At 71.5% G+C, this 56785-nt stretch carries 47 protein-coding genes, 1 pseudogene and 1 riboswitch (1 of these 49 cut by a window edge); of the genes and pseudogenes, 21 read left to right on the top strand and 27 right to left on the bottom strand.

Going from position 1 to position 56785, the window contains the following annotated elements:
* Nucleotides 1–130: 130 nt before the first annotated feature.
* The 16 genes from FPV26_RS04970 to FPV26_RS05045 all read right to left on the bottom strand — a co-directional run bounded on the left by FPV26_RS04970 (nt 131) and on the right by FPV26_RS05045 (nt 17846).
* Nucleotides 131–766 carry a carbonic anhydrase gene (locus FPV26_RS04970; protein ID WP_147652615.1) on the bottom strand — a complete coding sequence of 212 codons (636 nt, stop codon included), beginning with the start codon at nt 764–766 and terminating at the stop codon, nt 131–133.
* Nucleotides 767–2098, bottom strand: coding sequence for an MFS transporter (locus FPV26_RS04975; RefSeq protein WP_147652616.1), 1332 nt, complete (start codon nt 2096–2098; stop codon nt 767–769).
* A 19-nt stretch (nt 2099–2117) separates the two neighbouring features.
* Complete coding sequence (locus FPV26_RS04980; RefSeq protein ID WP_147652617.1) at nt 2118–2996, bottom strand: peptidylprolyl isomerase; 879 nt, start codon at nt 2994–2996, stop codon at nt 2118–2120.
* 3 nt (nt 2997–2999) lie between these two features.
* Nucleotides 3000–3701: a respiratory nitrate reductase subunit gamma gene (narI, locus tag FPV26_RS04985; RefSeq protein ID WP_147652618.1), complete on the bottom strand. Its 702-nt coding sequence runs from the start codon at nt 3699–3701 to the stop codon at nt 3000–3002.
* Nucleotides 3702–3705: 4 nt separating this feature from the next.
* Nucleotides 3706–4473: a nitrate reductase molybdenum cofactor assembly chaperone gene (narJ, locus tag FPV26_RS04990; RefSeq protein WP_147652619.1), complete on the bottom strand. Its 768-nt coding sequence runs from the start codon at nt 4471–4473 to the stop codon at nt 3706–3708.
* Nucleotides 4470–6017 carry a nitrate reductase subunit beta gene (gene narH / locus FPV26_RS04995; RefSeq protein ID WP_147652620.1) on the bottom strand — a complete coding sequence of 516 codons (1548 nt, stop codon included), beginning with the start codon at nt 6015–6017 and terminating at the stop codon, nt 4470–4472. The genes narJ and narH overlap by 4 nt, the downstream gene beginning before the upstream one ends.
* Nucleotides 6014–9757 (bottom strand): nitrate reductase subunit alpha, encoded by a 3744-nt coding sequence (locus FPV26_RS05000; RefSeq protein WP_147652621.1) that lies wholly within the window; start codon nt 9755–9757, stop codon nt 6014–6016. Before FPV26_RS05000 ends, narH begins: the two co-directional genes overlap by 4 nt.
* A gap of 19 nt (nt 9758–9776) precedes the next feature.
* Nucleotides 9777–11165, bottom strand: coding sequence for an MFS transporter (locus tag FPV26_RS05005; RefSeq protein ID WP_147652622.1), 1389 nt, complete (start codon nt 11163–11165; stop codon nt 9777–9779).
* 170 nt (nt 11166–11335) lie between these two features.
* The gene (locus tag FPV26_RS05010; RefSeq protein WP_181952559.1) at nt 11336–12517 is read right to left on the bottom strand and encodes an alginate export family protein; all 1182 of its coding nucleotides are present in this window, start codon (nt 12515–12517) and stop codon (nt 11336–11338) included.
* A 249-nt stretch (nt 12518–12766) separates the two neighbouring features.
* A complete protein-coding gene (locus FPV26_RS05015) occupies nt 12767–13096 on the bottom strand; it encodes a hypothetical protein (protein ID WP_147652624.1) in 330 nt (109 codons plus the stop codon).
* Between the two features lie 6 nt (nt 13097–13102).
* Nucleotides 13103–13582 (bottom strand): molybdenum cofactor biosynthesis protein MoaE, encoded by a 480-nt coding sequence (locus FPV26_RS05020; protein WP_147652625.1) that lies wholly within the window; start codon nt 13580–13582, stop codon nt 13103–13105.
* A gap of 1 nt (nt 13583) precedes the next feature.
* Complete coding sequence (locus tag FPV26_RS05025; RefSeq protein WP_147652626.1) at nt 13584–13844, bottom strand: MoaD/ThiS family protein; 261 nt, start codon at nt 13842–13844, stop codon at nt 13584–13586.
* A complete protein-coding gene (locus FPV26_RS05030) occupies nt 13841–15097 on the bottom strand; it encodes a molybdopterin molybdotransferase MoeA (RefSeq protein ID WP_147652627.1) in 1257 nt (418 codons plus the stop codon). Before FPV26_RS05030 ends, FPV26_RS05025 begins: the two co-directional genes overlap by 4 nt.
* Nucleotides 15094–16104, bottom strand: coding sequence for a bifunctional molybdenum cofactor biosynthesis protein MoaC/MoaB (gene moaCB, locus FPV26_RS05035; protein WP_147652628.1), 1011 nt, complete (start codon nt 16102–16104; stop codon nt 15094–15096). Before moaCB ends, FPV26_RS05030 begins: the two co-directional genes overlap by 4 nt.
* Before the next feature lies 1 nt (nt 16105).
* Nucleotides 16106–17089: a GTP 3',8-cyclase MoaA gene (moaA, locus tag FPV26_RS05040; RefSeq protein ID WP_147652629.1), complete on the bottom strand. Its 984-nt coding sequence runs from the start codon at nt 17087–17089 to the stop codon at nt 16106–16108.
* Nucleotides 17081–17223: riboswitch (molybdenum cofactor riboswitch) on the bottom strand. It overlaps the preceding gene by 9 nt.
* 92 nt (nt 17224–17315) lie before the next feature.
* Nucleotides 17316–17846, bottom strand: a complete 531-nt coding sequence (locus tag FPV26_RS05045) for a DnrO protein (protein ID WP_147652630.1) — start codon at nt 17844–17846, stop codon at nt 17316–17318.
* A gap of 141 nt (nt 17847–17987) precedes the next feature.
* Here FPV26_RS05045 and ubiU point away from each other — a divergent pair, with 141 nt between their 5' ends.
* The 4 genes from ubiU to FPV26_RS05065 all read left to right on the top strand — a co-directional run bounded on the left by ubiU (nt 17988) and on the right by FPV26_RS05065 (nt 21260).
* Nucleotides 17988–18986 (top strand): ubiquinone anaerobic biosynthesis protein UbiU, encoded by a 999-nt coding sequence (gene ubiU / locus FPV26_RS05050; RefSeq protein ID WP_147652631.1) that lies wholly within the window; start codon nt 17988–17990, stop codon nt 18984–18986.
* Between the two features lie 2 nt (nt 18987–18988).
* On the top strand, nt 18989–19867 hold the full coding sequence (locus FPV26_RS05055; RefSeq protein ID WP_147652632.1) for a U32 family peptidase: 879 nt from the start codon (nt 18989–18991) through the stop codon (nt 19865–19867).
* Between the two features lie 221 nt (nt 19868–20088).
* Nucleotides 20089–20520 (top strand): NIPSNAP family protein, encoded by a 432-nt coding sequence (locus FPV26_RS05060; protein ID WP_147652633.1) that lies wholly within the window; start codon nt 20089–20091, stop codon nt 20518–20520.
* A 101-nt stretch (nt 20521–20621) separates the two neighbouring features.
* Complete coding sequence (locus FPV26_RS05065; RefSeq protein ID WP_147652634.1) at nt 20622–21260, top strand: NADPH-dependent F420 reductase; 639 nt, start codon at nt 20622–20624, stop codon at nt 21258–21260.
* On the opposite strand, the gene FPV26_RS05070 is transcribed toward FPV26_RS05065, so the two are convergent.
* Genes FPV26_RS05070 through FPV26_RS05095 form a run of 6 tightly spaced genes read right to left on the bottom strand, consistent with a single transcriptional unit; the run spans nt 21253 to nt 26607 of the window.
* Nucleotides 21253–22734: an L-aspartate oxidase gene (locus FPV26_RS05070; protein ID WP_147652635.1), complete on the bottom strand. Its 1482-nt coding sequence runs from the start codon at nt 22732–22734 to the stop codon at nt 21253–21255. The two genes, FPV26_RS05065 and FPV26_RS05070, sit on opposite strands and share 8 nt — an antisense overlap.
* Entirely contained in the window at nt 22731–23756 is a 1026-nt protein-coding gene (gene nadA, locus FPV26_RS05075) for a quinolinate synthase NadA (protein ID WP_147652636.1), read from the bottom strand. The genes FPV26_RS05070 and nadA overlap by 4 nt, the downstream gene beginning before the upstream one ends.
* 39 nt (nt 23757–23795) lie before the next feature.
* Nucleotides 23796–24692 (bottom strand): ubiquinone anaerobic biosynthesis accessory factor UbiT, encoded by an 897-nt coding sequence (gene ubiT, locus FPV26_RS05080; protein ID WP_147652637.1) that lies wholly within the window; start codon nt 24690–24692, stop codon nt 23796–23798.
* Nucleotides 24682–25089, bottom strand: a complete 408-nt coding sequence (locus FPV26_RS05085; protein WP_147652638.1) for a putative zinc-binding protein — start codon at nt 25087–25089, stop codon at nt 24682–24684. The genes ubiT and FPV26_RS05085 overlap by 11 nt, the downstream gene beginning before the upstream one ends.
* Nucleotides 25086–26360 (bottom strand): hypothetical protein, encoded by a 1275-nt coding sequence (locus tag FPV26_RS05090; RefSeq protein ID WP_147652639.1) that lies wholly within the window; start codon nt 26358–26360, stop codon nt 25086–25088. The genes FPV26_RS05085 and FPV26_RS05090 overlap by 4 nt, the downstream gene beginning before the upstream one ends.
* Nucleotides 26341–26607 (bottom strand): DUF2249 domain-containing protein, encoded by a 267-nt coding sequence (locus FPV26_RS05095; protein WP_147652640.1) that lies wholly within the window; start codon nt 26605–26607, stop codon nt 26341–26343. Before FPV26_RS05095 ends, FPV26_RS05090 begins: the two co-directional genes overlap by 20 nt.
* Before the next feature lie 83 nt (nt 26608–26690).
* On the opposite strand from FPV26_RS05095, the gene FPV26_RS05100 reads away from it, so the two are divergent.
* The 17 genes from FPV26_RS05100 to FPV26_RS05180 all read left to right on the top strand — a co-directional run bounded on the left by FPV26_RS05100 (nt 26691) and on the right by FPV26_RS05180 (nt 52929).
* On the top strand, nt 26691–27848 hold the full coding sequence (locus FPV26_RS05100; RefSeq protein WP_147652641.1) for a PLP-dependent cysteine synthase family protein: 1158 nt from the start codon (nt 26691–26693) through the stop codon (nt 27846–27848).
* A gap of 9 nt (nt 27849–27857) precedes the next feature.
* Entirely contained in the window at nt 27858–30545 is a 2688-nt protein-coding gene (gene fdhF / locus FPV26_RS05105) for a formate dehydrogenase subunit alpha (protein WP_147652642.1), read from the top strand.
* 118 nt (nt 30546–30663) lie between these two features.
* Nucleotides 30664–33510 carry an AMP-binding protein gene (locus FPV26_RS05110; protein WP_147652643.1) on the top strand — a complete coding sequence of 949 codons (2847 nt, stop codon included), beginning with the start codon at nt 30664–30666 and terminating at the stop codon, nt 33508–33510.
* A 56-nt stretch (nt 33511–33566) separates the two neighbouring features.
* The gene (locus tag FPV26_RS05115) at nt 33567–33989 is read left to right on the top strand and encodes a hypothetical protein (protein WP_147652644.1); all 423 of its coding nucleotides are present in this window, start codon (nt 33567–33569) and stop codon (nt 33987–33989) included.
* Nucleotides 33990–34112: 123 nt separating this feature from the next.
* Nucleotides 34113–35399 (top strand): TolC family protein, encoded by a 1287-nt coding sequence (locus tag FPV26_RS05120; protein ID WP_147652645.1) that lies wholly within the window; start codon nt 34113–34115, stop codon nt 35397–35399.
* A complete protein-coding gene (locus FPV26_RS05125; RefSeq protein ID WP_147652646.1) occupies nt 35396–36805 on the top strand; it encodes an efflux RND transporter periplasmic adaptor subunit in 1410 nt (469 codons plus the stop codon). The genes FPV26_RS05120 and FPV26_RS05125 overlap by 4 nt, the downstream gene beginning before the upstream one ends.
* Before the next feature lies 1 nt (nt 36806).
* A complete protein-coding gene (locus FPV26_RS05130) occupies nt 36807–39998 on the top strand; it encodes an efflux RND transporter permease subunit (RefSeq protein ID WP_147652647.1) in 3192 nt (1063 codons plus the stop codon).
* A 74-nt stretch (nt 39999–40072) separates the two neighbouring features.
* On the top strand, nt 40073–40387 hold the full coding sequence (locus tag FPV26_RS12965; protein WP_147652648.1) for a DUF2933 domain-containing protein: 315 nt from the start codon (nt 40073–40075) through the stop codon (nt 40385–40387).
* Entirely contained in the window at nt 40384–41046 is a 663-nt protein-coding gene (locus FPV26_RS05140; protein ID WP_147652649.1) for a methyltransferase family protein, read from the top strand. Before FPV26_RS12965 ends, FPV26_RS05140 begins: the two co-directional genes overlap by 4 nt.
* On the top strand, nt 41043–43445 hold the full coding sequence (locus FPV26_RS05145) for a heavy metal translocating P-type ATPase (protein WP_246109212.1): 2403 nt from the start codon (nt 41043–41045) through the stop codon (nt 43443–43445). The genes FPV26_RS05140 and FPV26_RS05145 overlap by 4 nt, the downstream gene beginning before the upstream one ends.
* Nucleotides 43442–43906: a hypothetical protein gene (locus FPV26_RS05150; protein WP_147652650.1), complete on the top strand. Its 465-nt coding sequence runs from the start codon at nt 43442–43444 to the stop codon at nt 43904–43906. The genes FPV26_RS05145 and FPV26_RS05150 overlap by 4 nt, the downstream gene beginning before the upstream one ends.
* 15 nt (nt 43907–43921) lie before the next feature.
* Nucleotides 43922–45307, top strand: coding sequence for an MBL fold metallo-hydrolase RNA specificity domain-containing protein (locus tag FPV26_RS05155; RefSeq protein WP_147652651.1), 1386 nt, complete (start codon nt 43922–43924; stop codon nt 45305–45307).
* Complete coding sequence (locus FPV26_RS05160; protein ID WP_147652652.1) at nt 45304–46815, top strand: thymidine phosphorylase family protein; 1512 nt, start codon at nt 45304–45306, stop codon at nt 46813–46815. The genes FPV26_RS05155 and FPV26_RS05160 overlap by 4 nt, the downstream gene beginning before the upstream one ends.
* A complete protein-coding gene (locus tag FPV26_RS05165; protein ID WP_147652653.1) occupies nt 46812–47720 on the top strand; it encodes a ribose-phosphate pyrophosphokinase in 909 nt (302 codons plus the stop codon). Before FPV26_RS05160 ends, FPV26_RS05165 begins: the two co-directional genes overlap by 4 nt.
* Nucleotides 47717–50185, top strand: coding sequence for a phosphoketolase family protein (locus FPV26_RS05170; protein ID WP_147652654.1), 2469 nt, complete (start codon nt 47717–47719; stop codon nt 50183–50185). Before FPV26_RS05165 ends, FPV26_RS05170 begins: the two co-directional genes overlap by 4 nt.
* A 9-nt stretch (nt 50186–50194) precedes the next feature.
* Nucleotides 50195–51793, top strand: coding sequence for an ABC1 kinase family protein (locus FPV26_RS05175; RefSeq protein WP_147652655.1), 1599 nt, complete (start codon nt 50195–50197; stop codon nt 51791–51793).
* A complete protein-coding gene (locus tag FPV26_RS05180; protein ID WP_147652656.1) occupies nt 51790–52929 on the top strand; it encodes an acetate/propionate family kinase in 1140 nt (379 codons plus the stop codon). Before FPV26_RS05175 ends, FPV26_RS05180 begins: the two co-directional genes overlap by 4 nt.
* A gap of 98 nt (nt 52930–53027) precedes the next feature.
* Here FPV26_RS05180 and FPV26_RS05185 read toward each other — a convergent pair whose 3' ends face one another.
* The 5 genes and pseudogenes from FPV26_RS05185 to FPV26_RS05205 form a co-directional block, all read right to left on the bottom strand.
* On the bottom strand, nt 53028–53795 hold the full coding sequence (locus tag FPV26_RS05185; RefSeq protein WP_147652657.1) for a zinc metalloprotease: 768 nt from the start codon (nt 53793–53795) through the stop codon (nt 53028–53030).
* Nucleotides 53796–53961: 166 nt separating this feature from the next.
* Nucleotides 53962–54339 carry a hypothetical protein gene (locus tag FPV26_RS05190; RefSeq protein ID WP_147652658.1) on the bottom strand — a complete coding sequence of 126 codons (378 nt, stop codon included), beginning with the start codon at nt 54337–54339 and terminating at the stop codon, nt 53962–53964.
* Nucleotides 54340–54368: 29 nt separating this feature from the next.
* Nucleotides 54369–54584: pseudogene (locus tag FPV26_RS05195) on the bottom strand (hypothetical protein); the annotation flags it as partial.
* Nucleotides 54585–54810: 226 nt separating this feature from the next.
* Entirely contained in the window at nt 54811–55374 is a 564-nt protein-coding gene (locus FPV26_RS05200; protein ID WP_425473055.1) for a cation efflux transmembrane domain-containing protein, read from the bottom strand.
* 88 nt (nt 55375–55462) lie between these two features.
* Nucleotides 55463–56785: the 3' portion of an efflux RND transporter permease subunit gene (locus tag FPV26_RS05205; protein WP_147652660.1), read on the bottom strand. Its footprint extends 1860 nt past the window's final position; 1323 of the gene's 3183 nt are visible here — the last part of the coding sequence; its start codon lies beyond the right edge, outside the window — the gene reads right to left on this strand; it ends in the stop codon at nt 55463–55465.

Raw genomic sequence — 56785 nt, forward strand, 5'->3', positions numbered from 1 at the left:
TGTTCGGGCGTGATGGGGAGAATCCGACGTGGGGACCATGCTCAGTCACGGTCGCAAGACCCAGGCGCAATCGGTCGCCCACGTCGGCTCTCGACGCCTACCCTCTCAGAAACTCAAGAGATAAGGCGGGTCAGGCCGTTTCCGGCACGCCCTCGAAGAACCGGACCTCGCCGCTGGCGAGGTCGTAGTCGGCGCCGACGATGCGCAGGCGCCCGCTCTCCAGCCGCTCCTCCAGCAGGCGCGAGGCGCTGCGCAGCACGTGGATGGTGGCGCGGACGTTGGCGCGCACCGCCTCGGGCATCAGTTCCTCGGCCGTGCGGCAGCCGCAGCCCTGCACCAGCGGCAGCAGCGCCGGGCTGATCCGGTCCACGATCGCGTGCAGGCCGGGCGTGGTCGCTTCCGGTCGGAAGCAGTGGTCCAGGCTGGCACGCACCGCGCCGCAGTTGGAGTGGCCGAGCACCACCACCAGCTCCACGCCGAAGCGGTCCACCGCGAACTCGATGCTGCCGATCTGCGACGGCGCGGCGATGTTGCCGGCGACCCGGATCACGAACAGGTCGCCCAGGCCCTGGTCGAAGATGAACTCGGCCGGGGCGCGCGAGTCGGAGCAGCCCAGGATCACCGCGAACGGATGCTGGGCCATCGCCTGCTCGGCACGGCGCGCGTGGCTGAGCAGCACGTCGAGGCTGACCACATGCTCGACGAAGCGGCGGTTGCCTTCGCGCAACCGCCGCAGCGCTTCGTCGGCGTCCAGGTGCCGGTCCATTCAGCGCGCTTCGCCGCCGGCGGCGATGATCTCCGGCAGGTCGGTCTCGGTGGTGATCTGCGGGAAGTGTGCGCGCTCCATGCGGCGGATCGCGAAGTGCATCCAGGTCAGCGCGGTGGCGACCAGCACGAACAGCAGCATGAAGCAGCTGGTCCAGACCCCGGTCAGGTCGTTGAGCGCGCCGAAGGCGATCGGCAGGAGGAAGCCGCCCAGGCCGCCGATCATCCCGACCACGCCCCCCACCGAGCCGACATGGTGCGGGTAGTAGACCGGGATGTGCTTGTACACCGCGGCCTTGCCCAGCGACATGAAGAAGCCGAGCACGAACACCAGCACCGTGAACGGTACCACGCCCATGGCCAGGGTGAACTCGATCGGCCCTTCGATGCCCTGCACGATGTAGGTGGTGGACGGGTACGAGAGCAGGAACGTGCACAGCACCGACATGCCGAAGGTCCAGTACATCACCCTGCGTGCGCCGACCCGGTCGCTGAGCCAGCCGCCGACGATGCGGAACAGCGAGGCCGGGATCGAATACATCGCGCCGATCATGCCGGCGGTCGCCACGTCCAGGCCGTAGGCACCGACCAGGTAGCGCGGCAGCCACAGCGCCAGCGCCACGAACGCGCCGAACACGAAGAAGTAGTACAGCGAGAAGCGCCAGACCTGGATGTTCTTCAGCGGCTCGAGCTGCTTGAGGAACGGCTCCGGCCTGGCGCCGCTGGCCCTGCGCGCGGCGTGCTGCGGGTCGTCCTTGGTCAGCAGGAAGAACACGACCGCGGTGATCGCCAGCGCCGCCGCCCAGATCTGCGCCACGGTGTGCCAGCCGTAGGCGACCATGATCAGCGGCGCGCCGAGCTTGGTCACCGCCGCGCCGACGTTGCCGGCGCCGAAGATGCCCAGCGCGGTGCCCTGCTTCTCCTTCGGGAACCACTTGGACACGTAGGCGATGCCGACCGCGAAGCTGCCGCCGGCGATGCCGACCAGCAGCGCCGCGAACAGGTAGCCCTCGTAGGTGTTCATCCTGGTCAGCAGCCAGGTCGCCGCCGAGGCGGCGAGCATGACCGCGGTGAACACGATGCGGCCGCCGATCTGGTCGGTCCAGATGCCGAGCGCGAGCCGGATCAGCGAGCCGGTGAGGATGGGCGTGGCCACCAGCAGGCCGAACTGGGTGTCGTTCAGGCCCAGTTGCTGCTTGATCTGCAGCCCGATGATGGAAAAGATCGTCCACACCGCGAAGCACACGGTGAAGGCGAAGGTGCTGGCCCACAGCGCGGTCTGCTGCTGGGCCGACGATACGGGTGCGGCACTGCCGACGGCGACACTGCTCATGGCGAGGCTCCGATGGTCTCTAGACGAAATCGTCGAGGCCGCTCACCGGATACCGCTCGGCGAGCAGCCGCAGGTATTGGTGGATCGCGTTCTGCCGGGCCTGGGTCTCCAGGTACGCGGCGATCTTCGGCGCCGCCTCGGCGAATTCCAGCGGTTCCCCGCGCTCGATGGCGTCCACGTGCACGACGTGGTGGCCCCAGCGCGATTCGACCGTCAGCCCGGCCAGGCCGGGCTTGAGCATGAACAACTGGCGCTCGAACTCGGGCGTGGTGTCGCCGCGTTCGATCCAGCCGAGCTCGCCGCCGGCATCGCGCGAGGGGCAGCCCGAATGGCGCATGGCCAGCTCGGCGAAGCGCTCGGGGTGCTCGCGCAGCTCGGCGATCAGCGCCTCGCCCTGCTCGCAGGCGCGGGCCCGCGCGCGCGCGTCGGCCGGCGGAGCCGCGAGCAGGATGTGCCGGGCCAGGATCCGGTCGGGGTGGTGCAGCCGCTGGCGGTTGTGCTCGAAATACTGGCGGCAGGCGGCCTCGTCCGGCTGCGGCACCGGTGCCTCGCGTTCGAGCAGGACGCGGATGCAGGCCTCCTCGCGCGTTTCCCCGTCCTCCGGCTGCACCGTCTCGTGCAGGCCCAGGCGCTCGATCTCCAGGCGCAGCAGCTCGCGCACCACCAGCGCCCGCGCCGCCTCGTTGCGCGCGGCGTGCGGGTCGGCGGCGCGGTGGTACTGCATCTCGCGCGCGATCTCGGCCTCGCTGATCGTGGTGTCCCCCACCCTCACCCACGCGGGCGCCGGGCCCGGCAGCGGCCGGCTCGGGTCGTCGTCGTGCGCGTGCGTCCGGGCGCCGGCGCGTGCCGCCTCGGACAGCGCGCCCTGGTCCATCACGATCGGGATTGCGCGGCTCATGGCTCAGCGTCCGGAGTAGTCCAGCGGCGCCGGGCGCTTGCGCACCACCTGGTAGGGCCGGGTCAGGTACGACAGCGGGATGGACCAGATGTGCACCAGGCGCGTGAACGGGAAGATCAGCACCAGCACCATCCCCAGGAACACGTGCGCCTTGTAGATCCAGTGCGCGTCGGCGATGTAGCCGGCGGCGCCGGGGCGGAAGGTGACGATGTGCTGCGCCCACTCGGCCAGCTTGGTCATCTGCACGCCGTCCAGGTGCCCGGCGGAGACGAAGATCGAGGCCAGGCCGAGGATCAGCTGCGCGTACAGCAGCACCAGCACCAGGATGTCGCGCGCGGCGGAGGTGGCGCGGATGCGCGGATTGAACAGCCGGCGCAGCAGCAGGACGGTCAGGCCGACGAAGGCGATCACGCCGAAGATGCCGCCGACCACCATCGCCAGCAGTTGCTTCTGGCCGGCGGTGATGAACGGCTCGTACAGCGCGTGCGGGGTCAGCAGGCCGACCAGGTGGCCGAGCAGGATCGTGATCACGCCGACGTGGAACCAGTTGCTGCCCAGCCGCATCCACTTGCCGGACAGCAGCTGGCTGGAGCCGGTGCGCCAGGTGTAGGCGGCATGGTCGAAGCGGGCCCAGCTGCCGATCAGGAACACCGCCAGGGCCAGGTAGGGAAAGATCTGGAAGCTGAAGTAGTCGAGTGCGTTCATGGCGTCACCTGGCGTTTGCCCCCCTCCCGCCCTCCCCCCGCAAGCGGGGGGAGGGGGCATGCACTCCCTCCCCCGCTTGCGGGGAAGGGTTGGGGTGGGGGTGCGAAGGGGGGGAGTGCGCGGCCGGCAACCGCGTCGGTGGCTTGCAGTCCTCGGCCGGCGCCTCGGCGCCGAAGCGCACGGCCTCCTCCTCCCACACCGCGTCCATCGCCTCGGGCGTGTCGTCGCGCGCCTCGGCGGCGACGCGGTCGCGCAGCGGGCCGAGTTCGACCTTGCCCCGGGCGAGTTCGACCAGGGCTTCCAACGGCGCGGCGTACGGGCTGCCGCGTTCGGCGGCGCGGGCGGCGAGCAGTTCGAGGATATGGCCGATGTGGTGCAGCCAGTCGGCGACCTCCTCCGCCGGCCGCTGCGACAGGAACTCCAGCACCACCGGCAGGTAGTCCGGCAGTTCGCGCGTGTCCAGCTCGAAGCCGGCGCGGCGGTAGGTCTCCACCAGGTCCACCATCGCCTGGCCGCGGTCCCGCGATTCGCCGTGGATGTGCTCGAACAGCAGCAGGCTCATCGCCCGGCCGCGGTCGAACAGCGACAGCCAGCGTTCCTGCGCCTCCATCGGCTCGAGCGCGAGCAGGCCGGCGACGAAGCCGGCGAGCCGTTCGCGCCGCGCCGGCGGGAGCTCGGCGTCGGCCGCCGCCGCCAGCAGCTCGTCCCGGTGCCACCACAGCGCGTCCTGCGGGTAGTCGAGCAGCACGCCGATCAGCTTGAGCGTCTTCATGCGATCTCCCGCTCCGCCTTCTGCCGCGCCGGCGGCACCTGGTAGGTGCTGTTCGGACGACCGCCGAACAGGGCCTCGGCCGGCGAGGCCGGGCTGCAGCCGTTGCCGAAGGTGAAGCCGCAGCCGCCGCGCTCGCCGAAGGCGTCATGGGCATACTCGCGGTGCGCGCTGGGCACCACGAAGCGGTCCTCGTAGTTGGCGATCGCCAGATAGCGGTACATCTCCTCGGCCTGGGCCACGGTCAGGCCGGCCTGGGCCAGTACCTCGGTGTCCTCGACGCCGTCCACGTGCATCGCCCGGCGCCAGGCGCGCATGGCCAGCATGCGTTCCAGCGCCCGGATCACCGGCGCCTCGTCGCCGGCGGTGAGCATGTTGGCCAGGTAGCGCACCGGGATGCGCAGCGACTTCACGTCCGGGAGCTCGCCGTTCTTGCCGACCCTGCCGGCGTCCGCGGCGGACTGGATCGGCGACAGCGGCGGCACGTACCAGACCATCGGCAGCGTGCGGTACTCGGGGTGCAGCGGCAGCGCCAGCCGCCACTCCACCGCCAGCTTGTACACCGGCGAGCGCGTGGCGGCCTCCAGCCAGCTGTCCGGGATGCCCTCGGCGCGCGCAGCGGCGACCACTTCGGGGTCGTGCGGGTCGAGGAAGATGTCCAGGTGCGCCGGGTACAGGTCCTTCTCCGAGGCCACGCTGGCCGCCTGCTCGATCCGGTCGGCGTCGTACAGCAGCACGCCGAGGTAGCGGATGCGGCCGACGCAGGTCTCCGAGCACACCGTCGGCTCGCCCATCTCGATGCGCGGGTAGCAGAAGATGCACTTCTCGGACTTGCCGGTCTTCCAGTTGTAGTAGATCTTCTTGTACGGGCAGCCGGACACGCACATGCGCCAGCCGCGGCACTTGTCCTGGTCGATCAGGACGATGCCGTCCTCCTCGCGCTTGTAGATCGCGCCCGACGGGCACGAGGCCACGCACGCCGGATTGAGGCAGTGCTCGCACAGGCGTGGCAGGTACATCATGAAAGTCTTCTCGAATGCGCCGTAGATCTCGCGCTGCACGTTGTCGAAGTTCTTGTCCCTGGCGCGCTTGGCGAACTCGGTGCCGAGGATCTCCTCCCAGTTCGGCCCCCAGTGGATCTTCTGCATGCGCTGGCCGGAGATCAGCGAGCGCGGGCGCGCGGTCGGCTGGTGCTGGCCCTCCGGCGCCTCGTGCAGGTGGTGGTAGTCGAAGTCGAACGGCTCGTAGTAGTCGTCGATCTGCGGCAGATCCGGGTTGGCGAAGATCTTCGACAGCAGGCGGAAGCGGCCGCCGGCCTTGAGCTGCAGTCTGCCGCCGGAATTGCGGATCCAGCCGCCGTTCCACTTCTGCTGGTTCTCCCATTCCTTCGGGTAGCCGACGCCGGGCTTGGTCTCGACGTTGTTGAACCAGGCGTACTCGACGCCTTCGCGGCTGGTCCAGACGTTCTTGCAGGTGATCGAGCAGGTATGGCACCCGATGCACTTGTCCAGGTTCAGGACCATCGCGATCTGGGCACGCACTTTCATCGGGAAGCCTCCTCGGTCGCCGGCACGGGTTCGCCGTCCAGCCAGTCCACCTTGTTCATCTTGCGCACGACCACGAACTCGTCGCGGTTGGTGCCGGTGGTGCCGTAGTAGTTGAAGCCGTAGGCCAGCTGCGCGTAGCTGCCGATCATGTGGGTCGGCTTGACCACCGCGCGGGTCACCGAGTTGTGGATGCCGCCTCGGGTGCCGGTGATCTCGCTGCCGGGTGTGTTGATGATTCGTTCCTGCGCGTGGTACATCATCGCCATCCCGGGCATCACCCGCTGGCTTACCACCGCGCGCGCCGAGATCGCGCCGTTGACGTTGAACAGCTCGATCCAGTCGTTGTCCTCGATCCCGGCCTCGCGCGCGTCGTCCTCGCTCAGCCACACGATCGGGCCGCCGCGCGAGAGCGTCTGCATGATCAGGTTGTCGCTGTAGGTGCTGTGGATGCCCCACTTCTGGTGCGGGGTGATCCAGTTGAGGACGATCTCGCGGTTGCCGTTGGGTTTCCTGCCCATGATCGGGGCGATGGTCTTGGTGTTGACCGGCGGCCGGTACTGCATGAAGCCCTCGCCGAAGGCCAGCATCCACTCGTGGTCCTGGTAGAACTGCTGGCGCCCGGTGAGCGTGCGCCACGGGATCAGCTCGTGGACGTTGGTGTAGCCGGCGTTGTAGCTGACGTGCTCGTCCTCCAGGCCGGACCACACCGGCGAGGAGATGATCTTGCGCGGCTGCGCCTGCACGTCGCGGAAGCGGATCGCCTCGTGCTCCTTGCCCCTGGCAAGGTGGGTGTGGTCGCGGCCGGTGAACCTGCCCAGCGCCTCCCAGGCCTTGACCGCCACGTGGCCGTTGGTCTCCGGCGCGAGGTGCAGGATCACCTCGGCGGCGTCGATCGCCGACTCGATGCGCGGCCGGCCCTGGCTGATGCCCGCCTCGGTGACGACGTGGTTGAGCTCGCCGAGGAACCCGACTTCGTCCCGGGTGTCCCAGGTCAGGCCCTTGCCCCAGTTGCCCAGCTTGTCGAGCAGCGGGCCGAGCGAGGTGAACTTGCGGTACAGGTTCGGGTAGTCGCGCTCGACCACCACCATGTTCGGCATGGTCTTGCCCGGGATGGGCTCGCACTCGCCCTTCTTCCAGTCGCGCACATCCGGCATCGCCAGCTCGCCGGGGGTGTCGTGCAGGGTGGGCACCAGCACCAGGTCCTTCTCGACGCCGAGCACGCCTGGCGCCAGCTCGCTGACCGTGCGCGCGATGCCCTTGAAGATGTCCCAGTCGCTGCGCGCTTCCCAGGCCGGATCCACCGCCTTCGACAGCGGGTGGATGAACGGGTGCATGTCGGAGGTGTTGAGGTCGTTCTTCTCGTACCAGGTCGCGGTCGGCAGCACCACGTCGGAATACAGCGCGGTGGTGCACATGCGGAAGTCGAGCGTGACCAGCAGGTCGAGCTTGCCTTCCGGCGCCTCGTCGTGCCACTTCACCTCTTCCGGCTTGGCCGCGCCGCGCTGGCCGAGGTCCTTGCCCTGCAGCCCGTGGCGGGTGCCGAGCAGGTGCTTGAGCATGTACTCGTGGCCCTTGCCGGAGGAGCCGAGCAGGTTGCTGCGCCAGATGAACAGGTTGCGCGGGAAGTTCTGCGGCGCGTCCGGATCGGCGAACGCGAAGTCGAGCGCGCCGGACTTGAACTGCGCCACCGCGTGCTGCACCGGGTCGGCGCCCTGCGCTTCCGCCTCGCGTACCAGGTCCAGCGGATTGCGGTCCAACTGCGGCGCCGAGGGCAGCCAGCCCATGCGCACCGCGCGCAGGTTGAAGTCCACCAGGCTGCCCGTGTACTTCTTCGGGTCGGCCAGCGGCGAGAGGATCTCCTCCACGCCCAGCTTCTCGTAGCGCCACTGGTCGGAGTTGAAGTACCAGAAGCTGGTGCCGTTCATCTGCCGCGGCGGGCGGCTCCAGTCGAGCGCGAACGCCAGCGGCAGCCAGCCCGACTGCGGACGCAGTTTCTCCTGGCCGACGTAGTGCGCCCAGCCGCCGCCGCTCTGGCCCACGCAACCGCACATCACGAGCATGTTGATCAGCCCGCGATAGTTCATGTCGTTGTGGAACCAGTGGTTCATCGCCGCGCCGACGATGATCATCGAGCGGCCGCGGGTGCGGTCGGCGTTGCGGGCGAACTCGCGCGCGATCTGGATCACCTGCGCGCGCGGCACCCCGGTGATCTTCTCCTGCCAGGCCGGCGTGCCGGGCACGTCGGCGTGGTAGTCGCGGGTGACGTACTTGCCGCCGAAGCCCTGGTCGACGCCGTACTGCGCCAGCAGCAGGTCGTACACCGTGGCGACCAGGCATTCCTCGCCGTTGGCCAGCCGCATCCGCCGCGCCGGCACGCGCTTGTGCAGCACGTCCTCGAACGCGCTCGCGGTCCACTTCTCGTGGGCGATGCCGCCGAAGTAGGGGAACGCGACCTCGACCACCTCGTCGTGCGCGTTCTTCAGGCTCAGGCGCAGGCGGGTGTCGCGGCCGCGGCTGTCGCGTTCCTCGATGTTCCACTTGCCCTGCTCGCCCCAGCGGAAGCCGATCGAGCCGTTCGGCACGACGAGCTCGCCGCTGTTCTCGTCGAACGCCAGCGTCTTCCACTCCGGGTTGTTGCCTTCGCCCAACGCGCCCTCGAGGTCGGCGGCACGCAGGAAGCGGCCGGCGGCGAGCTGGCCGTCGTCACGGCGGTCCAGCCGCACCAGCAGCGGCATGTCGGAGTACTGCCGGCAGTAGTCCTGGAAGTAGGCCGACGGGTTGTCGACGTGGAACTCGCGCAGGATCACGTGGCCGAACGCGAATGCCAGCGCCGCGTCGGTGCCCTGCTTGGGATGCAGCCAGACGTCGGTGAGCTTGGCGACCTCGGAGTAGTCCGGGGTGATCGCCACCGTCTTGGTGCCGTTGTAGCGCGCCTCGACGAAGAAGTGCGCGTCCGGCGTGCGCGTCTGCGGGACGTTGGAGCCCCAGGCGATGATGTACTTCGAGTTGTACCAGTCGGCCGACTCCGGCACGTCGGTCTGCTCGCCCCACACCTGCGGGCTGGACGGCGGCAGGTCGCAGTACCAGTCGTAGAAACTCAGACACGCGCCGCCCAGCAGCGAGAGATAACGCGCGCCGGCGGCGTAGGACACCATGGACATCGCCGGGATCGGCGAGAAGCCGATCACCCGGTCGGGGCCGTACTTCCTGACCGTGTAGAGGTTGGCCGCGGCGATCAGCTCGTTCGCCTCCTCCCAGCGCACGCGGACGAAGCCGCCCATGCCGCGCTTGGACTTGTAGCTCTTCGCCTTGTCCGCGTCCTCGACGATGCTGGCCCAGGCGTCCACCGGCGCCTTCGACTTGCGCGCCTCGCGCCACAGCCGCAGCAGCGCGCTGCGCATCAGCGGGTACTTCACCCGGTTGGCGCTGTACAGGTACCAGGAGTAGCTGGCGCCGCGCGGACAGCCGCGCGGCTCGTGGTTGGGCAGGTCGGGACGGGTGCGCGGATAGTCGGTCTGCTGCGTTTCCCACGTCACCAGGCCGTTCTTGACGTAGACCTTCCAACTGCACGAACCGGTGCAGTTCACGCCGTGGGTGGAGCGCACGATCTTGTCGTACTGCCAGCGCTGGCGGTAGCCGTCCTCCCACGAGCGGTCCTGCCGCTTGGTGACGCCGTGGCCGCCCGAGAACGGCTCGTCTGTGCGCTTGAGGAAGTCGAGTCGGTCGAGGAAGTAACTCATCAGGGGCTCCTGGCCGGGCTCAGCACGGCTTCTCGGCGCCGCGGCGCCAGTAGTAGTGGTAGTTCAGCGCCAGGCCGATGCCGTACAGGGCGACGAAGCACCACAGCGCCGGGTTCGGGCTGCCGGTAGCGGCGATCGAGCGGCCGAGCACGATCGGCACGAAGAACCCGAACAGCAGCACCGCCATCGCCGCGGAGAAGCCGAGTACCGGCGAGGCCTGCCTGGGCTCGAAGATCATCACGATCTGCTTGAACACGCTGGCGTTGCCGATGCCGGCGCCGAAGAACATGCCGAGCAGGATCAGGAAGAACAGGCCGAAGTCGGCGCTGGAGCCGGGCGCGGTGAGGAAGGTCAGCGCGGCAGTCGAACCGATCAGGATCGCGAACACGCCCATGGTGACGTTGGCGCCGCCGAAGCGGTCGGCGAGCACGCCGCCGACCGGGCGCACCAGCGCGCCCACCAGCGGCCCGATCCAGGCCCAGGCCAGCGGGTCGGGCGCGTCCGGCAGCTTGCCGAACACTTCCTTGATCAGGGTGGGCGTCGCCGCCGCCATGCCGGAAAACGTGCCGAAGGTGAGGGTATAGAGGATGGTCTGGATCCAGGTGTGCTTGAGCTTGACCACCTTCATCTGCTCGACGAAATCGCCGCGCGCGGGATGGTTCTTCATCCCGAACAGCACCAGCAGGCTCAGCACGATGGTGGGGATCAGCCACACGTAGGCCGCGTTCTGCGGCCACATCGGCACCTGCTTGAGCACTTCCTGCGTCTTCGGGTCGGTGACGTTGAAGGTCATCGGGTCGCCGGCGTAGGCGCCGAACACGCCCGCGGTGATCACCGCGGGCACCAGGAACTGCGCCACGCTGGTGCCCAGGTTGCCGATGCCGACGTTGACCCCGAGCGCGGTGCCGCCCAGCCGCTTGGGGAACCACAGGCTGATGTTGGCCGAGGAGCTGGAGATCTGCCCGCCGGCGCAGAAGCCGGCGACGCCGGCCCAGAACAGCAGGGTCGAGAACGGCGTGGTCGGGTCCTGCACCACGTGGGCGATGCCGAAGATCGGGACCAGCAGCGCCACCGTGAACAGGAAGGTGGTCCACATGCCGCCGATCTTGAGCACGAGGAAGGTATGCGGGAAACGGGCGACCGCACCCATCAGCAGCGCCATCGCCGGCAGCCAGAAGCGCTGCTCGACGCTGAGCTGGAAGCCCAGCCCGGGCAGGCGCACGACCAGCGCGCTCCAGGTGAACCACACCGCGAAGGCGAGGTGCAGCGCGAGCATGGAGATGATCAGGGTGCGGACGGCGAAGGCGCGGTTGGCCTGCCAGAACGCGGGTTCCTCCGGGCGCCATGCGGCGACTTCGAAGAAGCTGCCGCCGGGCGCGGTGGCGGCTTGGACTTTGGTGCTGCTCATGGGAACAGACTCCGGTGCTTGGATGGGGATGCCGTTGCGCAGTGGCGCCGGGATGCTGAGCCGTCCGAGCCTGCGGGCACGTTACGCCGGGGTCGCGGGCGCGGTCTTGATCTGCATCAAACCGCGCCGCCGGGCCGCCGGACGCGCGCAGGCGCCGGATCGGCGCGGGTTCAGTGCTTCCACTCCAGTTGCAGCCACAGCTTGGTGGTGTCGCGGGCGAAGACGTCGCTGCGGTAGTCGGCGTACTTGATCAGGCTGCTCAGGCCGTCGGCGATCGGGAACGAGAGCTGCGCGTTCCATTCGCTGCCGTAGTCGGCGCCGCCGCGGTCTGCACCGTAGTCGTGGAAGGCCAGCAGCCATTGCGCCTTGGCCGCGCGGCCCTGCGTGGCCAGCGGCCCGCCGACGCTGAGATACAGGTCATCCAGGCCGTTCGGCGGCGTGGTCAGGAACTTGTCGGCCCAGCCGTTGAATGCGTGCAGGGTGGCCAGCGGGGTCTGGAACGCGGTGGTGCCGTCGCCGCCGAGCCGTTCGAAACCGAGTTTGGCGGTGTAACCCTTCCGGGTCAGGCCGCCCTCGAGCAGGAAGTAGTCGGCGTCGTTGCGGGCCGGCGCGTCGGCGTAGTCGTCCTGGCGTGCGTACTCGGCCGTGGCCAGCCAGCCCATGCCCTGCGCCAGGCTGCCCTTGGCGGTATAGCGCAGGCCCAGGTTGCGGTGCGAGGTCAGCGGCAGGGTGCGGTTCTCGATCAGGTGCGCATAGCCGGTGAGCGTGCCCGGGCCCACTTGCCCGGACAGGCTGAGCAGGTGCGCGTCGAGATCCCAGCGCGCCAGGCTGCGGTTGGGATGGTCGTTGCCGAACACGCGCTGGACCCGGTCGAGGTAGCTGTAGCGCAGGGTCGGGCCGCCGCCGAAGCGGTGCTGGACGTCGAGCGCGTCGAAGGTCTGCTCGTTCTGGCGCCAGCCGATGTTGCCGATGAAGCGCTGGTTGTCGTAGGCCAGGCGCTGGCGGCCGAAGGTGACCCGGGTGCGTTCGCCGGGCTGGTAATTGACCAGGAGCTGGTTGATCTCGGCGTTTTCGGGGTCGGCGACCTGCGGGTATGCGGTCTTGCCGTTGCGGGTGCTGTTGTAGCTGTCGTCGAACGCGACCGTGCCTTCGGCTTCGGCCAGGAAGCTCCAGCCTGAGCGGACCGGGCTGCGCCAGCCGATGCGGGCGCGCAGGGTGCCGGCCTCGGCGTCGCGGGCGAAGGCGTCGTCGTCCACCAGCTCGTAGCGCAGCCGCAGGTCGAGGCTCAAGCCTGGCTTGGGCGCGGGCGTGGCGGACTGGGCGGCGGCCATGCCCGGCAGCAGCAACGCCAAGGTGGCGGCGAGCAGGCGAGGCAGGGGCCGTCGGCCGTTGCCCGTCGTGGGAGTGGCGCCCTGCGGACGCCGTGCGAGGGAGTGGTTGCGGTCGGCCCGGGCCGACATTTGCACTGCGGCGCTCATCAGCCTTTCCCCTGTGGGAATTGGGATGCGCGCACGTTAGGGCCGTGTCGGAACTCCCGCATTGACCTGAATCAACCGGGGGCAAAAAAGCCGAAAAACCCCGGCGCAGCACCTGACGAAGGCTCAACGCCGGCGCGGCCCGCGCACCTGCAGGCTGTCGCGCACGTCCACCTCGAAGTCCAGGCGCAGGTCGCCGCCCAGCGTCAGCGCGAGCGCGTCGCGGCGCGGCAGGGTCTCGATGTAGGCGCGCAGCTCGGGTTCGGGCAGGGTCAGCCGCCATGCGGGGCCGTCGGGGTGCAGGCCGGCGGCCTGGCCGAGCCCGACCCGCAGCGTGAACAGCGGGGTCGTGCCCTGCCCCACGTCCAGCCCGAGGGGCTGCCCGGCCAGGAGCGCGGCCAGCTCGGCCTCGTCCAGGCGCAGGCGCAACGATTGCGGTTGGAGCTGGAGTTTCATCCGCGCTCAGTCGTGGTCGTGGGCATGGCCTTCGCACAGCGAGCAGCCTTCGCTCCAGACGCTGTCGCCGTCGAGGTAGTGCTCCTGCTTCCAGATCGGGGCCTGGTGCTTGACCTTCTCGATCATCAGCCGGCAGGCGCGGAAGGCCTCGTCGCGGTGCGGGGTGCCGGCGGCGACCACCACCGCCAGGTCGCCCACGCCCAGGCGTCCCTTCGCATGCGAGACGTGCAGCTTCAGGCGCGGCCCCACCAGCGCCCGCGCCTCCTCCGCGGCCTGCGCGAACACGGCCAGCGCGAGCGGGTCGAACATGTCGTAGCTGACCCCGACCACCTCGCGCCCCAGGTTCTGCGCGCGCACCTTGCCGACGAACATGGCGATGCCGCCGAACCCGGGATCGGAGACGAAATCGAGCGCAGCGGCCGGATCGAGCCGGTGCCGTGCGATGTCGGCGATGGCGAACTGCACCGTGTCCACGTGCGCGTCCATCTCAGCCTCCGCTCACCGGCGGCAGCACCGCCATGCGGCCGTCGGCCGGCACCGGCTCGCCCTCGCGCAGCACGGTGGTCTCGCTGGCGAAGGCCGAGCGTGCGAGCAGGCCGGAGTGGAACCCCGGCCAGTACGCTTCGGCGTGCGCGCGCAGCGCGGTGCGCACGTCGGCCACGCGGGCGTCGTCGGCCACCTCCAGTGTGACCGCCGCGGCGGGGGTGTACTGGCGCAAGGCGCCGAACAGGTTCAGTTCGATCTTCATGCGGTGCGGTCTCCGAACAGGCCGCCCTGCTCGTGGCCGGGCGGGAACACTTCGATTTCGCTGCCGGGCGGCAGGTGCGCGGCCTCGGCCGGCAGCACCGCCCAGGCGGTGGCGTCGAGCAGCGGCCGGGTCTTGAACGATTCCTGGCCGGGCAGCAGTTCCACCGCCACGCGGCCGCCGTCCAGGCGCAGGCGCGCCTTCTGGTGCATGCGGAAGCCGGGCTTCTTGCGCGCCTCGTGCGCGAGCGGCAGGCGCCAGCCTTGCTCCTCGGGCAGGCCGAGCAGAGCGCGCAGCGCCGGTTCGACGAAGAACCGCAGCCCCACCGCGCTCGACACAGGGTTGCCCGGCAGGCCGAAATACAGCGCGCCGTCGGGCAGGCGCGCGAACAGCAGCGGCTTGCCGGGACGCATGGCCACCTTGTGGAACAGGGTCTGCGCGCCCAGCGCGGACAGCGTGGCCGGCACGAAGTCGTAGCGCCCCATCGAGACCGCGCCGGTGCCCAGCACCAGCCGCGCGCCGGCCGCGAGCGCGCGCGCCAGCGCGGCGCGGAAGGCGTCGGCGTCGTCGGGCACGGATTCGCGGTGCACCACCTCCGCGCCGGCGGCGGCCAGGCGCGCGGCGAGGTACGGGCCGCTGGCATTGCGGATCTGTCCCGGGCGCAGCGGTTGCGCCGGATCCTCGACCAGCTCGCGCCCGGTGTACAGCACCGCCACGCGCGGGCGTTGCCGCACCGGCAGTTCGGCGATGCCCAGGCCCGCGGCGAGCAGCACGTGCTGCGGCCCGATGCGGCTGCCGGCCGCGAGCGCCGGCGCGCCGCGCGCGATGTCCTCGCCGGTGCGGCGCACGTGCTGTCCCGGCGGCACCTCGGCCAGCAGGCGGATCCGCGCCGGCCGGCCGTGGACGTCGCGCGCGAGTACTTCCACCTGTTCGACCGGGACCACGGCATCGAGCCCTTCGGGCACGCGCGCGCCGGTCATGATCTCCCACGCGCCCTCGCCTGCCGCGACCTGCCGGCCGTCGCCCGCGGCCTGTTCGCCGCGCACCGCGAACTCGCGGCCGGCGGCGACGACCGCGCCATGGCTGCGCAGCGCGAAACCGTCCATCGCCGAGTTGTCGAACGGCGGCAGGTCGGCGGGGCTGGCGATGTCGGCGGCCAGGACCCGGCCCAGCGCCGCTTCCAGGGCCACGCGTTCCACCGGCAGCGGTGCGCACTGCGCGCGCACGAGGGCCTGCGCTTCGCCCACCGGGATCATGGATGCGCCCCGCCGTCCATCATCGCCCGCGCATGCGCCAGCACCGGCGCGAGGATGGCGATGCCCTGCCCGACCGCGCGCGGGTTGCCCGGCAGCGCGATCACCAGGGTGGCGCCGACCAGCGCCGCGTCGGCGCGGCTGAGCCAGGCCAGCGGCGTGTGATGGCGGCTTTCGCTGCGGAACAGTTCGGCCAGTCCCGGCACCCGGCGCGTGGCCACCTGGGCCAGCGCCTCGGGCGTGATGTCGCGCGGGCCCAGGCCGGTGCCGCCGGTGGTGAGCACCAGGCCGACGCCGGCGTCGGCGAGTTCGCGCAGGCGCGCGGCCAGCGGTTCGATCTCGTCCGGCAGCACCTCGGAGGCGACCAGCTCGGCGCCGAGCCCGCACAGGGCCTCGGCCAGCAGCACGCCGGAGCGGTCCTGGTACACGCCGCGGCTGGCACGGTCGCTGAGCGTGAGCACCGCCGCCTTCCAGCCGTCCAGGCGCTGCGGCGCCTGCGGCCGGTAATGCGCCTGTTCGGCCTCGCTCATGCCGTCCGGATGCAGCCACAGCCCCTTCTTGCCGCCTTCCTTGAACAGCAGACGGATGCCGCCGAGCGCCAGCGCGGGCTCCACCGGCTTGGTCAGGTCGTACAGCGTCAGCAGCGCCGTTTGCACGCCGGCCAGCGCCTCCATCTCCACGCCGGTGCGCGCTTCGGTGGCGACCTCGCAATACACGCGGATGGCCTCGCGCTCGGACACCGGCACGCAGCGCACGTCCACCAGCTCGATCGGCAGCGGGTGGCACAGCGGCAACCACTGCGCCGCCTGCTTGGCGCCCTGCAATCCCGCCACTTCGGCCATCGCCAGCGCATCGCCCTTGGGCAGGCGGCGTTCGACGATCGCGCTGAACGCCTCCGGCCCGGCCAGCAGTTCGCCCACCGCCACCGCGCGGCGCGGGGTCGGCCGCTTGCGGCGGGTGTCGGCCATGTGGAAGCCGTCGCGGTCGAGGATGGAAACGGTGTCGGCCATGTCAGCCTCCGATGGCCGCCAGATGCGGCGTCAGTCCGGTCTCGCCCCGGTGCAGGCCGTGGCCCAGCGCCTTCAGGCCGAGCTGGCTGATCAGGGTGGCCTGCAGTTCGTCGGCCTGGTCGTCGTGCTGCAGCAGCGGCCGCAGTGGAATGCCGACGTTGCCGAACAGGCACAGGCGCAAATCGCCCTGCGCGGTCACGCGCAGGCGGTTGCAGCCGGCGCAGAAATCGCGCGAGTACGGCGCGATCACGCCGATCCGGCCGCGGTAGTCGGGATGGGCGTATTCGCGCGCCGGACCGGCGTCGCCCGCACGCGGCAGCGGCTGCCAGCCGTCGGCCTGCAACTGCGCCTCCAGCGCGTCGGCGCGCAGGTGGTGGCGTTCGAAGTAGGCGCGGTTGGTGCCGGTCTGCATCAGCTCGATGAAACGCACGCTGACCGGGCGCGTGCGCAGGTAGTCCAGGAACGCCGGGATCTGGTCGTCGTTCAGCCCGCGCAGCAGCACCGCGTTGAGCTTCAGGCTGGGGAAGCCGGCCGCGAGCGCCTCCTCGATGCCGAGCAGGATGTCGTCGAGGCGGTCGTGGCCGGTGATGCGCGCGAAGCGCTCGCGTTCGAGCGCGTCCACACTCACGTTCAGCGCGGTGAGCCCGGCCGCCTGCCACTCGGCGCGGCGCTTGCGCAGCAGGCAGCCGTTGGTGGTGAGCGCCACCTTCTCCACGCCCGGACTGGCCGCGGCCAGGGCGATGATCGCGGTCAGGTCCTTGCGCAGAGTGGGTTCGCCGCCGGTCAGGCGCAGCTTGCGCATGCCCAGCGCGGCGAAGGCGCGCAGCAGGCGTGCGATCTCGTCGGCGTGCAACGGTGCGGGCAGGCCCGGCGTGGCGCGGTAGCCTTCCGGCAGGCAGTAGCTGCAGCGGAAGTTGCAGGCCTCCAGCAGCGACAGCCGCAGGTAGGGGAAATGCCGCCCGTACCGGTCGGCGAGCACGGCCATGTTGTGGCTCCTTTCCGAATGCGGGAGGCGGCCGCGTTTCCCCGGCTGCCCTGCCGGCCCGAAGGCCGGGGCCGGCAGGCCGTATTCCCGTGGAGGAGGAACCCAGGCCCGCCGACTCGGAGTCTCGCTGCGCCGGGAATGCCGGCGCGGCAGCGTCATCTTCGATGGAAGACGGCGGCGCCGCCTTGAGCTGGATCAAGTTGGCGGCAGGTCGTCGCGGCCGGGCTCATTCCATGGGCATCGGCCAGTCCTGGTCGTCGAACATCTGCGGATAGTGTTCGAGCACGGCGTGCAGGTCGGCCAGCGGCGCGGGATCGGCCGGCTTCTCGCGCAGGGCACGGCTGGCCTGCATCAGCCGGATCAGCAGCGGATGCAGGGCCGCGTCCGGCTCGGGCGGCAGGCGGCATTCGGCGAAGATCGTGTTCACCGCGGCCTGGATCTCGTCGGCCTGCGCGCGCACCTGCGCCGCATCCATCCGCCCCTGTTCCAGCGGCGCCAATGCTTCGGTGGCCGCGCGCACGCGCGCCATGCCCGCCCGCAGCGGCGCGTCCGTCGCCCAGCGTTGGCCCGGTGGAGGCGCCGGCATGCCGGCGGTGTGTTCGGGATGCGCAGCCGGTTCGGCATGGTCGTCCGGCGCGGCCTGCGTGGCCGGCGCGGCTTGTGCCGAAGGCGCCGGTGGGGGCGCGGGCTGTTCGCGCGTGCAGGCGGCCAATGCGAGCGTCAGTGCGAGCGCGAGGGGCAAGGGTCGGGTGTTCATCGCGGTATCCGGTATGGCCTGCGGCAGGCAGGGTTGCCGCGAGCATACGGCCGCCGCGATCGCCTCCGGTTGATCCAGGTCAAGGACGCGGCGGACCCCGTGCGGCGAGCATGTCGGGCCGCCACGAACCGGGGAGTGCCGATGCAACTGGTGTGCCCTGCCGGCAATCTGCCGGCGCTGATCGCCGCGGTGGACAACGGCGCCGACGCGGTCTATGCCGGTTTCCGCGACCAGACCAACGCCCGTGCCTTTCCGGGCCTGAACTTCTCCGGCGACGACCTGCGCCGCGGCATCGCCTACGCCCATGCGCGCGGCCGGCAGGTGTACCTGGCGCTCAACACCTATCCGGAGAGCGCACGCATGCGCGAGTGGGAGGCGGCGGTGGACCGCGCCGCCGAACTCGGCGCCGACGCGATCATCGCCGCCGAGATCGGCCTGCTCGACTACGCCGCGCGCCGCCACCCCGCCCTGCCGCGGCACCTGTCGGTGCAGGGATCGGCCACCACGCAGGCGGCGCTGCGCTACTACCACGAGCGCTTCGGCATCGCCCGTGCGGTGCTGCCGCGGGTGCTCTCGATCCAGCAGGTCGAGCGGCTGTGCGCGGCCGCGCCGGTGCCGCTGGAAGTGTTCGCCTTCGGCAGCCTGTGCATCATGGTCGAGGGCCGCTGCCAGTTGTCGAGCTACGTCACCGGCGCCTCGCCAAACCGGCATGGCGTGTGTTCGCCGGCGCGGTTCGTGCGCTGGGACGAGCAGCCCGACGGCAGCCGCACCGTGCGCCTGAACGGCGTGCTGATGGATCGCTATGCCGAAGGCGAACCGGCCGGCTACCCCACCGTGTGCAAGGGCCGGTTCGCGGTCGGCGGCGAGGTGTTCCACGCGCTCGAGGAACCCACCAGCCTGAACACCCTGGAACTGCTGCCGCGCCTGCACGCCGCCGGCGTGGCCGCGCTCAAGATCGAAGGCCGGCAGCGCGGCGCGGCCTACGTGGGCAGCGTGGCGCGGGTGTGGCGGCAGGCCATTGACGCCCACCTGCACGCGCCGCAGGACTGGCAGATGCGCCCGGAGTGGCGCACCGCGCTGGCCGCGCATGCCGAAGGCCACCAGACCACCCTCGGCCCCTATCACCGCGCCTGGCACTGACGATGAAACTGAGCCTGGGTCCCCTGCAGTACTTCTGGCCGCGCGAGCGGGTGCTGGCGTTCTACCGCGCGGCGGCCGGCTGGCCGCTGGATGCGATCTACCTCGGCGAGACCGTGTGCAGCAAACGCCGCGAGCTGCGCACCCGCGACTGGCTCGCGCTGGCCGAGGAACTGGCCGCGAGCGGCAAGCAGATCGTCCTGTCCACGCTCGCCCTGCTGGAGGCGGAATCCGAGCTCGGCGCGCTGCGGCGCCTGGTCGAGAACGGCCGTTTCCTGGTCGAGGCCAACGACATGTCGGCGGTGCAGCTGTGCCGCGAACGCGGGCTGGCCTTCGTCGGCGGACCGACGCTGAACGTGTACAACGCCCGCGCCCTGCGCCTGCTGTGCGAGGACGGGATGTGCCGGCTGGTGCTCGGCGTCGAACAGGGGCGCGAACTGGTGCACGCGCTGCGCGCGCAGACCGAGGCCGAAGGCGGCACGGTGCCGGAGCTGGAGATCATCGCCTGGGGACGGCTGCCGCTGGCGTACTCGGCGCGCTGCTTCACCGCGCGCGCGTTCGACGTGGCCAAGGACCAGTGCGGCTTCCGCTGCCTGGAACACCCCGACGGCCTGCCGCTGGCCACCCGCGAAGGCCAGCCGTTCCTGACCATCAACGGCATCCAGATCCAGGGCCGCGAGGTCTGCGACCTCGGCCCCGAACTCCCCGAACTGCGCGCCGCCGGGATCGAAGTGCTGCGCCTGTCCCCCCAGGCCGAGGGCATGGAGGACGTGGTGCGGCGCTTCCACGAGGCGCGCGAGGCTGACACGCCGCTGCCGCGGGTCGGTGCGCGCAACGGCTACTGGCACGGTGTGCCGGGGATGGATCTGCCGGTGGCGGAATGACCCCGGCCGTGTGTCGGATGGTCCAATCCCGGGAAACCTCTAGTTTCAACTGGGCCTGATCAGGGGGAGTCGACACATGGCGCCCGGGATGGACTCGCCGGTTGCGCTCTAGCAAGCTGTTGGGTGGCGCCTGGCCGTTTCAAGTCCATGCCGTTTCGCGGCACGACTCAACCCGGGGTTCCAGGCGGCCGGCAAACCCATCCCTGCTTGCGAGTTACAGCATGCGCACTCTGACAGTTCTTGTGTTGTTCTGGCTGATCGCCTTGCCAGTCTCGGGCACTGCACAGGATCGCCACGTTTGCTCAAGCAATGGCAGCGAACTTCAGCAGCTGCGGATCTACGAGATCAACCGCAGCAACAAGGATGCCTTTCACAGGCGCTTTCGAGACCATGCGCTTCGCATAATGAAGCGACATGGCTTCAACATCGTTGACATGTGGGAAAGCGACACCGGTGAGAAGGTCGAGTTTGTCTATCTCTTGACCTGGCCGGATAAAAGCACCATGGACTCGCGGTGGAGAGAATTCCTCGCGGACCAGGAATGGATCGAGATAAAAAGGCAGACGGCAGCGGAGAGCGGCGAGCTTGTTCGCGAGGCCAATGGCCAGCCATTGGTACGTGTGTCGTACAGCCCGGCGTGTTCCGAAGGCTGAGTCGTACGACGCCTGGCCGCTCGTTCAAGCCAGCGCCGTTTCGCGGTGCAGGTCGGCTCACGTATCCGGCATCACGCCTCGACTTTCAAAAGGGGATTGACATGAAGATCGGTGTTCTTGGCTCCGGTGATGTGGCGAAGGTTCTTGCCAGCGGCTTTCTCCAGCACGGACACGACACGATGATGGGCACTCGGGACAGCGCGAAACTGGCTGAATGGAGAAGCAGGAATCCAAGTGGCCGGGTGGGGAGTTTCGAGGAAGCAGCGGCGTTTGGACAGGTCGTTGTCCTGGCGGTCAAGGGCAGTGCTGCGGCAGCTGCACTACGAGCGGCCGGGGCGGAGAACCTGGCAGGCAAGCCCGTGATGGACGCCACCAATCCCATTGCGGACGCGCCGCCACGCAACGGGGTCTTGAAGTTCTTCACGAGCCTCGATGAATCGCTGATGGAGCAACTCCAGCGTGAATTTGCCGATGCGCATTTCGTGAAGGCATTCAACTCCGTCGGAAACGCGCGCATGGTCAATCCCCGGTTTGCTGGGGGCAAGCCGACCATGTTCATCTGCGGTAACGATCAGGCGGCGAAGAAGACGGTAGGCGATCTTGTCGAGCAATTCGGCTGGGAGCTTGCCGATATGGGGTCGGCGGAAGCGGCTCGTGCCATCGAACCGCTTTGCATGCTCTGGTGCATTCCCGGCTTCCTGCGCAACGAATGGACGCATGCTTTCAAGCTGCTCAGGTAACACGGAGGCCAACGCACGTTGGCTCGGGCGCCGCATCGCTGCGGCAATGCGCGCCGCGGTTGCGGCGTTGGCGCTGCGCGGCGTCGAGCATCGCCAGTGCCACCCTGCCCTGCCAGCTCGCGGCCAGGGCGGGGGTGACGCGGATGCGGTGTTCGGCTTCGTGCAGGCCGGCGGCGTCGCGGATCGGGCCGAGGCCCTGCCAGAGCCATTGGCGCAGGCGGCGCAGGTCGGCGGGGTCGGCGTCCGGGCCGCGGGGGAGCTCGCGGTGTTCGCCGGTGTGCGCGGGTGGCAGCGCCGCTTGCGCCAGGTGTCGCCCCAGGCGTTGCCCGAACACCACGCCTTCGAGCAGTGAGTTGCTGGCCAGGCGGTTGCCGCCGTGCACGCCGTTGCAGGCCACCTCGCCCACGGCATAGAGGCCGGGCACGCCGGTGGCGCCGTCGAGACCGGTGGCCAGGCCGCCCATGTGGAAATGCGCGGCCGGGGTGACCGGCAGCGGGCGGCGGCGTGGATCGAGGCCGGCCGCGCGGCATGCGGCGAGCACGGTCGGGAACTGCGTCGGCCAGTCCACCTGCAGCGCGGTGCAGTCGAGGAACACGCGGTGCCCCTGCCGCTGCAGGCGCCAGATGCGCCGGGCCACCACGTCGCGCGGGGCCAGGTCGGCCAGCGGATGTTCGCCGCGCATGATGGCGCGGCCGCGTTCGTCGCGGAGCACCGCGCCGGCGCCGCGCAGGGCCTCGGTGAGCAGCGGCAGCGGCGCATCGTCATGGGTGGCGACGTCGAGCGCGGTCGGGTGGAACTGCACCAGCTCCAGATCGCGCATCGGCGCACCCGCGGCCAGGCCGAGCGCCAGGCCCGCGCCCTGCGCGCCGGACGGGTTGCAGGTGCGCGCGAACAGGCCGCCGATGCCGCCGGTGGCCAGCACCACCGCCGCGGCGGGCAGTTGCCGGCGCCGGCCCGTGGCGTCGCGCAGGCCCACGCCGACGATGCGCCCGCCGTCCTGCAGGAGCGCGTCCACTTCGACGCCGGCGACATGCCGCAGGTGCGGCGCGCGTTGCACCGCCGCCTGCAGCACGCGCAGCAGGCCGGCGCCGGTGGCGTCGCCGCCGGCATGCAGCACGCGCGCGCGGCGGTGCCCGCCTTCGCGGGCGAAATGCGGCCAGCCGCCGTCGCCGTCGAAGACCATGCCCAATCCGCGCAGCCAGGCGATCGCGCCGGCCGCGCCTTCGGTCAGCAGCGCGACCGCGGCGCGGTCGTTGTCGCCGCCGCCGGCCAGCAGCGTGTCCTCGGCATGCGCGGCGGGCGTGTCGCCGGGTGCCAATGCGGCGGCGATGCCGCCCTGGGCGAGTGCCGTGGCGCTGTCGCCGCCCTCCGGCGCGCGCGACAGCAGCAGCACCGGCCGCGGCGCCGCCGCCAGCGCCACGCTCAGGCCGGCCACGCCGGCGCCCACCACCACGATTGGTGATGTCCCGCTCATACCCGTTCGCGGCGGCCCACCGCCAGCATGCGTTCGAGCGCGCCGCGGGCCCGGGCCGCGACCGCGGGCGGCACGGTCACCTCGTGGCGCAGGTCGCGCAGGCAGGCGTAGATGTTCGGCAGCGTGATGCGCTTCATGTGCGGGCACAGGTTGCACGGGCGCACGAACTCGATCTCCGGGAAGCGCGCCTGCAGGTTGTCGGCCATCGCGCATTCGGTGATCAGCGCCACCCGCGCCGGGCGCTCCTTCGCCAGCCACTGCCCCATCGCGCTGGTGGAGCCGACGAAATCGGCCTCGGCCAGCACCTCGGGCGGGCATTCGGGGTGTGCGGCCAGGCGCGCCTGGAAACGCTCGCGCGCGTGCCGCGCCTGCTGCGCGGTGAAGGTCTCGTGCACTTCGCAGGCGCCGTGCCACAGCACCAGTTCGACGTCGGTCTGCGCGGCCACGTGCGCACCCAGGTAGCGGTCCGGCAGGAAGATCACCTTGTCGCTGTCCATCGCCTCGACCACCTGCACCGCGTTGGCCGAGGTGCAGCAGGCGTCGGATTCGGCCTTCACCGCCGCGCTGGTGTTGACGTAGCTCACCACCGGTACGCCGGGGTGCCGCGCGCGCAGGCGGCGCACGTCCGCGGCGGTGATCGAGGATGCCAGCGAGCAGCCGGCTTCCGGGTCGGGAATCAGCACGGTGCGGTGCGGGGCCAGGATCTTCGCGGTCTCGGCCATGAAGTGCACGCCGCACAGCACGATTAGTTCGGCATCGGTGTCGGCCGCGGCCTGGGCCAGCGCCAGCGAGTCGCCGGTGACGTCGGCCACGCCGTGGAAGATCTCCGGCGACTGGTAGCTGTGCGCCATGATCACCGCGCCGCGTTGCGCCTTGAGCTTGCGGATGGCGTCTATCCACGGCAGGTGCAGCGGCCATTCCAGGCACGGCAGCAGCGATTCGAGCCTGGCGCCGAGTTCGGCGTACTCGGCGGCGAGCCGCTCGCTCCATTGCGGATGCGGGATTCGGGGATCGGCGGTCATCGGCGGGGCATCGCGCGCGGGCGCGTCGGGGAAGGCGGATCAGACGGAGGAAGGCTCGCCGCGGTACGCCGCGCGCGCCGCCTGCACGAAGCCGGCGCCGCGGTGCAGCACGATGCGCAGGCCCAGCGGCACCGTCTCCCACGGCAACTGGTCGAGCAGGTTGCGGGCGGTGAGCCCGAGTTCGGTGTCGCCGGTCAGCACCAGGCGGCGCTGGAAGAACAGGGTGTCGGCGTCCTCGCGCCGGCTGGCGAGCAGCAGCAGGTCGGTGGCGGTGCCGCGCACGGTGGCCTCGGCGGCGGCATCGGGGTCCAGCACCTGCAGCCGGCCGTCGCGCACGCACACCACCCAGCGCAGGCCGAGGTCGGACACCTCGATGCCGATCCGGCGCGCCTGCAGCGGCGCGAGCAGGCCGCTGGCCAGCGGCGCCGCCAGCACCCGCCGCATCGCCGCCTCCAGCCAGCGCGCCTGCCAGCGGTGCGGGACGCGCCGCAGCAGCGGCGACAGCCGTGCCGGTGGCGGCAGGAAACGCAGCCACGCGGTGCGGGCGGCGGTGCGTGCGGAGCGCTCGGTCATCCGCGAAAGCATGGGGTGTCCGGCCCGGGCTCCGCCCTGACCTGGATCAACCGCGGCGCATTCGCCGCCGCGCCACGGCGTGTGGAGCGCCTGCTGCCGGTACGCATCGGCGATCAGCACCGAGACCAGGTGGTCGCTGGTGGCCTCCGGCACGCCGAGCAGCGCGCCGAGCCGCCGGCTGCGGGCGCGCACGGCCCGCTCGCGTTGCGGGTCGTGCGCGGCGAGCCCGGCCTGGCGCTTGCAGTGCGCGGCCAGCGGCACCAGCCGCCGGCGCCCGGCGAGCAGCAGCACCAGACCGTCGTCGAGGCCGTCAATCAGTCCGCGCACGCCGGACAGGGCGAGCCGTGCGGCCTCACGGCGCATCGGGCAGATCGTCCCGTGCCGCGTCTTCCACGGCCGCCAGCGCCTGCGCCGCGGGGACGATCTCGCGCCGGTACAGCGTGCGCGCCTCGTCGGGGTCGAAGTCGGCGTGCTTGCGCTTCTTCACTCCGAAGTCGGAGAGCAGCACGTGTGCATCGGGGCGCACGCCGGCGCGGGACAGGCAGGCCGCGACGCAGGCGAGCACGCAGCCGTCCAGCGCCAGGATCGGCCGGCCGCCCTGCGCGGTGCGCACCAGGCCGGGCACGCCGCCGCCGACGCCGGCGATGCACGACATCTCCGCATGGCCTTCGCGGTCCAGCCATAGCGCGAGCTGGTTGGCCATCTGCGCGGCGCTCGAGCAGCCCGAGCAGGAATACACCAGGGGCGGTTTGGTCTTCATGCGCGGTGTTCCATGGGCAGGTGCCGCCACCCCGCGCCACGTCGTGCGCGCCGGCGGGTGGCGACGAGGGTGAGCGAGGTCAGGCCGTAGGCGGCGGCGAGCACGATGGCCGTCGCCGCGGTGGTGGCGGGATGCGGCCAGGCCGCGGCGAGCACCAGCATCAGCGCGGCCGCGGCGTGCCAGCGCAGCAGCCGCGCCTTGCGCGGTTCCGGCAGCAGGGCGTCCACGCCCGGTACCCGGGTGCCGCGTGGCCTCCGTTGCTGCAGCTCGAGCCAGGCGAGGAAGGCGACGATCTCCAGCAGCATCCCCAGCACCAGCGCCGGCAGGCCGACGCCGAGGCCGAGCGCGCCGGCCAGCACCGCCATGCGTGGACCGGGAACGAGGCCGGCCAACGCGCCCGCCAGCAGCAATGCCGCGGCGCCCAGGCGCCAGAAGCCCACCAGCGCGGGGTTGCGGCGATGCGGCGGGCGCCACTGCAGCGTGAGCACGCCGAGCGCGAATGCGACGACCGGCAGCGCCAGCAGGCGCGCCATGCCCTCCCCTTCGAGGACGCCGCCCAGGCGCAGCCCCACGCCGGCGGCGAGCGCGAGCGGCAACGCGACGAGCCAGCCGCCGAGCCAGCGCGTCGGCACCGGGCGCGTGCCCTGGAACATCGGCACCACCACGCTGCCGACCGCCGCCAGCAGCATCAGCACCGTGCCGAGCAGGCCGAAGGCCGCATGCGCATCGGTGACCGACGGCATCGGCACCGGCAGCCAGCCGACCCAGCCCAGGGCCAGCGCCAGCCCGAGCAGCGCCGTGCCCAGCAGGCCGAGCAGCGCGGCCGCCAGGCCCAGGCGCAGCCCGGTCTGGCGGCCGTCGAGGCGGATGCCCGCCAGCGCCGCGAGCGCGAAGGCCGCCAGGCTGCCGGCGAGGATCGCGCCCGCCGCCGGCACCAGCAGCGGCCAGCGCAGCAGGCCGCACACCAGGCCGAGCGCGCCGGCGTTGAACGCCGCCGGCAACACCCGTCCCAGGCCAGGCACGCCCCGTGGCTGCACGCCGGCCGCCACCGGCAGGAACTGCAGCAGGCTGCCGAGGATGGCGTTGCCGAGCACGCCGAGGGTGAGGACATGCACCAGCGCCACCGTGGCCGGGTTCCAGCGCGACGCCCAGAGCGTCGGCCCCTGCCACCACAGCAGCGCGGCCGCGGCCAGACCCCACAGCGGCACCAGCCGCAGGAACCGCAGCGGCAGCGCCGTCGCCGGCGCGCGTTCAAGCGCGAGCGCGGTCATCGTCGGCCATGATCCGGACCGTGGCGTCGCCCGCGGGCGCCACCTCCACCGCGACCCGGTAACCGTCGGCGTGCAGCCGTTCGAGCAGCGGCACGGGATGGCACGGGGTGCGGGCGACCAGCACCTGCCCCGCGGGCAGGGCGGCCAGCGCGTCGAGGATGCGCCGCATCGGCTCCGGCGGCGGCAGGTGGCGCAGGTCGAGCTCGAGCGCGGCGGGCGTGTCGGGCAATGGGCGCAAGATCGGCATTCGAGCATTGGACGTCGCCGCCGCGTCGTCGCGCACTGATCTGGATCAAGGCGGACCGTGCCCGCGCCCGGCAGGCTTGCCGCATGCCGCTCGCCTTCGTCCCCCCTGCCCGCGTGCCGCCGCGCGCCGACCGCGCCTGGATCGCGGCGACCATCGCGCGCCTGGCCGAGGAAGCCCGCACCCATCCCGACACGCCGATGCGCGAGCTGCGCCTGCCCGGCTTCCCGCATGTCCGCTTCCTGCTCAAGGACGAGTCGGTGCACCCCACCGGCAGCCTCAAGCACCGCCTGGCGCGCTCGCTGTTCCTGTACGCGCTGTGCAGCGGGCGGCTGCGCTGCGGACAGCCGGCGGTGGATGCCTCCTCCGGCAGCACCGCCATCTCCGAGGCCTGGTTCGCGCGCGCGCTGGGCGTGCCGTTCATCGCGGTGATGCCGCGCACCACCGCCATCGCCAAGCAGCGCGAGGTGGCCGCGCTCGGCGGCCGCTGCGAGCTGGTGGAACCGGGCGAGGATCCGGCCGCGCGCGCCAGGGCCCTGGCCGCGGAGCTGGATGCTTGCTACCTCGACCAGTTCGGCCTGGCCGGCAGCGCCACCGACTGGCGCGGCAACAACAACATCGCCCAGTCCATCCTGGAACAGTGCACGCAGCTCGGCGTGGACGATCCGAGCTGGATCGTGTGCGGCGCCGGCACCGGCGGCACCTCCGCCACCATCGGCCGGTATCTGCGCTACCGCGGCAGCGCGGCGCGTCTGTGCGTGGCCGAGCCGCGCGGCGGCGCGTTCGCCGAGGGCTGGCGCAGCGGCGACCGGTGCGCGCGCGCCAGCCGCGCCACCTGCATCGAGGGCATCGGCCGCCCGTGCGTGGAGCCCTGCTTCGCCTTCGAACTCGCCGACGAGGTGCTGGAAGTGGACGATGCCGCCTCGATCGCGGCCTTGCGCCTGCTGCACCGCTGGACCGGCGGGCTGTACGGCGGTTCCTCCGGCACCAACCTGGTGGCGGCGCTGGCGCTGGCGGCGCGCATGCGGGCACGGGACGAGCGCGGCAGCATCGTGCTGCTGCTGTGCGACCGCGGCGAGCGCTACGCCGACACCCTGTTCTCCACGGAGTGGCTGGCCGAACATGGCTACGCGCTGGAACCGTGGCTGCAGGCGCTGGAACGCGCGGCGGCGGCAGGCACGCCGTTCGACCCCATGCCGGCGACGGTGGCGGCAGCGCACGGGAGCGGCCTGCCCATGGCGTAGGATGCGCGCATGGACACGGCACGGCTGAAGGTCGTGGTGGACGGCGCGGAGCACGCGTTCCCCGCGGGCACGACCGTGCTGCAGGCCCTGCGCAGCCTGGGCGTCGCGCTGCCGACGCTGTGCCACGACGAGCGTCTGGCGCCGGTGGGCCAGTGCTGGTCGTGCGCGGTGGAGTTCTCCCCCGGCCCGGGCCTGCCCTTCCACAACCGGCCCGCCTGCCGCGAACCGCTGCGCGAAGGCTGCACGATCCGCTCCGGCGGCGCCGCGCTCGACGGCTTCCGCCGCGGCCTGCTGGAACGGCTCGCCGACCGCGCCGTCGCGGCCGAGGTGGCGCGCTTCCCCGACAAGCCGCTGCACCGCGCGCTGCGCGAGTACGGCGTGGAGCCGTGCGGGCAGGAAGCGGGGCCGATCGCCGTGGATGTCTCGCATCCGCACATCCGCGTGGACATGAACCGCTGCATCGGCTGCCGGCGCTGTGCGCGCATCTGCGACGAGGTGCAGGGCGAATCGGTGTGGCACGTGCTGGGCCGAGGCAGCGAGGTGCGCATCGCCACCGAGGGCGACGTCCCGCTCGCCGACAGCCCGTGCGTGGGCTGCGGCGCCTGCGTGGACACCTGCCCCACCGCCGCGCTCACCGACGCCCGCGCCTGGCGCGAACCGTCGCCGACGGCGTGGACACGCACCGTGTGCCCGTACTGCGCGGTCGGCTGCGAGCTGGAGGCAGGCGTGGCCGAAGGCCGCATCGTCGCCACCCGGCCGGTGCTCGACGCGCCGGCGAACAAGGGCCATCTGTGCGTGAAGGGACGTTACGCCCTGGCCTATGTGGAGGCGCCCGACCGGGTGACCGCGCCGCGCCTGCGCCGTGACGGCCACTGGCACGGCACGGATTGGGACGAGGCGATCGCGTTCGCCGCCGAGGGCCTGCGCCGGATCGTGACCGCGCACGGGCCCGATGCAGTCGGCGTGCTCGGCTCGGCGCGCGCCACCAACGAGGAGAACTACCTCACCCAGAAGTTCGCGCGCGTCGTGCTCGGCACCAACAACGTGGACTGCTGCGCGCGGGTCTGCCACACCCCGAGCGCGGCGGCGCTCAAGCGCATGCTCGGCACCGGCGCGGCGACCAACAGCTTCGACGACATCGAACAGGCCGCGTGCTTCCTCGTCGTCGGCGCCAACCCGCTCGAGAACCACCCCGTGGTCGGCGCGCGCATCCGCCAGCAGGTGCGGCGCGGCGCGCGCCTGATCGTGGTGGATCCGCGCCGCACCCCGCTGGCGGAGCTGGCCGACGTGCACCTGGCGTTGCGCGTGGGCACCAACGTGCCGTTGCTGAACGCGATGGCGCACGTGCTGTTCGCCGAGGACCTGGCGGACCGCGACTTCCTCGCCGCGCGGGTGGACGGCGTGGAGGAGTTCGCCGCGTTCGTGGCCGCGTGGACGCCCGAGCGCGCGGCCGACATCTGCGGTGTCGCGCCGGACGCGATCCGCGCCGCCGCGCGCCTGTACGCCCGCACCCGCCCGGCGATGTGCCTGCACGGGCTGGGCATGACCGAGCATGTGCAGGGCACCGAGGGCGTGATGGCGCTGATAGACCTCGTCCTGCTCGCCGGCCAGATCGGCCGCCCGGGCACCGGCGCCAATCCGCTGCGCGGGCAGAACAACGTGCAGGGCGCGGCGATGATGGGCTGCGATCCGGGCATCCTGACCGGTTCGGTGGCGGTGGCCGAGGCGCGCGACCGCTTCGCCGCGGCCTGGGGCGTCGCCCCGCCCGCCGGGCGCGGCCTGAACCTGCTCGGCATGCTGGACGCCGCGCGCGAGGGCCGGCTGAAGGCGCTGTACGTGATCGGCTACGACATCCTCGCCAGCCTGGCGCGGATGCACGAGACCGCGGCCGCGCTGGCGCGGCTGGAGCTGGTGATCGTGCAGGACCTGTTCCTCAACGAGACCGCGCGCGCCTTCGGTCATGTGTTCCTGCCGGCCGTGTCGAGCTTCGAGAAGGACGGCACGTTCATGAACTCCGAGCGCCGCGTGCAGCGCGTACGCCGGGCGCTGGCACCACGCGGGCAGGCGCTCGACGACGCCACGATCCTGTGCCGGCTGGCCGCCGCGCTCGGCCATGGCGCGCAGTTCGCCTACGCCGGGCCCGAGGCGGTGTGGGACGAGATCCGCGCCGTGTGGCCGGCCGTCGCCGGCATCGGCTATGCGCGGCTGGAACGGCAGGGCGTGCAATGGCCCTGCCCGGACGCGGACCACCCGGGCACCGTCGTGCTGCACGGCGAACGCTTCGCGCACGGGGTCCGCACCCGGCTGGAGCGGATCGAGTACCGCCCCTCGGAGGAACGCACCGACGCCGATTACCCGTTCCTGCTCACCACCGGCCGCAGCCTGTACCAGTTCAACGTCGGCACCATGACCGGGCGCACGCCGCAGCAGGCGCTGCGGCCGACCGACACGCTCGACATGCATCCCTACGATGCGGGCCAGCTCGGGCTGCGCGACGGCATGCCAGTGCGGGTCGAGAGCCGCCACGGCGAGGCGCTGCTGCCGCTGCGCGTGACCGACACGGTGACGCCGGGGCAGCTGTTCGCGACCTTCCACGACCCGGAGCGCGCGCTCAACCGGGTGACCGGCCCGGCCCGGGATGCGCTGACCGCGGCGCCGGAGTACAAGGTGACGGCGGTACGGGTGTCGCCGGTCTGATCCGTGTCCGGCGGTGCGGCGACGAAGAAGACCGGGGGCGGAACCGTTCGCGCTGCAGGCCGGCCGCATTCACTGCCCATGAGCGGTGTCTGCGGTACACCATGCGTCGGGACGCCTCATGGTCAGTTCGATTCCGACGACGTGGGCCCCGGTCGCAGCCGCGGCCGGTGGTGACGGTGAGCACGCGGCCGAGCAGGCGCTGTTCGCGGAGCTGGCCGCGTTGCTGCGCGAACGGCACCCGCGTGCGCGCGCCCTGCCCGACCTGCGCCTGGACGTGCGCCTGGACCGCGACCTGGGCCTGGACAGCCTGACCCGGATGGAACTGCTGGCGCGGCTGGAACAGCGTTTCCGGGTGCGGATCCCGGAGCAGGCGGGCTTCGTCGCGGAAACGCCGGGCGACCTGCTGCGCGTGCTGGCCGGGGCCGCGCCGATCGCCGCGGCGCCGTCGGCCGAGGTGCTGGCGCTGGCGCGCGGCGAACGGCTGGCGTTGCCCACCACGGCGCAGACCCTGGTGGACGTGCTGCACTGGCATGCGCAGCGCCACCCCGACCGCCTGCACGTGCACTTCGAAGGCGGCGAGGCCGACGGCCGCGACCTCACCTTCGGCACGCTGCACGCCACCGCGCTGCGCGTGGCCGCCGGCCTGCAGGCGCACGGGCTGCGGCCGGGCGAGCCGGTGGCGCTGATGCTGTCCACGCATCCGGATCTCCTGGTCGGGTTCTTCGGCGCAATGCTCGGCGGCGGCGTGCCGGTGCCGCTGTATCCGCCGGGTCGGCCGGGCGAGATGGCGGAGTACTGGCGCCGCCAGGCCGGGATCCTGCACAACTGCCAGGCGCGGCTGCTGCTCGGCGACGCGACGCTGCGGGCGCATCGGCGCCTGGTGCGCGCCTTCACCGGCATCGAGCACCTGCTGGTCGTGGACGAACTCGCGCACGCCACGGCCGGGGCAGAACCGGTGCCGGTCGCCGCATCCGACCTGGCGCTGCTGCAGTACACCTCCGGCAGCACCGCCGATCCCAAGGGCGTGATGCTGACCCACGCCAACGTGCTGGCGAGCCTGCGCACGATGGGTACGTTCGTCGGCGTGGATTCCGCCGACACCTTCGTCAGCTGGTTGCCGCTCTATCACGACATGGGCCTGATCGGCGCCTGGATCGGCTGCCTGTATTTCGGTGCGCCGCTGGTGCTGATGCCGCCGCAGAGCTTCCTGCTGCGGCCCGAACGCTGGCTGTGGGCGATCCATCGCTACCGCGCCACGCTCACGGCTGCGCCGAACTTCGCCTTCGAGCTGTGCGCGCACCGGATCCCCGACGCGGCACTGGAGGGGCTGGACCTGGGCAGCCTGCGCCTGGCGTTCTACGGCGCCGAGCCGGTGTTCCCGGAGACGCTGGAGCGCTTCGCCGCCCGCTTCGCCCGCCACGGTTTCCGTCGCGAGGCGCTGTCCCCGGTGTACGGCCTGGCCGAGAACACCCTCGGCCTGACCTTCCCGCCGCCCGGCCGCGCGCCGCGCGTGCTGCACATCGAGCGCGACCGCTTCCTCGCCGACGGCTGCGCCGTGCCGTGCGCGCCGGAGGCCGGCATCGCCACCCTCGCCTTCGTCTCCTGCGGCCTGCCGCTGCCGGGGCACGAGCTGCGCATCGCCGACGACGACGACCGCGAGCTGCCGCCCGGACGGCAGGGGCACGTGCAGTTCCGCGGCCCGGCCGCCTGCACCGCCTACCACCGCAATCCCGAGGCCACCCGCGCGCTGCGCCATGGCGACTGGCTCGACAGCGGCGACCTGGGCTTCCTGCACGAGGGCGAGCTGTACCTGAGCGGCCGGGTCAAGGATCTGATCATCCGCGCCGGGCGGCATCTGCACCCGCAGGCGCTGGAACAGGCGGTGGGCGAGCTGCCGGGCGTGCGCCGCGGACGGGTGGCGGTGTTCGGCACGGTCGCGCCGCAGACCGGCACCGAGCGCCTGGTGGTGGTGGCCGAAACCCGGCTCGCCGATGCGGAGGAGCGCAAGGCGCTGCGCGCGCGGATCCAGGCTGCGGTGGCGGCCCAGGCCGGCGAACCGGCCGACGAGGTGGTGCTCGCCGTCCCTGGCGCGGTGCTCAAGACCTCCAGCGGCAAGCTGCGCCGCGTCGCCTGCCGCGAAGCCTTCGAGCGTGGCGAGCTCGGCAAGGGCGGCGCGCCGCGCCTGCTCGGCGTGCTGCTGCGCGGCCTGCGCGCCGACCTGCGCAACCGTCTGCGCCGGTTGCGCGCGTGGCTGTTCGTGGCCTGGGCCTGGAGCGCGTTCGCGCTGCTGGTGCCGGCCGCGCTCGTGGCGGCGCTGCTGCCGGGCCTGCGCCTGCGCTGGGCCGTGGAGCGCGGCCTGCTGGAGCTGCTGCGCCTGCTCACGGCGATCCCGCTGACGGTGAAGGTGCAGGCCGCGCCGCCGCGGCGGCCGTGCATCTTCGTGGCCAACCACGCCAGCTATCTCGACAGCCTGCTGCTGGTGCGCACGCTGCCGCGTCCGGCGGCCTTCGTCGCCAAGGAGGAACTGGCGCGGCGCCCGCTGCTGCGCTGGCTCCTGCGGCGCTTCGGCGCGGTGTTCGTGGCCCGCTTCGATCCGGCGCGCTGCACCGAGGTGCTGGCCGAGGCGCGCCGCGGCGACCGCGACTTCGTGTTCTTCCCCGAAGGCACGTTCCGGCGCATGCCGGGCCTGCTGTCGTTCCACCTCGGCGCGTTCGCGGTCGCGGCCGAGGCCGGCATGCCGGTGGTGCCGGTCGCCCTGCGCGGCACCCGTGCGGTGCTGTGCGGCGACGACTGGCTGCCGCGCCACGGCCCGCTCGCGGTCACGATCGGTCCGGCGATCCTGCCCCTGTCCGGCGCCGACCGCTGGTCGGAAACGCTGCGCCTGGCCGAGGCGGCACGCACGTTCCTGCGCGCAGAATGCGGCGAGCCGGACCTGGAGGATGCGGTGTCTCCGCTGCTTTCTTGACCCAGTGCCGGCATCATGATTGACTTGGATCAAATCCGCCCGCGTCCTGTTCAGGTATGCTGCCGGTGATGAAACGCTTCCGCCACGATCGTCTGCGCAGACGGGTGTCGCTCGTCGCGATCGCCGCCCTGCTATGGTCGCAGCTGGCGTTCGCGGCGCATGGCCCCTGCCTGGTGTCGGCGATGTCGCCGGCGGCGGACGAGGTGGCCGCCGCGCAGGCGGTGCCAGGCGCCTGCGAACATGCGGCACCGACCCCCGCGGAACGCATCAAGCACACGATCTGCCTTGCCCACTGCAGCCAGGGCGGCATCACCAGCGACGTGGCCCGGGTTCCGCCCGTGCCGGCCTTGCCGGCCATGCCGATCCTCGCCCTGGACGTGGTGGCGCACGCAGCGCCGGCCGCGCCCGCGGTCATGCACGCGCCGCCGCCTTCCTGGCACCGGCCCACACCACACCCCGCCGCACTCCTGCTGATCTGATGCCCGGAGTCCCGCTGCACGGCACACACGCCGTGCGGTGCGCCGCTCTCCGGCCGTGCCCGCACGGCATGTCTTCCCTGCCGCCCGCCGACCTCGCGTCGCGCCGGCCTGCGGAACTCCGACATGGCATCCCCCGTGGTTCCCCGTTTCCCTTCACGATCGCGCCTGCGCGGCGTGCTGCTCGCGGTCGCGCTGGCGACGATCGGCGCCGCCACGGCGTCCGAACCGCTGCCGGGGCGTGATCTCGCCTCCATCCATGCCTGGCTGCGCGAGCACAACCCCGAACTGCGCGCGCTGCAGGCCGAGGCCGAGGCGGCGCAGGCGCGCATCCAGCCTGCGGGCGCCCTGCCCGATCCGATGGCGTCGGTCCTGTTCGAGGAACTCGATCCCGACCGCCCGTGGCAGCCGCTCGCCGACGAAGGCGCCGCCACCCTCCAGCTCCGCCAGCGCTTTCCGTTGTGGGGCAAGCGCGCGCTCGCCCGCCAGGCGGCCACGCACGAGGCCGAGGCGATGCGGCTGGCGCGCGACGCCACCGCGCTCGCCCTGATCGCCGAGGCCGAGGCTGCCTACGTGCGCTACTGGCACGCGGCGCAGGCGGTCGCGGTGCTGGACCGGCGCATCGCCCTGCTGGAGCAGGTCGAGGAGATCGCCGGCGTGCGCTACGCGCTCGGCATGGCGGCGCAGCAGGATGCGATCCGCGCCCAGGTCGAACGCACCGCGATGCAACGCGAGCGGATCGAGCGGCTGATGGCACGCGACGAGGCGGCCGCCGCGCTCAACCGCGTGCTCGGCCGCCGGGCCGATGCCGTCCTCGCCGATCCCCTCGAGCCGCCGGCCTTGCCGGTCCGTTCGCCGGACCTCGATGCGCTGCTGCACCGGCTCGACCAGGATCGGCACCCCGCCGTGCAGGCGCGCCAGGCCCTGGCCGCGGCCGCCGCCTCCAATGTCGAACTGCAGCGCCGCAACCGCTACCCCGACATCACCCTCGGCATCGGCCGCATGCAGCGGTTCGCGGGCATGGACAGCATGGAACTGATGCTGGAGGTCGAGGTCCCGCTGCAGCAGCGCGCACGCCGCGAACGCGAGCGCGAATCGCGCCTGCTCGAGGACGCCGCGCTGGCGCGGGCCGACGCCGAGCGCCGCACCCTGCAGGGCGAAGCCGGCATGGCCTGGGCGCAATGGCAACGCGCGCGCGAACGCCGCCGGCTCACCGAAGACACCCTGCTGCCGCAGGCCGACGCCAACTTCCGCTCCGCGCTGGCCAGCTACCAGGTGGGCGAGGTGGACTTCGGCACCCTGCTGGAAGCCCTGGACGCATGGCAAGGCGCCGATCTGGCGCGCGTGGACGCCCTGCGCGACGAACTGCTGGGCGCGGCCGCGGTGCGCGCCATCGAAGGAGATGCCCCATGACCCGATCCCGGATCCTCGCCCTGATCGTCGCGGTGGCCGTCGCCGCGCTCGCCGCCGGCTGGTTCGCCGGCCGCTCGACGCGTTCCGAAGCGCCCGCGCAGGCCGCGACCGACAGCGGCAAGCCCGCGCGCAGGATCCTGTACTACCGCAACCCGATGGGGCTGCCCGACATCTCGCCGGTGCCGAAGAAGGACCCGATGGGGATGGATTACATCCCGGTCTACGAAGGCGAGGAACCCGCCGCCACGCCCGGCACGGTCGTGCTGACGCCGGAGAAGGTGCAGAAGCTGGGCGTGCGCACCGTGCCGGTCGAGCGTGCGCCGTTCACGCTCGTCGTGCGCGCCAGCGGCACGATCGAGGTGGACCAGACCCGGCAGTACGCGATCGCGCCGAAGTTCGAAGGCTGGGTCGAGCGCCTGTACGCGGACCAGACCGGCATGCGGGTCCGCCGCGGGCAGCCCCTGATGCGCGTGTACAGCCCGGAACTGCTCGCCGCGCAGCAGGACTACCGCGTCGCCGACACGGCCGCGCGCAGGCTGGCGCAGAGCGATCCGGCCAGCGCCGCCGCGATGGCGAGGCTGCGCGACGCGGCGCGGGCGCGCCTGCGCAACTGGGACATCAACCCGGCGCAACTGGGCGGGCGCGACGACGGCTTCGTGCTGGCTTCGCCCGCGGATGCGGTGGTGGTCGAGAAACCCATTGTCCAGGGCGCGCGCTTCGAGCCGGGCGAGACGGTGTTGCGGCTGGCCGACCTGTCCACGGTCTGGGTGGTGGCGCACGTGCCGGCGGCGGAAGCGGCGGCGCTGGACACCGGACAGCCCGCGCGCTTCGAGACCCCCGCCCTGCCCGGCCGCCGCTTCGACGGCACGGTGAGCTTCGTGCAGCCCGTGCTGGACACCGCCACGCGCACCGTGCAGGTGCGCGTGGCGCTGCCCAACCACGACGGCGATCTGCGCCCCGGGCTGTACGGCACGGTGGCCCTCGAACGCCCCGGCACGCAGCCGGTGCTGCACGTGCCGCGCTCGGCGGTGCTCGACAGCGGACTGCGCCGCGTGGTGCTGGTGGAGCGCGCACCGGGCCGGTTCGAGCCGCGCGAGGTGCGCACCGGGCGCGTGTCCGGCGAGCGCGTCGAGATCCTGGACGGCGTGCGCGCAGGCGAACGCGTGGTGGTGTCGGCCAACTTCCTGATCGATGCCGAGAGCAACCTGCAGGCCGCGCTGCAGGGCTTCGGCGCCCACGCCGGACATGGCACGCCGCCGCCCGAGGCGCCACCGCCCGCCGCACCGCCCCCGGCGAAGGACGATCCGCATGCCGGGCATGCCCCGTCTCCCACCGGCGACGATCCGCATGCCGGACACGCGCCACCGCCCGCGGACGACCCGCACGCAGGCCACGAGGGCCACTGACATGCTCGCCCGCCTCATCGAATGGTCGGTGCGCAACGTGTTCCTGATCGCGGTGCTGACGCTCGCCGTGGTCGGAGGCGGCATCTACGCGCTGGCGCGCACCCCGCTGGACGCGCAGCCGGACCTGTCCGACGTGCAGGTGATCGTGTTCACCGAGTACCCGGGACAGGCGCCGCAGGTGGTCGAGGACCAGGTCACCTACCCGCTCGCCAGCGCCCTGCTGTCGGTGCCCAGGTCGAAGGTGGTGCGCGGCTTTTCGTTCTTCGGCGCCTCGTTCGTGTACGTGATCTTCGAGGACGGCACCGACCTGTACTGGGCGCGCTCGCGCGTGCTCGAGTACCTGAACTTCGCCGCGAAGAACCTGCCCGCCGGCGTCACCCCGAGCCTCGGGCCGGACGCCTCCGGCGTCGGCTGGGTGTACCAGTACGTGCTGCAGGGGAAGCAGCGCTCGCTCGACGAACTGCGCGCGCTGCAGGACTGGTACGTGCGCTACCAGCTCGCCAAGGCGCCGGGCGTGGCGGAGATCGCCAGCGTCGGCGGCTTCGTCCGGCAGTACTCGGTGACCGTGGATCCGGTGCGCCTGCGCGAGTACGGCATCCCGCTGGCGCAGGTGGCGCAGGCGATCCGCGAGAGCAACCGGGACGTCGGCGGGCGCGTGGTCGAGATGGCCGAGACCGAGTACATGGTCCGCGGGCGCGGCTACCTGCGCGGCATCGAGGACATCGAGAACCTGGTGCTCAGGGCCGAAGGCGGCGCGCCGGTGCGCGTGGCCGACGTGGCGCGGGTGGAGCTGGTGCCGGACGAGCGGCGCGGAGTGGCCGAGCTCGACGGCGAAGGCGAAGTGGTGGCCGGGATCGCGGTCGCACGCTACGGCGAGAATGCCCTGGCGGTGATCCATGGCCTGAAGGAGAAACTGGCCGAGATCGCCGGCGGCCTGCCGGAGGGCGTGAGCGTCCGCGCGGTGTACGACCGTTCCGAACTGATCCACCGCGCGATCGCGACCCTGCGCACCACGCTGATCGAGGAGAGCCTGATCGTCGCGCTGGTGTGCCTGCTGTTCCTGTTCCACGTGCGCAGCGCGCTGGTCGCGATCGTGATGCTGCCGGTCGGCGTGCTGATCGCGTTCATCGCCATGCGCGCGCTCGGCATCAACTCCAACATCATGAGCCTGGGCGGGATCGCGATCGCCATCGGCGCGATGGTGGACGCGGCGATCGTGATGATCGAGAACGCGCACAAGCACATCGAGCGCGACGACGGCAGCCGCAGCCGCATGCAGCTGATCGTGGACGCCTGCCGCGAGGTCGGCCCGGCGCTGTTCTTCAGCCTGATGGTCATCACCGTCTCGTTCCTGCCGGTGTTCGCCCTGGAGGCGCAGGAAGGCCGCCTGTTCCGCCCGCTGGCCTACACCAAGACCTTCGCCATGGCCGGCGCCGCGCTGCTGTCGGTGACCCTGGTGCCGGCGCTGATGCTGCTGTTCGTGCGCGGCCGGATCCTGCCGGAAAGCAGGAACCCGGTGAACCGAGCCCTGATCGCCGTTTACCGGCCGGTGATCGGCGCGGTGCTGCGGCACAAGGCCGCCACGCTTGCGATCGCGGTCGTGGCGATGGCGGCCACCCTCTGGCCGGCGGCCCGGCTGGGCAGCGAGTTCATGCCCGCGCTCAACGAGGGCACGCTGCTGTACATGCCGGCCTCGCTGCCGGGCATGTCGGTGACCCGAGCCTCGCAGCTGCTGCAGCAGCAGGACCGCATCCTCAAGGGCTTCCCGGAGGTCGAGTCCGTGTTCGGCAAGGCCGGCCGCGCCCAGACCGCGACCGACCCGGCGCCGCTGGAGATGTTCGAGACCGTCATCAACCTCAAGCCGGAATCGGAATGGCGCCAGGGCATGACGGTGGAGAAGCTGATCGCCGAAATGGACCGCGCCATGCAGTTCCCCGGCGTGGCCAACTCCTGGACCATGCCGATCAAGGCGCGCACCGACATGCTCGCCACCGGCATCCGCACGCCGGTCGGCATCAAGGTGTTCGGCCGCGACCTGGTGCAGATGGAGACCCTCGCCAGGGAGATCGAGGCGGCGGTGCGCAAGGTGCCGGGCACCGCCAGCGCCTACGCGGAGCGGCTCACGGGCGGCTACTACCTGGACATCGAACCGGACCTGCCGCGCCTGGCGCAGTACGGCCTCTCCGTGGGCGAAGTCCAGGACGTGGTGGCCGCGGCGCTGGGCGGCGAGACGGTCACCACGCTGGTGCAGGGCCGGGAGCGCTTCGGTCTGATCGTGCGCTACCCGCGCGAGCTGCGCGACGACCCGCAGCGCATCGCCGCGAACGTGCTGGTGCCGACCATGGCCGGCGCGCAGGTGCCGCTGGGCGAGCTGGCGACGGTACGGGTCCGCAAGGGCGCGCCCAGCATCCGCACCGAGAACGCGATGCTGTCGGCCTACATCTACGTGGACACGCGCGAGAGCGACATCGGCCGCTACGTGCGCGCCGCGCAGCAGGCGGTGGCCCGCGAGGTGAAGTTCCCGCCCGGGTACCACGCCACCTGGAGCGGGCAGTACGAGTACATGCAGCGCGCCGCGGCCAGGATGCGGATCGTCGTGCCGGTGACGCTGGCCCTGATCTTCCTGCTGCTGTACCTGAACTTCCGGCGTGTCACCGAATCGCTGATCGTGATGCTGTCGGTGCCGTTCGCGCTGGTCGGCGGCGTGTGGCTGATGTGGGCGCTGGACTACAACCTCAGCGTGGCGGTCGCGGTCGGCTTCATCGCCCTGGCGGGCGTGGCCGCGGAGACCGGCGTGGTGATGCTGATCTACCTCGACCATGCGCTGCGGGCACGCGCGGAGGCGGCGCGTCTGGAAGGCCGCGGCCTCGATGCCGCCGACCTGCGGGCCGCGATCGTCGAGGGCGCGGTCGAGCGCGTGCGGCCGAAGATGATGACCGTGGTCGCGATCATGGCCGGCCTGCTGCCGATCATGTGGAGCACCGGCACCGGCTCGGAGGTGATGCGCCGCATCGCCGCACCGATGGTCGGCGGCATGGTGTCCTCCACCGTGCTGACCCTGGTCGTGATCCCGGTGATCTATGCCCTGGTCAAGCAGCGGCAACTCGGGCGCGGCACCCCGGCCAGCGCGGCTGCCGCCGACAGGCCATGGAAGCTTGATGCCGGTCAAGACCCGACAGGACGGCAGGACTAACCTCGCATGGAGAGTTCCTGCCGGTCCGGCCCGCATGGATGCCCCGATGCCGTTCCATCCACCGGAGGTGCGCAATGAACGTTCCCGTCCACACACCCGGCACCCGACACGCCCGGAACCTTCGGGAATCCGAACCGGCCGGCACGCCGCATGCGCATCCGCCGGCCCCACTCCGGCCGTGGCGGCTGCGGCTGGTCTTTCTGGCGCTGCTCGGCATCGCCGCGTTCTACCTGATCGCCGAGCATCGCGCGCATCTGCTCGGTGGCCTGGACTGGCTGCCGTTGCTGCTGTTGGCGATGTGTCCGCTCCTGCACGTGTTCGGCCATGGCCGCCATGGTGGCCATGGCGGACACCGCCCGCCGCCCCCGCGCGGAGGAGACCTGCCATGAACACCGCGATCCCCGGCTATGGCCTGTGGCTGCTGGCCGCGATCAATGCCGCCTTCTTCATCTTCTTCGCCTGGAGCTTCTACAAGCCGTTGAACGCGCGCGACTGGCGCAGCTTCGGCCTGTATTCGGCCTTCATCGTGGCGCTGTTCGCGGAGATGTATGGTTTTCCGCTGACCTTGTTCCTGCTCGGCGGCTGGCTGTCGTCCCGCTTCCCGGAAGTCGACTGGCTCAGCCACGACGCCGGCCATCTCCTGGAGATGCTGTTCGGCTGGCGCGTCAATCCCCACTTCGGCCCGTTCCACCTCGCCAGCTTCGTGCTGATCGGCGGCGGCTTCTGGCTGCTGGCCGCGGCCTGGCCGGCGCTGTACCGGGCGCAGCGGGAAGGGCGCATCGCCCGGGAGGGTCCCTACGCACGCATTCGTCATCCGCAGTACGTGGGCTTCTTCCTGATCATGACCGGGTTCCTGCTGCAGTGGCCGACGCTGTTGACCCTGGCGATGTATCCGGTCCTGGTCTGGGTGTACGCGCGGCTCTCGATCGCGGAGGAGCGGGATTGCGTCGAGCGGTTCGGCGAGGACTACCGGCGCTACATGGCGGAGGTGCCGCGTTTCATCCCGCGCGGACGCCGTGCCGCCCAGGCTGTGGAGGCCAGGCGATGAACCGGGGCGCGATGGACGCGAAGACGCTGCTGTGGGCCGTGGGCAGGATGTGCACGCCGGGTTGCGCGGCCGTGCTCGAGCGCCGTGTGCGCGGACTCGACGGCGTGCTCGCCGCGAACGCCAACTATTCCGCCGCCACGTTGCGGGTCGAGTACGACCCGCAGCGGGTGTCGCCGCGGGCGGTCGCCGCGGCGGTGCGGCAGGCCGGATTCGCCTGCCACCCCGGCGCCGCTCCACCAGTGGACAGGCACGTGCACGGTGCCCCGCCTCCGCCGGCGCCGGCCGTGCCGGCTGCGGCCGGCGCACATCCCCACGTGCATGCCGGACACGCCGAGCGGCACGAACCGGTCGCCGCGCACGACGTCCACGCCGGCATGCACCATGGCGCCGACCTGCACGCCGCCGCGCGCGACATGCGCCGGCGGTTCCTGGTCGCGCTGGCCTTCAGCCTGCCGCTGTTCCTGTGGTCGCCGATGGGCCTGATGGAGCCGCTGCCCACCCCCTTCGGCCTGGACCGCGAGTTCTGGCTGTTCCTGCTCGCCTCCGGCGCGGTGCTCTATCCCGGCTGGCCGTTCTTCACCGCGGCGATCCGCTCCCTGCGCCACGGCGTGCTCGACATGGCCGTGCTGGTGCTGCTGAGCGTGGGCACCGGCTACGGCTTCAGCCTCGGCAGCACGTTCCTGTTCGAAGGCCCCAACTTCTACGAGGCCTCCGCGGTGCTGCTGAGCTTCATCCTGCTCGGCCACTGGCTCGAGATGCGCGCCCGCGCCGGCGCTTCCGATGCGCTGCAGGCGCTGCTCAAGCTCTCGCCTCCGCGCGCCGTGGTGCGCCGCGGCGATGCCGAGGTGGAGGTGCCCACCGCCGAGGTCGTGGCCGGCGACATCGTGGTCGTTCGCCCCGGGGCGAAGATCCCGGTGGACGGCGAGGTGATCGAGGGCAGCTCGCAGGTGGACGAATCCATGCTCACCGGCGAGTCCATGCCGGTGCGCAAGGATCCCGGCAGCCAGGTGGTCGGCGGCACGATCAACAAGAGCGGCGCGTTCGTCTACCGCGCGACGAAGGTCGGCGCGGAAACCGCCCTCGCCCAGATCATCAAGCTGGTGCAGGAGGCGCAGAACTCGAAGGCGCCGGCGCAGCTGCTCGCCGACCGCGCCTCGCAATGGCTGGTGCTGACGGCGATCGTCATCGGCCTGCTGACCTTCGCCGCCTGGTTCTGGTGGCTCGGCGAAAGCCTGCTGTTCGCGCTGACCCTGACCATCACCGTGTTCGTGATCGCCTGCCCGGACGCGCTGGGGCTGGCCACGCCGATGGCGGTGATGATCGGCACCGGCCTGGGCGCCAGGCACGGCATCCTGTTCAAGCATGCCGAGGCGATCGAGCAGAGCGCGCGGCTCGACGTGGTGATCTTCGACAAGACCGGCACGCTGACCGTGGCGCGGCCGGAGGTGGTCGGGATCGCGGTCGCGCCCGGCCATACCGAGGCCGAACTGCTCACGCTGGCCGCGAGCGTGGAGGCGCACTCCGAGCACCCGCTCGCCCAGGCCATCCTCGCCCGTGCCGGCGGCGCTGGCGAGCGCGCCGAGGCCTTCACCAACATAGACGGCCAGGGCGCCACCGGCGTCGTCGGCGGGCGCAAGGTGCTGCTCGGCAACCGCATCCTGATGGGCGATGCCGGCGTGTCGCTGGCGCCGCTGCAGGAAGAGGCGGCGCGGCTGCAGGGAGGCGGACGCACGGTGGTGTACGTGGCCCGCGAGCACGAGCTGGTCGGGCTGTTCGCCATCGCCGACGCGATCCGGCCCACCTCCCGTGCCGCGATCGCCGCGCTGCATGCGCGCGGGGTCAAGGTGGCGATGCTGACCGGCGACAACCGGCCCACCGCGGAACGGGTCGCGGCCGAGCTCGGCATCGACATCGTGCTCGCGGACGTGCTGCCGGGGCAGAAGGCCGAGGAAGTGAAGAAGCTGCAGGCGCAGGGCAAGCGCGTGGGCATGGTCGGCGACGGCGTGAACGATGCGCCGGCCCTGACCCAGGCCGACGTCGGCTTCGCCATCGGCGCCGGCACCGACGTGGCGATAGACAGCGCCGACGTCGTGCTGATGCGCAGCGATCCGTACGACGTCGTGCGCGCCATCACCATCGCCCGCGCCACCCTGCGCAAGATGCACCAGAACCTGGGCTGGGCGGTGGGCTACAACGTGCTCGCCTTTCCGCTCGCGGCCGGCGTGCTCTACCCGATCGTGATCTCGCCCGAGATCGCGGCCCTGTCCATGTCCGGAAGTTCCGTGATCGTCGCGGTCAACGCGCTGCTGCTGCGCCGCCTGTCGCTGGAAGCGGCGGCCGACACCGATGCCGCACCAGCCCCCACCCCCTCGCGGCCACCGGAAGGAGGTCCATCATGAACCAGCTCCGCTCCCTGTTGATGCTTTCGCTGCTCGCACTGCTGGCCGCGTGCACGCCGGCGCCTCCCGCCGTACGCGCGCCGGGCAGCGTCCGTGGCGGCGACCTGGTGGTCCATCTCGGCATCGTCCCGGCGGCCATCGCACGCGAGCGCATGACCGCCGACGCCACGCCGCAGCACCAACCGCCTTCCGGTTCCACCGACGCGCACCACCTGGTCGTGGCCGTGTTCGACGCGAACGGGGCCCGGATCGAGGACGCCACGGTCGCGATCACCCACCGCCCGCCGCGCGGCGCCCCGATCCGCCACGCCATGGCGCCGATGCGCACCGGCGACGTGAGCAGTTTCGGCGCCGAATTCGCGATCAGCCGCGATGCCGGCCACCGCTTCGACATCGCGGTCACGCGCCCCGGACGCAAGGCCGAGCAGCACTTCACCTTCGTCTACGACAACCTGCATTGAGCCACGGAGTCGGACATGGCCACGCCCTCCTCGTCCACCCTGCAGTTCCTCGGTGCCGCCGGAACGGTGACGGGGTCGCGCTATCTCGTCGAGGCCGGCGGACGCCGCATCCTCGTGGACTGCGGGCTGTTCCAGGGGTACAAGCAACTGCGCGAGCGCAACCGCGCGCCCTTCCCGGTGCCTCCGGACACGCTCGATGCGGTGCTGCTGACCCACGCGCACCTGGATCATTCCGGCTATCTGCCCGCCCTGGTGCGCGACGGATTCCGCGGCAGGGTGCTGTGCACGCCGGCCACCCGCGACCTGTGCGCGCTGCTGCTGCCGGACAGCGCCCACCTGCTGGAGGAAGAGGCCAGGTACGCCCGCAAGGCCGGCTACTCCCGGCACGCCGAGCCGACGCCGTTGTACACGATTGCCGACGCCGAAGCGGCGCTGGAGCGTTTCGAGCCGCACGATTTCGAGCGCGACATCGCGCTCGCGCCCGGCGTCGGTGCCCGGTTCCATCCGGCCGGGCATCTGCTGGGCGCGGCCCAGATCCGCCTCGAGGTCGGCGGCATGGTCGTGCACTTCAGCGGCGACCTCGGCCGCCCGCACGACCCGCTGATGCGTCCGCCGCGGACCCTGCAGGAGGCGGATGTGCTGGTCTGCGAGTCCACCTACGGCAACCGCGTCCATCCGCGGCTGGACCCCGAGGCCGAGCTCGCGCCGGTGATCCGGCGCGTGGCGGCCCGCGGCGGCGTGATCGTCGTCCCCGCCTTCGCCGTCGGCCGCGCGCAGGGCGTGATGCTGCAGATCGCGCGTCTGCGGCAGCGCGGCGAGATCCCCCGCGTGCCGGTGTTCCTCAACAGCCCGATGGCCATTGACGCCACCGACCTCTACCACCGCTACCATGCCGAGCATCACGTCAGCGACGCCGAGTGCCAGGCCATGTACGAACTGGCGACGATGGTACGCACGGTCGAGGAATCGAAGGCGCTCAATCGGCGCCATGGCCCGATGATCATCCTCTCGGCGAGCGGTATGCTGAGCGGCGGACGTGTGTTGCACCACCTGGAGGCCTTCGCGCCCGACCCGCGCAACGCGATCGTGCTGTCCGGATTCCAGGCCGGCGGCACCCGCGGCGCGGCCCTGGCCGGTGGCGCCGACCGGCTGCGCATGTTCGGGCGGGAGGTGCCGATCCGTGCCGAGGTCGTCGTCCTGCAGAGCTTCTCCGGGCATGCCGACGCCGACGAACTGCTGGCATGGATGGGCGGCGCCCGCCGCGCCCCGGCAGCCACCTACGTCACCCATGGCGAGCCCGACGCCGCCGATACCCTGCGCGGCCGCATCCGCCGCGAACTCGGCTGGCATGCGCGCGTGCCGGAGCACATGGAACGGATCTCGCTGGACACCCCCCGATGAACGATGGCCACAACCGCCTGCGCCTGATCCGGGCCGGCATAGACACCTACCAGCAGCCGGTGGTGTACATGCACCGGGATTGCCACGTGTGCCGGTCGGAAGGCTTCACCGCGCTGACCCGCGTGCTGGTCCGGTACGGCGGGAACGAGCTGATCGCCACCCTCAACGTGGTCACCAACGACATGCTGCCGCTGGATGCCGCCGCGCTCTCGGACGCAGCCTGGAACGCGCTCCAGCCCGGCCCCGACGCCTGGGCGGTGTTCAGCCATGCCGAACCGCCGGCCTCGGCGCCGGCGCTGCGCGCCAAGGTGTTCGGGCGGCGGCTGGGCGATGCCGAGTTCCTGCACCTGATGCAGGACACCGTGCGCAACCGCCTGTCCGACATCGAACTCGCCGCATTCGTGACCGCCTGCGCCGGCGACCGGCTGGATCATGGCGAAACCATCGCCCTCACCCGCGCCATGGTGGACGTGGGCGAACGCATCTTCTGGGGCGGCGGGCCGGTGCTCGACAAGCATTGCGTCGGCGGCCTGCCCGGCAACCGCACCACGCCGATCGTGGTCGCGATCGTGGCCGCGGCCGGGCACCGCATCCCCAAGACCTCCTCGCGCGCGATCACCTCGCCCGCGGGCACCGCCGACACGATGGAGGTGATGGCGCCGGTGGCGCTGGACCTGGCGGCGATGCGGCGCGTGGTCGAGCGCGAGGGCGGTTGCATCGTCTGGGGCGGCAACGTGCGCCTGAGCCCGGCCGACGACGTGCTGATCCGGGTCGAACGCCCGCTCGATTTCGACAGCGAGGGCCAGCTCGTGGCCAGCGTGCTGTCGAAGAAGATCGCCGCCGGCTCCACCCACGTGCTGATCGACATGCCGGTGGGAGCGACGGCGAAGGTGCGCTCCGAGCCGTCCGCCGACGCGCTCGAGGCGCGCCTGCGCGCGACCGCACAGGCACTGGACCTGACCGTGGCCGTGCTGCGCACGGATGGCCGGCAACCGGTCGGCTACGGCATCGGCCCGGCGCTGGAGGCGCGCGACGTGCTGCAGGTGCTGCGCGGCGAGCCGCAGGCGCCGGCCGACCTGCGCGAACGCGCGCTCGACCTGGCCGGCCGCCTGCTCGACATCGCGCCGGGCGCCGTGCCCGGCCGCGGACGCGAACAGGCGCGCGCGCTGCTGGACGGCGGCGCGGCGTGGCGCAAGTTCCTGGCGATCTGCGAGGCCCAGGGCGGATTCACCGAACCGGCGCTGGCGCCGCATGTGCGGCCGGTGCCCGCCCCGCGCAGCGGGCAGGTGCGGGACGTGGACAACCGGCGCCTGGCGCGGATCGCCAAGCTCGCCGGCGCGCCGGGCTCGGCGACCGCGGGGATCGATTGCCGGCTGCGCCTGGGCGATCGTGTGCTGGCAGGCGAACCGCTGTTCCACGTGCACGCGCAGACCGTGGGCGAACTCGAGTACGCACTGGAATACGCGCTCGAGCATCCGGACATCCTCGCCATCGGAGAACCGGCGTGAACCGCGTCCTGCTGCCCTTCCCCGCCCAGCGCGCACTCGCCGAGGCGCTCGCACCGCGCCTGGGCGCCCGTGTCGGCCGGCTGGACTGGCGCCGCTTTCCCGACGGCGAATCGCTGGTCGCGGTGGACGAGGCGCTGGAAACGGCCGACGTCGCCATCGTCGCCAGCCTGCACCGCCCGGACGAGGTCGCCCTCGCCCTGCGCTTCGCCGCCGAGACCGCGCGCGAGTTCGGCGCCTGCTCGGTGGGACTGATCGCCCCCTACCTCGCCTACATGCGCCAGGACGCGCGCTTCCACCCCGGCGAGGCGGTGAGCGCGCCGATCTTTGCCGGCTTCCTCGAGCAGAACTTCGACTGGCTGGCGACGGTGGATCCGCACCTGCACCGCTACGCCGCGCTGTCCGACCTCTACCGCATCCCCGCCCGCCGCGTGGTGGCCGCGCCGGCGGTGGCGGAGTGGATCCATGCGCACGTGCCCGAGCCGCTGCTGATCGGCCCGGACAGCGAAAGCGCGCAGTGGGTGGCCGACATCGCCCGGCGCGCCGGCGCGCCATACCAGGTGCTGCACAAGGTCCGCCGCGGCGACCGCGAGGTGGAGGTCAGCCTGCCCGATGCAGGCGCCGCGCAGGGGCGCACGCCGGTGCTGGTGGACGACATCGTGTCCTCCGGCCGCACCGCGATCGAGACCCTCGGCCACCTGCGCCGGCTCGGCCTGCCGCCGGCGGTGTGCATCGCGATCCACGCCGTGTTCGCCGGCGACGCCCACGCGCAACTGCTCGCGGCCGGCGCGGCGCGCGTGGTCAGCACCGACACGATCCCGCATCCGTCGAACGCGATCACCGTCGCGCCGCTGCTGGCGCAGGCCTGCGCGGAACTGTTCGGTGACGAATCCGCGAGGCCGCGATGAGCACGCTCCTTGCCTGCTGCACCAGCCGCGAGCTGCCCGCGCCCGAACGGGAACGGATCGAGACGCTGGCCGCGCGCCTGCGCGGCGAAGATCTCCCATTCGCCGCATGGGCGGCGGGTTACGGCGTGATCACCCACGATGCGCTGACCCAGACCCGGGTGCACGACATGATCGGCACGCTGGTGGCCTCCGGCGCGCTGCCCGACGCCGCCACCGGCTACCGCCGGCTCGCCGCGGCCGACCGGATCGCGAGCGCCGGCCTGTGGCTGGTCGCGCACATGACCTATGCGCGCCGCGTGCGTCCCGACGGCGGACCGCTCGAGGCCGCCGATTTCAAGCCCGCCCCGGAAGGCCACACCGGCGGCTCGCTCAACATGGTGATGGGCTACGCCGCGTATCTGGCGATGAACGCCCTCGACGGGCACACCCGCGCCTGGATGATGGGCCAGGGCCACTGCGTGGCGGCGATAGACGCGCTCAACCTGATCGTCGGCAACATGACCCAGGCGCATGCGGCGCGCTACCGCTTCGACGAGGAAGGGCTGTCGCGGTTCGTGTCGGATTTCTATTCGTTCGCGATCCGCCCCGACGGCACTCCCGCCTCGCCGCTCGGCTCGCACGTCAACGCGCATACCGCCGGCGGCACCCAGGAAGGCGGCTATCTCGGCTTCACCGAGCTGCATTACGTACACGCCCCGCTCCCGGGCGAGCGCGTGGTGGTCTTCCTCAGCGACGGCGCGTTCGAGGAGCAGCGCGGCGGCGACTGGGCCCCGCGCTGGTGGCGGCCGCAGGATTCCGGTCTCGTCGCGCCGATCATGATCCTCAACGGGCGCCGCATCGAGCAGCGCACCCAGATCGCCCAGCAGGGCGGCGAATCCTGGCTGCACCATCACCTGCGGCTCAACGGCTTCGAGCCGGTGGGACTCGACGGCCGCGATCCGGCCAGCCTGGCCTGGGGCATCCATGTCATCGAGTCGCGCCTGTGCGAGAGCATCGCCGCCTCGGGCACGCACCCGGCGCCGACACGCAACCTGCTGCATTACGGCACGGCACAGACCGTCAAGGGCTTCGGTTTTCCCGGAGCGGGCACGAACCATGCGCACAACCTGCCCCTGCCCGGCAACCCGTCGGCGGACGAAACGTCCCGACGCATCTTCAATGAGGCGGCGGCGCAACTGTTCGTACCCGGCGATGCCTTGCGCGATGCCGTGGCCGTGCTCTCCACGCACGAGGCGCACGGACGGCCGCGCGAACGGGACCATGCCCTGGCCACCCGTCACGTCGCGCTGCCCGTGATCCCGCCCGAGCCCTGGCTGGGCACCGGCGGCAGCACGTCGCCGATGGTGGCGCTGGACGGCCATTTCTGCGCCATCGTGCAGGCCAACCCGCAGTTGCGCCCGCGCGTGGGCAACCCCGACGAGCTGCGCAGCAACCGCCTTGACCGCACCCTCGACCTGCTCAAGCACCGCGTGTACGAGGCAGAACCCGGCGTGGCCGAGTCGCCCACCGGCGCGGTGATCACCGCGCTGAACGAGGAGGCGGTGGTCTGCGCCGCGCTCGCCAACAAGGGCGGCATCAACCTGGTGGTCACCTACGAAGCCTTCGCGCCGAAGATGCTCGGCGCGCTGCGGCAGGAGATCACCTTCGCCCGGCAACTGATGGAGGCGGGGCGCCCGCCCGGCTGGCTGTCGGTGCCGGTGGTGCTCACCTCCCACACCTGGGAGAACGCCAAGAACGAGATCTCGCACCAGGACCCGACCCTGGCCGAAGCCCTGCTCGGCGAAATGGCCGATGCCGTCTCGGTCGTGTTTCCGCCCGACGCCAACGGCGCCCTCGCGGCGCTGAGCCATGCCTATCTCGGCCGCGGCCGGATCGTGGCGATGGTGGTGCCCAAGCGCGCGATGCCGGACGTGCTCACGCCCGCGCTCGCACGCCAGCTCGCGGAGGAAGGCGCGACGGCGATCGAGGGAAGCCCGGCATCGGCGCGCCTGATCGTGGCCGCGACCGGCGCCTATCAGCTCGCCGAAGCGCGCCGGGCGCAGGCGCGCCTGCACGAACGCGGCATCGCCAGCGCGCTGGTGTACGTGGCCGAGCCCGGGCGCCTGCGCGCCCCGCGCGATGCGCGGGAGGCCGGATACGTCATGCGCAACACCCGCCTCGCCGCGCTGTTTCCGCCGGGCACTCCCAGGGTGTTCCTCACCCACACGCGGCCGGAACCGTATCTGGGCGCGCTGCGCAGGCTCGACACCGGCCCGGCGACCACGCGCGCGCTCGGGTTCATCAACCGCGGCGGCACCCTCGACGTCCCCGGCCTGATGTTCGCCAACCGTTGCACATGGGCGCACCTCCTCGCCGAGGCCGCCAGCGTGCTGTCGCTGCCCGTGTGCGCCCTGCTCGACGACGGGGAAGTGGCCGCGATCGAAGGCCGTGGCGATCCGGGCCGGCTGTTTCCGCCGGCGAGCTGAAGGTGGCGCATGGGATCCGGCATCCGCACACCGCGCAGTCTGCAGATCGTCACCGCCCTGGGCGGGTTCGCCTGGACCTGGTTGCGCCTGCGCCGCAAGGCGCCGCAGGCGTTGCCCGAGCGTCTGTGTGCAACCCTGGAGCGGCTCGGCACCACCTTCGTCAAGCTCGGCCAGGGGCTCAGCCTGCGCCGCGACCTGCTGCCGCCCGGCTACCAGCAGGCACTGGAACGCCTGCACGACCGTGTTCCGCCCTTCGCCGCCGAGGCGGCGGTCGCCGAGATCGAGGCCGCCTTCGGCCAGCCGCTGGCCGCGCTGTTCGCGGAGTTCGAGCGCGAGCCGTTCGCCGCCGCGTCGGTGGCCCAGGTGCACCGGGCCCGCCTGCACGATGGGACCGAAGTAGCGGTGAAGGTGCGCCGCCCCGGGATCGTCGCGCAGGTCCGGCGCGACCTGCGGCTGCTCCGGCTGCTGATGCTGACGCTGCGCGCACTGGTGCCCGCGATCAAGCGCCACCGGACCCTGGAGCTGGTGGACGAGCTGGCAATGCAGTTGCTGGCCGAGATTGACATGGCGCACGAGGCGCGCAACATGCGCCGCCTCCAGGCCGCGATCTCCGCCTGCCCTGGCGTCACCATGCCGCGGATCGTCGAGCCCTACGCCACCGCCGGCGTCATGGTGCAGACCTTCAGCCGCGGCGCGCCGATCGCGACGGTGTTCGGGACCGAACAAGGCCGCACCCTGGCGCAGCGGCTGTTCGACGCCTATCTGCACCAGTTGTTCGTGGCCGGCGTGTTCCATGGCGATCCGCACCCCGGCAACCTGTTCGCGATGGCCGACGGGAGCCTGTGTTTCCATGACTTCGGCACCGTCGGCTACCTCGATCCGGCGGCGAGACGGGCGCTGGCGCGGATGGTCGAGGCGATCTCCTACGCAGACGCCGAGGACGCGCTGGATGCGGCGCTGGCGCTCGGCTTCCTCACGCCGCCGCTCGACCGGCGCGAGTTCGTGCATTCGATCAGCGAGATCCTGGACGAGGTGTCGGTGCTGCCGCTGGCGGAATGGTCGCTGGCGGAGACGATCTGGCGCATCGTGCGCCTGGGTCGCGGCGGCCACGTGCACCTGCCGCGCCACCTGCTGGTGCTGGTGCGGACCCTGTTCCTGGCGGAGAACACCCTGCGCGCGCTCGACCCCGGCTTCGACCTGCTCGCCGAGCTCGAACGGCGGCGCGAATCGCTGGCCGAGGCGGTGATGCAGGCCCGCCGTGCCGGCCGGCGCCCCCTTTCCCAGCGCCTGGCGCGCACGGCCAATGCCCTGCCCGCGATCGTGGCCGACCTGCTGCGCCAGGCGCAGAGCGAGGACGGGCGTCCGAGCCTGTCCATGCACCATCGCGGCCTGGAGGAACTCGAACTGCACCTCGGCCGTACCGGCAACCGCCTCTCGCTGGCCATGGTGACGCTCGGGCTGTACGTCGCCGGCTCGCTGTTGATGCTGCACAGCGCCGGCCCCCGCGTGTTCGGCGGCCTGCCGCTGTTCGCGCTGGTGGCCTATGCCGCCGCCCTGCTGCTGTCGCTGCGGCTGGTCGTCGCGATTACGCGTTCGGGGCATCTATGACCGCGCCGCGGGCCGGGCGCAGCGTGCTCGCCTTCAACGTCGGCTCCGCAAGCCTGAAGGCGGCGCACTATGTGTTGCCTTTGGAAGCAGCCGACGTACCGGCCATGCCGCAGGAGACGGGCCGAGTCTCGATCGAAGCCGGCCACGATGCCGTGCCGTCCGCGGCGCCGGCGCAGCTTGCCGCGCTGCTCGCGCGCCTGCCCGAGGCACGGAAGGCCCCCGACGTGGTGCTGCACCGGATCGTGCACGGCGGCGAGCGCGAGGCGCCGACCGCATTGACGCCGGCCGAGCTGACGGCCCTGGAGTCGCTGTCCGTGCTCGCGCCGTTGCACCAGCCGCCGGCGCTGGCCCTGGTGCGGGCGACGGCCGAGCGCTGGCCGCGCGCAGAACAGATCGGCGTGTACGACACCGCGTGGCACCGGACCATGCCGGAGCGGCATCGGCTCCTGCCCCTGCCCTACCCGCTGTTCGCGCAAGGCGTGCAGCGCTACGGTTTCCACGGCCTGGCCTTCCAGTCGGCGATGCGCCAGCTCGCCGGGCTCGCGCCGGATCGGTGCCGCGGCCGCGTCGTGCTGGCCCACCTCGGCGGCGGCAGCAGCCTGTGCGCCGTACGCGATGGGCGCTGCGTGAACACGACGATGGGCATGACCCCGCTCGACGGGATCCCGATGGCCACCCGGCCCGGTTCGCTCGATCCGGGCGTGGTGCTGTACCTGCAGCGGAACCTGGGCATGCCGGCCGACGACCTCGACCGCCTGCTGTGGCGGGAGAGCGGGCTGTCCGGCCTGTCCGGCGAATCCGGCGACATGCACCGGCTGCTGGCCTCGCCGTCCCCCGGTGCGCAACGCGCCGTCGAGGTGTACGTCACGCGCGTGGCCCAGGGAATCGCCGCGATGGCCGCCTGCATCGGCGGGATCGAGCTCCTGGCCTTCAGCGGCGGCATCGGGCGGCACGCGGCCGAAATCCGCAGCAGGGTCGCCGCCGAACTCGAATGGCTCGGCGTGGCCCTGGATCCGGCGCTGAACCGCGAGGGGGTGGCCGAGGTCTCGTCGGCGACGGCGACGGTGCGCACGTTCGTGCTCGCGGTGGACGAGGAACGGGAAATGGCGCTGGCGTACGCGGCCCGGACGCCCTGACCACGCCGCGCGGCATCGCGGCTGCATCCCGCAGAACGACGGAAGGCGCCGGCCAGGCCGGCGCCTTCCGCATCACCCCAGGACAATGACGGAGTGGCTCAGTGGCCGAGCAGGTCGGTGTGCTCGTGGCCGGGGGCCAGGATCACGTGGTGCACCCACAGGCCGCCCTTGCCGTCCGGCGAAACCCAGGTTTCGTCGAACACGCCCTTGCGCACGCGCCAGCCCATGTCGCCCGCCGGCGTCTTCTCCATGGTCATCGCCGAGCTGGTGCTGTAGCTGTTGTAGCTGTCGGTGTGGGCGTAGATCGAGGCCAGCATGTCGTAGTCGTGCTGGTTCGGGCGGGTGCTGCGCGGATCGTTCGAATAATCCATGCAGGTCTGCTGGCTGCTGCCGTCCTCGCTGGTGTGGCCGAGGCCGAACAGGTGGCCGACTTCCTGGCACATCACGTGATCGCGGTCGTCCTGCGACATCGCGTAGCTGTCGTTCATCTTCGCGGTGCCCTGCGAGATGTGGCCCTGGCTGTCGAGGTTGATGGACGCCAGGCCGAGCCAGCCGTTCCTGCCGTAGGCGTAGTTGCACACGCGGATCTTGCCCTGTACGGCACGGCACTGGCGGCGGGTGCGGCTCGAGTCGTCATAGGCGGTGATCACCAGGTCGAGCTTGGTGGACTGCGACCAGTCGGAGACGGTCTGGGCGAGTTCGTCGTTCCAGTCCGAGCTGACGCTGTCTATGGTCTGCAGCGTGAAGGACGAGGTGTTGCGTGCCCAGTGGTAGTTGTTCCAGCTGTGGCTGGCATTCGCGGTCAGCGAGGCACCAAGAACGGCGGCGGCGACCCCGAGGGTCACCGCAAGACGGTTGAGCTTCATGTGCGCTAATCCCCTAAGCGAGTGTTGGAATCGCGCCCGACTTCCACCCCCTGAAGTCGTCGTCAGGCACAGGAAAACCGTGACGGAGTCGCCACGGCAGGCGGACGGTACGCCGGAGCTTGGGCAAGCGCACGCTGCCCCGCATCAATACTGCGTGGAATGGGTCTCAGGGAGGCGGCAGAACCACACCCGTCAGCGCGCAGTCGCGCACCGGCGTCGGCGAGCCGAACTGGACGACCCGCATCACCGCCAGCGTCCCGTCGTGTTCGAGTCCGATCACCCGGACATACACCGGCGTATCCTCGTCCAGGCCGAAGGCCCGGGCACGCTTGGGCAGATCCGCGGCCTGCGTGATCCGCCACGGCCGCTGCGCCCCGCAGGGCTGGAACAGGCCCTGCCCGGCGTGCTGCATGTACCAGCCCGTGTGCGGCTGTCCGTCGGCCGTCGTTCCGGTGGAAGACACTCCCGCCCGGTTCGTGCTGCAGGCGGCCAGCAGCATCGCCACCCCGAAGGCGGCGAGCGATCGTTCGATGCGATGTGACATGGAGACAGGCTCCTGGGGTCCGTCGGCGCTCAGAACGATACCCTGCCCAGCCGCAGCGCATTGCCCACCACCGACACCGAGCTCAGGCTCATCGCCAGCGCCGCGATCATCGGGCTGAGCAGCAGGCCGGTGAAGGGGTACAGCACGCCGGCGGCGATCGGCACGCCGAGCGCGTTGTAGAGGAAGGCGAAGCCGAGGTTCTGGCGCATGTTGCGCACCGCGGCCGCGGAGATCGCGCGGGCGCGGCCGAAACGTTACTTTCGTACTCAAGTACGAAGTCAAACGCCGATGGCCGTGCCTGCCCTACCACTCACGATTGCCGCCCTGGCCAAGGCCGCGGGGGAGGCAGCGTTGAAACCATGAGGTTCTACCAGCGCAAGGGACTGCAATGGCCACGGTGCGCCTGGCCGACGTGCGTGCGCGACTCAAGGATCTCCGGCAGATGGAGTCCGCCTTGTCAGGACTGGTGCTTCACTTCCCCACCCTCGCCTCTCGGATGGCATCTCGCGCTGCGCCCATGATCCCGAACGATTCCCTGATCACGTATAGCCCGATCAGGGTGCCGATGGCCAAGTCCGGATACGGCGTGCCCATCCAGAACACCAGCGCACCGGCCAGGATCACCCCCAGATTGGCTATCACGTCGGCGCGGGTGCACAACCAGACGGCGCGGAGGTGCACCTCGCCGGAGCGCAGCGGCATGAGCAGCCGCAGCACGGCGACGTTCACGGCCAACGAGAGCAGCGCGGTGCCGATCATCCAGCCGCTCAGCGGCTCGGCGCCATGGATTGCACGCCGGCCGACCTCGAACAGCACGCCCGCGCCCAGCACCAGCAGCACGCCGCCGGTCAACAGCGCGGCATTGGCCTTGAAGCGCACCGTGCGGCCCACCGCGAGCAACCCGATCGAGTAGGCACCGGCATCGGACAGCATGTCCAGCGCGTCGGCGAGCAGGCCCGCGGACTGGGCGATCCAGGCGGCAAGTCCACCGATCACGGCCATGGCCGCATTCAACGCCAGCGCGATCCGGAGCACGCGGCGCCCACCGGCATCCATGGGTGCGTGGCGGCAATCACATTCGCACATTGGTGGATTCCATGATCACGGTGGTGGCCCGGCAGGGTCAACCATGGAGGATCTGCTCTCGTGTTTCCGCATCGCGATGCAGCCATCGGTATAGCGCCGGCAGCACGACCAGGGTGAGAAGCGTGGACGACAAGATCCCCCCGATCACAACGGTAGCCAGCGGGCGCTGCACCTCGGAACCGGCCCCTACGTTCAACGCCATCGGCAGGAATCCGAGCGAAGCCACCAGCGCGGTCATCAGTACCGGACGCAAGCGTCCGAGCGCGCCATCCACGATCGCGTCATCCAGCGGATCCCCCTGCTCGCGCAGCTTCCGGATGAAGGCGATCATGACCAGACCGTTGAGTACCGCCACACCGGACAGCGCGATGAAACCGACACCTGCCGAGATAGACAGCGGAATCCCGCGCAAGGCGAGCGCGATCACGCCGCCGGTCAGCGCCAATGGCACGCCGCTGAACACGATGATCGCGTCCTTGGCCGAGCCGAACGCCCAGAACAGCAATGCAAAGATGATCGTGAGCGTTACCGGCACCACCACCGACAGGCGCCGGCTGGCCGAGATCAGTTGCTCGAAGGTTCCGCCGTAATCGATCCAGTAGCCATCTGGCACAGCGATTTCATCACCGATGCGTTGCTGCAGCTCGGCCACGAAGCCGCCTAGATCGCGCCCGCGCACGTTTGCGGTGACCACCACGCGACGCTTGCCGTTTTCTCGGTTGATCTGGTTCGGTCCCAGCGTAGTCTCGATCTTCGCCACCTCCCGTAGTGGCACCGTCTGTGGCGTACCGGACATCCATGCGGCGGCGCGGCTCGACTCATCCATGTTGTCGCTCCCACCCAACGGAATGGGCAGATCCTGCAAGGCCGCAGGATCCTGGCGCAGATGCTCAGGCAGGCGAATGACGATATCGAAGCGGCGATCGCCCTCGAACAACTGGCCTGCGACTTCGCCACCCACCGCGGTGGCGACCGTTTTCTGCACAGTGCCGGGATTGAGCCCGTAACGCACCAACGCCTGGCGATCCGGCGTTACCGTCAGCAGCGGCAAGCCAGTGGCCTGTTCGAGCTTGACGTCGGCCGCGCCGGGTACAGTCCTGGTGACGGCCTCGATCCGCCGACCCACGTCCACCAACTGCTCCAGATCATCGCCGTAGAGCTTGATCGCCACGTCGGCACGCACGCCCGAGATCAGCTCGTTCATGCGCATCTGGATCGGCTGGGTGAACTCGTAGTTGTTGCCGGGCAACTGCTTGACCGCGGTTTCAATCTCAGAAATCAGCTGCGCTTTGGGCTTGCGCGGATCTGGCCACTGCTCGCGCGGCTTGAGCATCAGGAAGGTATCGGCCACCGACGGCGG

The organism is Vulcaniibacterium gelatinicum (assembly GCF_008033445.1).
Taxonomy (GTDB): domain Bacteria; phylum Pseudomonadota; class Gammaproteobacteria; order Xanthomonadales; family Xanthomonadaceae; genus Vulcaniibacterium_B; species Vulcaniibacterium_B gelatinicum.

Excerpts from the sequence above, each read along its gene's own strand:
- FPV26_RS05055 (WP_147652632.1), top strand. The coding sequence starts at position 18,989 with ATGAAACTGAGCCTGGGTCCCCTGCAGTACTTCTGGCCGCGCGAGCGG.
- ubiT (WP_147652637.1), bottom strand. The coding sequence starts at position 24,692 with ATGCGCCGTGAGGCCGCACGGCTCGCCCTGTCCGGCGTGCGCGGACTG.
- FPV26_RS05120 (WP_147652645.1), top strand. The coding sequence starts at position 34,113 with ATGGCATCCCCCGTGGTTCCCCGTTTCCCTTCACGATCGCGCCTGCGC.
- FPV26_RS05125 (WP_147652646.1), top strand. The coding sequence starts at position 35,396 with ATGACCCGATCCCGGATCCTCGCCCTGATCGTCGCGGTGGCCGTCGCC.
- FPV26_RS05020 (WP_147652625.1), bottom strand. The coding sequence starts at position 13,582 with ATGGACGCGCACGTGGACACGGTGCAGTTCGCCATCGCCGACATCGCA.
- FPV26_RS04975 (WP_147652616.1), bottom strand. The coding sequence starts at position 2,098 with ATGAGCAGTGTCGCCGTCGGCAGTGCCGCACCCGTATCGTCGGCCCAG.
- FPV26_RS05115 (WP_147652644.1), top strand. The coding sequence starts at position 33,567 with ATGCTGCCGGTGATGAAACGCTTCCGCCACGATCGTCTGCGCAGACGG.
- FPV26_RS05060 (WP_147652633.1), top strand. The coding sequence starts at position 20,089 with ATGCGCACTCTGACAGTTCTTGTGTTGTTCTGGCTGATCGCCTTGCCA.
- moaCB (WP_147652628.1), bottom strand. The coding sequence starts at position 16,104 with ATGGCCGACACCGTTTCCATCCTCGACCGCGACGGCTTCCACATGGCC.
- FPV26_RS05070 (WP_147652635.1), bottom strand. The coding sequence starts at position 22,734 with ATGAGCGGGACATCACCAATCGTGGTGGTGGGCGCCGGCGTGGCCGGC.
- narJ (WP_147652619.1), bottom strand. The coding sequence starts at position 4,473 with ATGAAGACGCTCAAGCTGATCGGCGTGCTGCTCGACTACCCGCAGGAC.
- FPV26_RS05140 (WP_147652649.1), top strand. The coding sequence starts at position 40,384 with ATGAACACCGCGATCCCCGGCTATGGCCTGTGGCTGCTGGCCGCGATC.
- moaA (WP_147652629.1), bottom strand. The coding sequence starts at position 17,089 with ATGGCCGTGCTCGCCGACCGGTACGGGCGGCATTTCCCCTACCTGCGG.
- ubiU (WP_147652631.1), top strand. The coding sequence starts at position 17,988 with ATGCAACTGGTGTGCCCTGCCGGCAATCTGCCGGCGCTGATCGCCGCG.
- FPV26_RS05150 (WP_147652650.1), top strand. The coding sequence starts at position 43,442 with ATGAACCAGCTCCGCTCCCTGTTGATGCTTTCGCTGCTCGCACTGCTG.
- FPV26_RS05095 (WP_147652640.1), bottom strand. The coding sequence starts at position 26,607 with ATGCCGATCTTGCGCCCATTGCCCGACACGCCCGCCGCGCTCGAGCTC.
- FPV26_RS05045 (WP_147652630.1), bottom strand. The coding sequence starts at position 17,846 with ATGAACACCCGACCCTTGCCCCTCGCGCTCGCACTGACGCTCGCATTG.
- FPV26_RS05170 (WP_147652654.1), top strand. The coding sequence starts at position 47,717 with ATGAGCACGCTCCTTGCCTGCTGCACCAGCCGCGAGCTGCCCGCGCCC.
- FPV26_RS04980 (WP_147652617.1), bottom strand. The coding sequence starts at position 2,996 with ATGAGCCGCGCAATCCCGATCGTGATGGACCAGGGCGCGCTGTCCGAG.
- FPV26_RS05185 (WP_147652657.1), bottom strand. The coding sequence starts at position 53,795 with ATGAAGCTCAACCGTCTTGCGGTGACCCTCGGGGTCGCCGCCGCCGTT.
- FPV26_RS05130 (WP_147652647.1), top strand. The coding sequence starts at position 36,807 with ATGCTCGCCCGCCTCATCGAATGGTCGGTGCGCAACGTGTTCCTGATC.
- FPV26_RS05065 (WP_147652634.1), top strand. The coding sequence starts at position 20,622 with ATGAAGATCGGTGTTCTTGGCTCCGGTGATGTGGCGAAGGTTCTTGCC.
- nadA (WP_147652636.1), bottom strand. The coding sequence starts at position 23,756 with ATGACCGCCGATCCCCGAATCCCGCATCCGCAATGGAGCGAGCGGCTC.
- FPV26_RS05145 (WP_246109212.1), top strand. The coding sequence starts at position 41,043 with ATGAACCGGGGCGCGATGGACGCGAAGACGCTGCTGTGGGCCGTGGGC.
- FPV26_RS04970 (WP_147652615.1), bottom strand. The coding sequence starts at position 766 with ATGGACCGGCACCTGGACGCCGACGAAGCGCTGCGGCGGTTGCGCGAA.
- narH (WP_147652620.1), bottom strand. The coding sequence starts at position 6,017 with ATGAAAGTGCGTGCCCAGATCGCGATGGTCCTGAACCTGGACAAGTGC.
- FPV26_RS05100 (WP_147652641.1), top strand. The coding sequence starts at position 26,691 with ATGCCGCTCGCCTTCGTCCCCCCTGCCCGCGTGCCGCCGCGCGCCGAC.
- FPV26_RS05015 (WP_147652624.1), bottom strand. The coding sequence starts at position 13,096 with ATGAAACTCCAGCTCCAACCGCAATCGTTGCGCCTGCGCCTGGACGAG.
- FPV26_RS05030 (WP_147652627.1), bottom strand. The coding sequence starts at position 15,097 with ATGATCCCGGTGGGCGAAGCGCAGGCCCTCGTGCGCGCGCAGTGCGCA.
- FPV26_RS05110 (WP_147652643.1), top strand. The coding sequence starts at position 30,664 with ATGGTCAGTTCGATTCCGACGACGTGGGCCCCGGTCGCAGCCGCGGCC.
- FPV26_RS05190 (WP_147652658.1), bottom strand. The coding sequence starts at position 54,339 with ATGTCACATCGCATCGAACGATCGCTCGCCGCCTTCGGGGTGGCGATG.
- FPV26_RS12965 (WP_147652648.1), top strand. The coding sequence starts at position 40,073 with ATGAACGTTCCCGTCCACACACCCGGCACCCGACACGCCCGGAACCTT.
- FPV26_RS05175 (WP_147652655.1), top strand. The coding sequence starts at position 50,195 with ATGGGATCCGGCATCCGCACACCGCGCAGTCTGCAGATCGTCACCGCC.
- FPV26_RS05025 (WP_147652626.1), bottom strand. The coding sequence starts at position 13,844 with ATGAAGATCGAACTGAACCTGTTCGGCGCCTTGCGCCAGTACACCCCC.
- narI (WP_147652618.1), bottom strand. The coding sequence starts at position 3,701 with ATGAACGCACTCGACTACTTCAGCTTCCAGATCTTTCCCTACCTGGCC.
- FPV26_RS05090 (WP_147652639.1), bottom strand. The coding sequence starts at position 26,360 with ATGACCGCGCTCGCGCTTGAACGCGCGCCGGCGACGGCGCTGCCGCTG.
- fdhF (WP_147652642.1), top strand. The coding sequence starts at position 27,858 with ATGGACACGGCACGGCTGAAGGTCGTGGTGGACGGCGCGGAGCACGCG.
- FPV26_RS05160 (WP_147652652.1), top strand. The coding sequence starts at position 45,304 with ATGAACGATGGCCACAACCGCCTGCGCCTGATCCGGGCCGGCATAGAC.
- FPV26_RS05180 (WP_147652656.1), top strand. The coding sequence starts at position 51,790 with ATGACCGCGCCGCGGGCCGGGCGCAGCGTGCTCGCCTTCAACGTCGGC.
- FPV26_RS05000 (WP_147652621.1), bottom strand. The coding sequence starts at position 9,757 with ATGAGTTACTTCCTCGACCGACTCGACTTCCTCAAGCGCACAGACGAG.
- FPV26_RS05155 (WP_147652651.1), top strand. The coding sequence starts at position 43,922 with ATGGCCACGCCCTCCTCGTCCACCCTGCAGTTCCTCGGTGCCGCCGGA.
- FPV26_RS05005 (WP_147652622.1), bottom strand. The coding sequence starts at position 11,165 with ATGAGCAGCACCAAAGTCCAAGCCGCCACCGCGCCCGGCGGCAGCTTC.
- FPV26_RS05085 (WP_147652638.1), bottom strand. The coding sequence starts at position 25,089 with ATGAAGACCAAACCGCCCCTGGTGTATTCCTGCTCGGGCTGCTCGAGC.